Source organism: Rahnella sp. NRRL B-41462, assembly GCF_003263525.1.
GTDB classification, from domain to species: Bacteria; Pseudomonadota; Gammaproteobacteria; order Enterobacterales; family Enterobacteriaceae; genus Rahnella; species Rahnella aceris.
In genome coordinates this window covers 55,075-112,745 of the sequence record NZ_JYDF01000001.1, presented here as the reverse complement: position 1 = coordinate 112,745, position 57,671 = coordinate 55,075, and the positions used below count along the sequence as shown (strand labels likewise).

The 57,671-nt window shown below is 49.7% G+C and carries 58 protein-coding genes, 1 other RNA gene and 1 pseudogene (2 of these 60 only partly in view); 13 read left to right on the top strand and 47 right to left on the bottom strand.

Annotation, left to right across the window (positions count from 1 at the left end; translation table 11 throughout):
• The 6 genes from UC14_RS00640 to purL all read right to left on the bottom strand — a co-directional run.
• On the bottom strand, positions 1-563 hold the 5' portion of the coding sequence (locus UC14_RS00640) for a phosphate/phosphite/phosphonate ABC transporter substrate-binding protein (RefSeq protein WP_112197069.1). 244 nt of this gene lie to the left of the window's left edge; the window shows 563 of its 807 coding nt (coding positions 1-563); the start codon lies at positions 561-563; the stop codon falls past the left edge of the window.
• Positions 564-575: 12 nt separating this feature from the next.
• Complete coding sequence (locus tag UC14_RS00635; RefSeq protein ID WP_112197068.1) at positions 576-1,583, bottom strand: fatty acid desaturase; 1,008 nt, start codon at positions 1,581-1,583, stop codon at positions 576-578.
• A gap of 100 nt (positions 1,584-1,683) precedes the next feature.
• A complete protein-coding gene (gene agp / locus UC14_RS00630) occupies positions 1,684-2,985 on the bottom strand; it encodes a bifunctional glucose-1-phosphatase/inositol phosphatase (protein ID WP_015690317.1) in 1,302 nt (433 codons plus the stop codon).
• A 170-nt stretch (positions 2,986-3,155) separates the two neighbouring features.
• Positions 3,156-3,776: a lipid IV(A) palmitoyltransferase PagP gene (gene pagP, locus UC14_RS00625; RefSeq protein WP_013576705.1), complete on the bottom strand. Its 621-nt coding sequence runs from the start codon at positions 3,774-3,776 to the stop codon at positions 3,156-3,158.
• A 196-nt stretch (positions 3,777-3,972) separates the two neighbouring features.
• Positions 3,973-4,596: a lipid IV(A) palmitoyltransferase PagP gene (pagP, locus tag UC14_RS00620; RefSeq protein ID WP_037036764.1), complete on the bottom strand. Its 624-nt coding sequence runs from the start codon at positions 4,594-4,596 to the stop codon at positions 3,973-3,975.
• A 275-nt stretch (positions 4,597-4,871) separates the two neighbouring features.
• Positions 4,872-8,765, bottom strand: a complete 3,894-nt coding sequence (gene purL / locus UC14_RS00615) for a phosphoribosylformylglycinamidine synthase (RefSeq protein ID WP_183065365.1) — start codon at positions 8,763-8,765, stop codon at positions 4,872-4,874.
• A gap of 275 nt (positions 8,766-9,040) precedes the next feature.
• On the opposite strand from purL, the gene mltF reads away from it, so the two are divergent.
• Entirely contained in the window at positions 9,041-10,501 is a 1,461-nt protein-coding gene (mltF, locus tag UC14_RS00610) for a membrane-bound lytic murein transglycosylase MltF (RefSeq protein ID WP_013576708.1), read from the top strand.
• 18 nt (positions 10,502-10,519) lie between these two features.
• On the opposite strand, the gene tadA is transcribed toward mltF, so the two are convergent.
• The 4 genes from tadA to murQ are packed head-to-tail and all read right to left on the bottom strand — an operon-like array spanning position 10,520 to position 14,069.
• Positions 10,520-11,077 carry a tRNA adenosine(34) deaminase TadA gene (gene tadA, locus UC14_RS00605; protein ID WP_112197066.1) on the bottom strand — a complete coding sequence of 186 codons (558 nt, stop codon included), beginning with the start codon at positions 11,075-11,077 and terminating at the stop codon, positions 10,520-10,522.
• A 41-nt stretch (positions 11,078-11,118) separates the two neighbouring features.
• Positions 11,119-11,757, bottom strand: a complete 639-nt coding sequence (gene yfhb, locus UC14_RS00600) for a phosphatidylglycerophosphatase C (RefSeq protein ID WP_013576710.1) — start codon at positions 11,755-11,757, stop codon at positions 11,119-11,121.
• Between the two features lie 4 nt (positions 11,758-11,761).
• Positions 11,762-13,135, bottom strand: a complete 1,374-nt coding sequence (locus tag UC14_RS00595; protein ID WP_037037465.1) for a PTS transporter subunit EIIC — start codon at positions 13,133-13,135, stop codon at positions 11,762-11,764.
• Between the two features lie 28 nt (positions 13,136-13,163).
• The gene (murQ, locus tag UC14_RS00590) at positions 13,164-14,069 is read right to left on the bottom strand and encodes an N-acetylmuramic acid 6-phosphate etherase (RefSeq protein ID WP_013576712.1); all 906 of its coding nucleotides are present in this window, start codon (positions 14,067-14,069) and stop codon (positions 13,164-13,166) included.
• Positions 14,070-14,212: 143 nt separating this feature from the next.
• Between murQ and UC14_RS00585 the strand changes: the two genes are divergently transcribed.
• Together UC14_RS00585 and UC14_RS00580 are read left to right on the top strand one after the other, a co-directional pair.
• Positions 14,213-15,061 (top strand): MurR/RpiR family transcriptional regulator, encoded by an 849-nt coding sequence (locus UC14_RS00585; RefSeq protein ID WP_037036757.1) that lies wholly within the window; start codon positions 14,213-14,215, stop codon positions 15,059-15,061.
• Between the two features lie 113 nt (positions 15,062-15,174).
• Positions 15,175-15,429 (top strand): YfhL family 4Fe-4S dicluster ferredoxin, encoded by a 255-nt coding sequence (locus tag UC14_RS00580; RefSeq protein ID WP_013576714.1) that lies wholly within the window; start codon positions 15,175-15,177, stop codon positions 15,427-15,429.
• Positions 15,430-15,463: 34 nt separating this feature from the next.
• On the opposite strand, the gene acpS is transcribed toward UC14_RS00580, so the two are convergent.
• The 7 genes and pseudogenes from acpS to lepA form a co-directional block, all read right to left on the bottom strand.
• Positions 15,464-15,844, bottom strand: coding sequence for a holo-ACP synthase (gene acpS, locus UC14_RS00575; RefSeq protein WP_013576715.1), 381 nt, complete (start codon positions 15,842-15,844; stop codon positions 15,464-15,466).
• A complete protein-coding gene (pdxJ, locus tag UC14_RS00570) occupies positions 15,844-16,575 on the bottom strand; it encodes a pyridoxine 5'-phosphate synthase (protein WP_013576716.1) in 732 nt (243 codons plus the stop codon). The genes acpS and pdxJ overlap by 1 nt, the downstream gene beginning before the upstream one ends.
• Before the next feature lie 103 nt (positions 16,576-16,678).
• Positions 16,679-17,416, bottom strand: a complete 738-nt coding sequence (recO, locus tag UC14_RS00565) for a DNA repair protein RecO (protein ID WP_112197065.1) — start codon at positions 17,414-17,416, stop codon at positions 16,679-16,681.
• A gap of 11 nt (positions 17,417-17,427) precedes the next feature.
• Positions 17,428-18,332 (bottom strand): annotated as a pseudogene (gene era / locus UC14_RS00560) (GTPase Era).
• A complete protein-coding gene (rnc, locus tag UC14_RS00555; protein ID WP_013576719.1) occupies positions 18,329-19,009 on the bottom strand; it encodes a ribonuclease III in 681 nt (226 codons plus the stop codon). The pseudogene era and the gene rnc overlap by 4 nt, the downstream one beginning before the upstream one ends.
• A gap of 211 nt (positions 19,010-19,220) precedes the next feature.
• Entirely contained in the window at positions 19,221-20,198 is a 978-nt protein-coding gene (gene lepB, locus UC14_RS00550) for a signal peptidase I (RefSeq protein WP_013576720.1), read from the bottom strand.
• 28 nt (positions 20,199-20,226) lie between these two features.
• Entirely contained in the window at positions 20,227-22,026 is a 1,800-nt protein-coding gene (lepA, locus tag UC14_RS00545) for a translation elongation factor 4 (RefSeq protein WP_037036754.1), read from the bottom strand.
• Between the two features lie 424 nt (positions 22,027-22,450).
• Here lepA and UC14_RS00540 point away from each other — a divergent pair, with 424 nt between their 5' ends.
• Entirely contained in the window at positions 22,451-23,269 is an 819-nt protein-coding gene (locus tag UC14_RS00540) for a hypothetical protein (RefSeq protein ID WP_013576722.1), read from the top strand.
• 60 nt (positions 23,270-23,329) lie between these two features.
• Here the strand turns inward: UC14_RS00540 and rseC are convergent, their stop codons facing one another.
• The 4 genes from rseC to rpoE are packed head-to-tail and all read right to left on the bottom strand — an operon-like array spanning position 23,330 to position 26,058.
• On the bottom strand, positions 23,330-23,806 hold the full coding sequence (gene rseC, locus UC14_RS00535) for a SoxR-reducing system protein RseC (RefSeq protein WP_037036752.1): 477 nt from the start codon (positions 23,804-23,806) through the stop codon (positions 23,330-23,332).
• A gap of 48 nt (positions 23,807-23,854) precedes the next feature.
• The gene (gene rseB / locus UC14_RS00530) at positions 23,855-24,805 is read right to left on the bottom strand and encodes a sigma-E factor regulatory protein RseB (protein WP_112197064.1); all 951 of its coding nucleotides are present in this window, start codon (positions 24,803-24,805) and stop codon (positions 23,855-23,857) included.
• Entirely contained in the window at positions 24,805-25,452 is a 648-nt protein-coding gene (gene rseA / locus UC14_RS00525; protein ID WP_013576725.1) for an anti-sigma-E factor RseA, read from the bottom strand. Before rseA ends, rseB begins: the two co-directional genes overlap by 1 nt.
• A 30-nt stretch (positions 25,453-25,482) precedes the next feature.
• A complete protein-coding gene (gene rpoE, locus UC14_RS00520; RefSeq protein ID WP_013576726.1) occupies positions 25,483-26,058 on the bottom strand; it encodes an RNA polymerase sigma factor RpoE in 576 nt (191 codons plus the stop codon).
• A 214-nt stretch (positions 26,059-26,272) separates the two neighbouring features.
• Here rpoE and nadB point away from each other — a divergent pair, with 214 nt between their 5' ends.
• On the top strand, positions 26,273-27,874 hold the full coding sequence (gene nadB / locus UC14_RS00515) for an L-aspartate oxidase (RefSeq protein ID WP_015690322.1): 1,602 nt from the start codon (positions 26,273-26,275) through the stop codon (positions 27,872-27,874).
• Positions 27,875-27,937: 63 nt separating this feature from the next.
• Here the strand turns inward: nadB and UC14_RS00510 are convergent, their stop codons facing one another.
• Entirely contained in the window at positions 27,938-28,597 is a 660-nt protein-coding gene (locus tag UC14_RS00510) for a tRNA1(Val) (adenine(37)-N6)-methyltransferase (RefSeq protein WP_232829619.1), read from the bottom strand.
• A 243-nt stretch (positions 28,598-28,840) separates the two neighbouring features.
• On the opposite strand from UC14_RS00510, the gene srmB reads away from it, so the two are divergent.
• Positions 28,841-30,169 (top strand): ATP-dependent RNA helicase SrmB, encoded by a 1,329-nt coding sequence (gene srmB, locus UC14_RS00505; protein WP_015698402.1) that lies wholly within the window; start codon positions 28,841-28,843, stop codon positions 30,167-30,169.
• 92 nt (positions 30,170-30,261) lie between these two features.
• Here the strand turns inward: srmB and grcA are convergent, their stop codons facing one another.
• Positions 30,262-30,645, bottom strand: coding sequence for an autonomous glycyl radical cofactor GrcA (gene grcA, locus UC14_RS00500; protein WP_013576730.1), 384 nt, complete (start codon positions 30,643-30,645; stop codon positions 30,262-30,264).
• 340 nt (positions 30,646-30,985) lie between these two features.
• Between grcA and ung the strand changes: the two genes are divergently transcribed.
• Positions 30,986-31,666 (top strand): uracil-DNA glycosylase, encoded by a 681-nt coding sequence (gene ung / locus UC14_RS00495; RefSeq protein ID WP_112197063.1) that lies wholly within the window; start codon positions 30,986-30,988, stop codon positions 31,664-31,666.
• A 60-nt stretch (positions 31,667-31,726) separates the two neighbouring features.
• Here the strand turns inward: ung and grpE are convergent, their stop codons facing one another.
• Positions 31,727-32,314 carry a nucleotide exchange factor GrpE gene (grpE, locus tag UC14_RS00490; protein WP_013576732.1) on the bottom strand — a complete coding sequence of 196 codons (588 nt, stop codon included), beginning with the start codon at positions 32,312-32,314 and terminating at the stop codon, positions 31,727-31,729.
• Between the two features lie 137 nt (positions 32,315-32,451).
• Between grpE and nadK the strand changes: the two genes are divergently transcribed.
• From nadK to bamE, 3 genes are all read left to right on the top strand, one after another.
• Positions 32,452-33,330 carry an NAD(+) kinase gene (gene nadK / locus UC14_RS00485; RefSeq protein WP_013576733.1) on the top strand — a complete coding sequence of 293 codons (879 nt, stop codon included), beginning with the start codon at positions 32,452-32,454 and terminating at the stop codon, positions 33,328-33,330.
• A gap of 96 nt (positions 33,331-33,426) precedes the next feature.
• A complete protein-coding gene (gene recN / locus UC14_RS00480) occupies positions 33,427-35,088 on the top strand; it encodes a DNA repair protein RecN (protein ID WP_013576734.1) in 1,662 nt (553 codons plus the stop codon).
• Positions 35,089-35,200: 112 nt separating this feature from the next.
• A complete protein-coding gene (bamE, locus tag UC14_RS00475; protein WP_015690323.1) occupies positions 35,201-35,545 on the top strand; it encodes an outer membrane protein assembly factor BamE in 345 nt (114 codons plus the stop codon).
• Positions 35,546-35,621: 76 nt separating this feature from the next.
• On the opposite strand, the gene UC14_RS00470 is transcribed toward bamE, so the two are convergent.
• On the bottom strand, positions 35,622-35,906 hold the full coding sequence (locus tag UC14_RS00470) for an RnfH family protein (protein WP_013576737.1): 285 nt from the start codon (positions 35,904-35,906) through the stop codon (positions 35,622-35,624).
• On the bottom strand, positions 35,899-36,333 hold the full coding sequence (locus tag UC14_RS00465; RefSeq protein ID WP_013576738.1) for a type II toxin-antitoxin system RatA family toxin: 435 nt from the start codon (positions 36,331-36,333) through the stop codon (positions 35,899-35,901). Before UC14_RS00465 ends, UC14_RS00470 begins: the two co-directional genes overlap by 8 nt.
• Positions 36,334-36,489: 156 nt before the next feature.
• Here UC14_RS00465 and smpB point away from each other — a divergent pair, with 156 nt between their 5' ends.
• Positions 36,490-36,972, top strand: coding sequence for an SsrA-binding protein SmpB (gene smpB, locus UC14_RS00460; protein WP_013576739.1), 483 nt, complete (start codon positions 36,490-36,492; stop codon positions 36,970-36,972).
• Positions 36,973-37,021: 49 nt separating this feature from the next.
• Positions 37,022-37,385, top strand: a transfer-messenger RNA (tmRNA) gene (gene ssrA, locus UC14_RS00455).
• A gap of 162 nt (positions 37,386-37,547) precedes the next feature.
• Here the strand turns inward: ssrA and UC14_RS00450 are convergent.
• Both UC14_RS00450 and UC14_RS00445 read right to left on the bottom strand, forming a co-directional pair.
• Positions 37,548-37,931: a DNA polymerase V gene (locus UC14_RS00450; RefSeq protein WP_112197062.1), complete on the bottom strand. Its 384-nt coding sequence runs from the start codon at positions 37,929-37,931 to the stop codon at positions 37,548-37,550.
• A 9-nt stretch (positions 37,932-37,940) separates the two neighbouring features.
• A complete protein-coding gene (locus UC14_RS00445) occupies positions 37,941-38,180 on the bottom strand; it encodes a DNA polymerase V (protein WP_112197061.1) in 240 nt (79 codons plus the stop codon).
• 148 nt (positions 38,181-38,328) lie between these two features.
• Between UC14_RS00445 and UC14_RS00440 the strand changes: the two genes are divergently transcribed.
• Positions 38,329-39,399: a glycosyltransferase gene (locus UC14_RS00440; protein ID WP_112197060.1), complete on the top strand. Its 1,071-nt coding sequence runs from the start codon at positions 38,329-38,331 to the stop codon at positions 39,397-39,399.
• A 35-nt stretch (positions 39,400-39,434) separates the two neighbouring features.
• Here UC14_RS00440 and UC14_RS00435 read toward each other — a convergent pair whose 3' ends face one another.
• The 19 genes from UC14_RS00435 to UC14_RS00345 all read right to left on the bottom strand — a co-directional run.
• On the bottom strand, positions 39,435-40,103 hold the full coding sequence (locus UC14_RS00435) for an acyltransferase (protein ID WP_112197059.1): 669 nt from the start codon (positions 40,101-40,103) through the stop codon (positions 39,435-39,437).
• Between the two features lie 84 nt (positions 40,104-40,187).
• The gene (locus UC14_RS00430; RefSeq protein ID WP_157962061.1) at positions 40,188-42,893 is read right to left on the bottom strand and encodes a hypothetical protein; all 2,706 of its coding nucleotides are present in this window, start codon (positions 42,891-42,893) and stop codon (positions 40,188-40,190) included.
• A gap of 50 nt (positions 42,894-42,943) precedes the next feature.
• Positions 42,944-46,021, bottom strand: a complete 3,078-nt coding sequence (locus UC14_RS00425; protein WP_112197057.1) for a host specificity factor TipJ family phage tail protein — start codon at positions 46,019-46,021, stop codon at positions 42,944-42,946.
• On the bottom strand, positions 46,018-46,398 hold the full coding sequence (locus UC14_RS00420; RefSeq protein ID WP_112197056.1) for a nitrite transporter: 381 nt from the start codon (positions 46,396-46,398) through the stop codon (positions 46,018-46,020). Before UC14_RS00420 ends, UC14_RS00425 begins: the two co-directional genes overlap by 4 nt.
• 10 nt (positions 46,399-46,408) lie before the next feature.
• A complete protein-coding gene (locus tag UC14_RS00415) occupies positions 46,409-46,891 on the bottom strand; it encodes a DUF1833 family protein (RefSeq protein WP_112197055.1) in 483 nt (160 codons plus the stop codon).
• Positions 46,888-47,358 (bottom strand): hypothetical protein, encoded by a 471-nt coding sequence (locus UC14_RS00410; protein ID WP_112197054.1) that lies wholly within the window; start codon positions 47,356-47,358, stop codon positions 46,888-46,890. Before UC14_RS00410 ends, UC14_RS00415 begins: the two co-directional genes overlap by 4 nt.
• Positions 47,358-49,892 (bottom strand): phage tail tape measure protein, encoded by a 2,535-nt coding sequence (locus UC14_RS00405; protein ID WP_112197053.1) that lies wholly within the window; start codon positions 49,890-49,892, stop codon positions 47,358-47,360. The genes UC14_RS00410 and UC14_RS00405 overlap by 1 nt, the downstream gene beginning before the upstream one ends.
• A gap of 1 nt (position 49,893) precedes the next feature.
• Positions 49,894-50,049, bottom strand: coding sequence for a hypothetical protein (locus UC14_RS26955; RefSeq protein ID WP_232829618.1), 156 nt, complete (start codon positions 50,047-50,049; stop codon positions 49,894-49,896).
• A gap of 110 nt (positions 50,050-50,159) precedes the next feature.
• Positions 50,160-50,540, bottom strand: coding sequence for a phage tail assembly chaperone family protein, TAC (locus UC14_RS00395; RefSeq protein WP_112197074.1), 381 nt, complete (start codon positions 50,538-50,540; stop codon positions 50,160-50,162).
• A 69-nt stretch (positions 50,541-50,609) separates the two neighbouring features.
• Entirely contained in the window at positions 50,610-51,104 is a 495-nt protein-coding gene (locus tag UC14_RS00390) for a phage tail tube protein (RefSeq protein ID WP_112197051.1), read from the bottom strand.
• Between the two features lie 59 nt (positions 51,105-51,163).
• The gene (locus UC14_RS00385) at positions 51,164-51,529 is read right to left on the bottom strand and encodes a DUF3168 domain-containing protein (protein WP_112197050.1); all 366 of its coding nucleotides are present in this window, start codon (positions 51,527-51,529) and stop codon (positions 51,164-51,166) included.
• The gene (locus tag UC14_RS00380) at positions 51,526-52,011 is read right to left on the bottom strand and encodes an HK97-gp10 family putative phage morphogenesis protein (protein WP_112197049.1); all 486 of its coding nucleotides are present in this window, start codon (positions 52,009-52,011) and stop codon (positions 51,526-51,528) included. Before UC14_RS00380 ends, UC14_RS00385 begins: the two co-directional genes overlap by 4 nt.
• Positions 52,004-52,336 (bottom strand): phage head closure protein, encoded by a 333-nt coding sequence (locus UC14_RS00375; RefSeq protein ID WP_112197048.1) that lies wholly within the window; start codon positions 52,334-52,336, stop codon positions 52,004-52,006. Before UC14_RS00375 ends, UC14_RS00380 begins: the two co-directional genes overlap by 8 nt.
• 2 nt (positions 52,337-52,338) lie before the next feature.
• Complete coding sequence (locus UC14_RS26650) at positions 52,339-52,539, bottom strand: hypothetical protein (RefSeq protein ID WP_157962059.1); 201 nt, start codon at positions 52,537-52,539, stop codon at positions 52,339-52,341.
• 61 nt (positions 52,540-52,600) lie between these two features.
• Positions 52,601-52,945, bottom strand: coding sequence for a head-tail connector protein (locus UC14_RS00365; RefSeq protein ID WP_112197046.1), 345 nt, complete (start codon positions 52,943-52,945; stop codon positions 52,601-52,603).
• A 60-nt stretch (positions 52,946-53,005) separates the two neighbouring features.
• Positions 53,006-54,214: a phage major capsid protein gene (locus UC14_RS00360; protein ID WP_112197045.1), complete on the bottom strand. Its 1,209-nt coding sequence runs from the start codon at positions 54,212-54,214 to the stop codon at positions 53,006-53,008.
• Between the two features lie 9 nt (positions 54,215-54,223).
• Positions 54,224-55,075, bottom strand: coding sequence for a head maturation protease, ClpP-related (locus UC14_RS00355; protein ID WP_112197044.1), 852 nt, complete (start codon positions 55,073-55,075; stop codon positions 54,224-54,226).
• 11 nt (positions 55,076-55,086) lie between these two features.
• The gene (locus tag UC14_RS00350) at positions 55,087-56,391 is read right to left on the bottom strand and encodes a phage portal protein (RefSeq protein ID WP_112197043.1); all 1,305 of its coding nucleotides are present in this window, start codon (positions 56,389-56,391) and stop codon (positions 55,087-55,089) included.
• A protein-coding gene (locus tag UC14_RS00345; protein ID WP_112197042.1) for a terminase large subunit crosses the window boundary here: on the bottom strand, positions 56,391-57,671 show its 3' portion. Its footprint extends 450 nt past the window's final position; the window shows 1,281 of its 1,731 coding nt (coding positions 451-1,731); the start codon falls outside the window, past its right edge — the gene reads right to left on this strand; the stop codon is at positions 56,391-56,393. Before UC14_RS00345 ends, UC14_RS00350 begins: the two co-directional genes overlap by 1 nt.

Sequence of the window (57,671 nt, the reverse complement as noted above, 5' to 3'; positions counted from 1 at the left end):
ATCACCGCCAGCCCGCTGAGGGAGCGGGGTTCGCTACGGCGCAGGAGTTCCAGCGTCACGCAGTCAATTGCCGCGAGGTCGGCGAGATTCTGCTGAACGTAATGAAGCGATTCACGGTGGCTGCCGGTCGCCGTCGCCCGCGAGAAAAATGCTCCGTCTTGGGCCAGCGGCGCGACCAGTGCACGCAGGCTGTTATAACCTGACTGGGAGTCGGTGCTGTTAAACGCCAGCCGCCGGTGACGGAAACCGGCCAGATGCAATCCGGCATCCTCCTCACGCGCCAGCAAAAAACTACGGTAACGGAAACCGTCGCAACCGGGGGCGTGATAACTGAATGTGCCTACCAGCTGAACCTGCGGCAAGCTTTCCATCAGCGGGAAACCGCAGGTCTGGCTGAGCAGTAAATCCGATGCCTGCCAGTGTGAGAATAAATCCTGCGGCCAGTTAAGCCTGTCCGGCGTGGAGGCGAGGCCAAGTTGCCTGAGTTTTTGGCGTAACACTCCGGCGAACGCTTCCACATCAGCGCGAGAAACCGCGTACATCGGCAAAGACATCAGCATCATCTGGCCACTCCGTCAGGGGGTATCCTGCTGATAATCATAGTCGCCTGGCACGGATTGCGCCGGAGATTTCCCGGCGGCAAAAGGATGAGCTTCGACGTCAACGGGTGTCTGCGTGTGGTCACGGAACCACTGGCGATAGCCGTGCACCACAAAACCCCCGCTGCGCTGAATATAGGCTTCGCGGTCAGCGACATAGATCTGGCGCAGCGCATACCATGGCACGCCGGGTAAATCGTGATGCACCAGATGATAATTCAGATTCAGAAACAGTAAACGCCACAAAAAACCGGCTTCATTCAGCGTTGATCTGGCCTGCGGCGCATGCTCTGCGCGATGCTCAAAGAAAGAACGAACTTTGGTCAGACTGAGTGCCGGATAACTTACTGCGAAAATAAAATACAGCGGCGACAGCCCGCGTTGCGCCATCCCGCTGAACACAACCACCAGCAATGCGCCATGTATCAGCCACATCCCCACTGTGCGCCACTCACCGCGCAACACGGCTATCAGCGCGCCGGTCAGCGTACTGACGATATCCAGTAACGGGCCAATGAGCATTCTTCCCGGCAAGGTATTGCGCAGACGGACAACGGCCTTCATGGCGGGCGACAGACTTTCCCAACTGGCGCGGCTGAAATAATAGGCTTCAGGATCATCGCCGGGCAGCGTCAGATGTTCATTGCGGTGATGTTGCAGATGCGTGTCGCGATACAGGCCATAGGGATACCAGACCGCCAGCGGCAGCGTGCCAATCAGCTGATTCAGCCAGGGTTTGCGGGTCGGATGCCCGTGGATGAGTTCATGTTGCAGCGACATATACCAGGTCGTGAACCAGATAAGCACAGGCGTTGCGAGCCATGGCCCGAGATTATTCCAGAAATACACTGCCGCAAACCAGCCGCTGTAAACCGAGACAATCAGTAGCCAGGTGGGGATTTCCCGCCGCCACCAGAAATGGTGCGAACGGAGGGTGATTTTGGCCCGCTGACGGGCGCTGAGGTAAAACGAAGAGGACGCCATAATGTGCCAGAGTCAGGGAACCTGACACATTATCGGGTAACGAATGGATGCCGCTAACTAACTTAAATCACTATCTATTGCCAGCTAGCGGCTAACAGACTCAGCCCTTCATATCTTTTTGCAGTGCCTGAGTAAATTGTTCCATCGGGCAGAAGCCCTGTTTGTCGGCGGTACATCCTTCAATGTGCAGCGTCACACGTTCCGGCGGATTTTTCAGACTCAGCGCCACATTGTTGCGGATCTGACGGGCGGTCGGATAAACGTATTCAATTTTCATCAGATCCTTATCCGCTTTCTTGTCATGCCAGCGCTGGAAGACCACCGTGCCGCTGATAGGCGTCCGCTCGTACTGCCCCGGCAACTGATAATCCTGCGTTTTCAGTGCGGCCAGCAAGGAAGCGATATTCGAATCGTGCCCGACCAGCACCGCCAGTTTTGCCTGTTGCGCGGCTTTCTGATCGGCGGTTGACGCCAGTTTCGGGTCCAGCGCACCGGCAATAAAGGTCAGCAATGGTTTAGCCGCGTTGGCAGCAATCGCCGGCGAGCCGAAAAGTGTTTCGTGATACAGATTTTTGATGGTTTCCAGCTTTGTCCATTGGTCTGGCGTATCAATTTTACCCCAGGCAACATCTTTCATCGGGAAACCTTCGTAGTACTGCAACATGAACGCATCGGTCGCCCCGGTGGCCATACGCAGCGGCCCGGTAATGCCCGGTTCTTTGCCCTGTGTCAGCACCACGTCTGACGGCTGCGAAGCCAGATCGCACTGCTGTTTCTCTTTACAGATTTTACTGTTTTTATAATCGAGGATGCTTTCCAGCAACTGATAGTTCGGCTTGAGACGCTGATTCAATCCCGTCAGACCGCCCTCACCCGCGTGCTGATTAATGGAATTCAGGGCGCTGGTTTTGAAGGTATCGTTCACTTCTGCGGTAATAATCGGGTTAAACACCGGATCCATCTTGCCGATTTCTACGCGGTTAAGCACCGCGACATCGCAGCCGGGAAAAGCGCCGGTGGTGAAGTGTTTCGCGGTATCAATGGTGCGCGGCAAACTGTTGGCGTAGGTAAAGACCTGCGCATTTTCAGGGCACCCGGCGGCAGGCAGCAGTTTGTCTTTCGCCAGCCAGGCACGGAAATAATGCCCCATATGTTCGGAAACCTGACCGCCTTTCGGTGTCAGCAAACCGCCTTCGGTTTTCCATACCGGCCAGGTGTGTGTTGTCGATTCGGCCAGCACATCGCCATAATTGACCAACGGGGCGCGGATACCGTGCCGGCTAAGCACCAGAACCTGTTGCAGTTCTAAATTATCGGACTGGGCGGCCTGAGCGACGGGCAACGTGAGAGGTAAAACGCAGGCAAGTGCAGACAATGCAAAATAACGGGATGCTTTTTTCACGAGTGATCCTCTTGATGAAGTGTTTTGTAGATTCCCTGAAAACAAAAAACACCGCAGAAGCCAACAGATTGATTCCTGCGGTGAATTTTTAGCATAGTGGAATATTCATCAGAAGTGGGGGATCAGGTTCACAACCTGTGGCCGGGCTTTGTACAGTCACAAAAAACGCATCAGAACTGATAACGCAGCCACGCAAAGAACACATTGCCGTTATTGTAGGTTCCCGGAATATACGTCGCCTGGAAGGTCAGTTTGTTATAGCCGACAGAAGCCAGCGGTAAAACAATCGGGATAGGAATATATTCATAATCGTCACGCGCCGTCACCGCCGCGGTATACCCCAGCCCTAAGCGAAAGTTTTTATCTTCTGCTGGCGTCCATATTTTTTCCCAGCCGTAACCGCCGATGGGTTCCCATTTATTGTGGGAATCTTTAAACGCCATAAAATAAATGCCATTCCAGTTACCCTTTTCATCATATCTGGAAATACCATAGCCTCCCCCCCACGGACGTTCGTTGTATTTATCGGTTTTCTCTTTATCGTAGGTCAGACGGTTATGCCAGGTGATTACCGGCAGATACAAATCCTGTGCATCAGAATCATTCCAGGTCGTTGATACTTTATCGGTGAAGTCTGACCACACGTTCGCAGCCAGCGATTTGTACTGAATGGTATCGGGATCGCTGACGGGATTAGTACCACTATTATTAGCTGATGCTGACGCACTCACACTGATGGCGCCAAAAAAAATGATTTCCCTGATAACGTTTCTAATATTAACGATGTGCATTTATTGTTTTAACTCCATGTTGAAGCTCTATCATAACTCCATCATGAATGAAGAATATAAACACGGATAAAACAAAAATACTGTAAATCGTTAATCATCTGAATTTTAAGAAAATGGTTTTCCAATTATCAGATTTTTCCTGAAACCAATACAACATTTCTTACACTCACAAACATTACTTTAAAGACTATTCCTATTAAATTTGCAAACGCAGCCAGCCAAAAAGTACATTCCCCTTAGAATTTGTACCGGGAATATAGGTAGCCTGGAAAGTCAGTCTCGAGTACCCGACAGACACCAGCGGCAGGACTAACGGGAAGGGGACGTAATCATAATTATCCCGCGCCGAAACAGCGGTTATATACCCTGCCCCCAGACGAAATTCTTTATCATCCAGTGGCTGCCATATTTTTTCATAAGCGTAACCGGCCACAGGCTCCCATTTATTAAAGGAGTCTTTAAAGGCCATTGCATAAATCCCGTGCCAGTTTCCTTTTTCATCATAACGTGAAATACCATAACCGCCGCCCCACGGATGTTCATTATACCCATCAATTTGTTTTTGACTGTGTGTATGCCGGTTATGACGCGTTAATACAGGCAGAAAGAGATCCTGCTGCTGAGGTGCCATCCATGTTTCAGCAACATTATTTTTATAGGAATCCCATAAGCCTTTATCATTTTCTTGCGAGGAAACATTCTGCTGCTGAGAATTAATAACATTATCTTGCGCCTTAACATTAATTGAAAGCAATAATGAAAAGGTTAAAAATGCAAAAGCGAATGCTGCGCGATAATTCACGGAATATAAATTTTTCATTGGCGTTAAAGCCCTGTTGAGTTGACCGGGGCAGTATATAACGACAAACACATATAAATAGTTAATCATTAATTAAGCAATGATAAACCACATGAATATAATAAAGTTATTTCATTATAAAACAATGCATTAGAAATTTATGGTCGCGTGTAAACTGAAATTTTCTTTTACACAGAGCCGCTTTGGCTGAAGTTTACTTCTTTGCCGGATACCCGGATACAAAAAATCCGCAGGCTTTCGCACTGCGGATTTTTATTACTGAGGCTTATTAAGCATCAACCAAGCTGTTTACGCGCATTACGGAACATGCGCATCCACGGGCTGTCTTCGCCCCACTCTTCCGGATGCCAGGAGTTGCTGACCGTGCGGAAAACACGCTCCGGGTGCGGCATCATTACAGTGACGCGGCCTGACAGGTTAGTGACCGCGGTGATCCCGTTCGGGGAGCCGTTAGGGTTCGCCGGATAGTTTTCGGTCGCATGACCGTTATTATCCACAAAGCGCAGCGCCACCAGATTGCTGTGCTCGATTTGCGCCAGATGCGCGGCGTCACGGACTTCCACGTGTCCTTCGCCGTGGGAAACCGCGATTGGCATACGTGAACCGGCCATGCCCTGCATAAACATCGACGGGCTGGCCGTCACTTCCACCAGGCTGAAACGCGCTTCGAAGCGGTCAGACAGGTTACGCACGAAGCGTGGCCAATGCTCTGCGCCCGGGATCAGCTCTTTGAGGTTAGACATCATCTGACAACCGTTACACACGCCCAGTGCCAGCGTCTGCGGACGGTGGAAGAATTCTTCAAACTCTTCGCGCACGCGGTCGTTGAACAGGACGGATTTCGCCCAGCCTTCACCCGCACCCAGCACGTCACCGTAAGAGAATCCACCGCACGCTACCAGCGTGTGGAAATCCTGTAAATCACGGCGACCGGCCAGCAGGTCACTCATATGCACGTCAACCGCATCGAAACCGGCACGGTGGAAAGCAGCAGCCATTTCAACGTGTGAGTTCACACCCTGCTCGCGCAGAACGGCGACTTTCGGACGCGCACCTTTGGCGATGTATGGCGCGGCTACGTCTTCATCCGGAGCGAAAGTCAGTTTGACGTTCAGACCCGGATCGAGATCGTTGGTTTTCGCCTGATGTTCCTGATCGGCACATTCAGGGTTATCGCGCAGACGCTGCATCTGCCAGGTGGTTTCTGCCCACCAGGTGCGCAGCGTGGTACGGCTTTCGCTGTACACCGGCTTACTGCCGGAAGTGATGATGAAGCGATCGCCGGTTTCCACGGTACCGAGGTAATGCGTGCAATCCGCCAGACCAAAATCAGCCAGGGTTTTTTCCACCGCTTCACGGTCTGATGCACGAACCTGGATCACGGCGCCCAGTTCTTCGTTGAACAATGCAGCCAGCACATCGTTGCCCAGCGCAGCAATATCTGCAGTCAGGCCGCAATGTCCGGCAAAGGCCATTTCAGCCAGCGTCACCAGCAAACCACCGTCGGAACGGTCATGGTAGGCCAGCAATTTCTGTTCAGATACCAGCGCCTGCATGGCGTTGAAGAAGCCACCCAGTTGCTCTGCGCTGCGAACGTCAGCAGGCGTGTTACCGAGCTGGCGGTAAACCTGTGCCAGCGCTGTCGCGCCCAGTGCGTTATGACCTGCCCCCAGATCCACCAACAGTAATGCGGTGTCACCCTGGTCGGTGCGCAGTTGCGGCGTCACGGTATGGCGGACGTCTTCGACACGGGCAAACGCGGTGATTACCAGCGACAGCGGAGACGTCATTTCGCGTTGTTCGTTACCTTCCTGCCAGCGGGTTTTCATCGACATGGAGTCTTTGCCCACCGGAATAGTAATACCCAGCGCCGGACACAGTTCTTCGCCCACCGCTTTTACAGCCGCGTATAAACCGGCATCTTCGCCCGGGTGACCGGCCGCAGACATCCAGTTAGCAGAAAGCTTAACGCGTTTCAGGCTGCCGATTTCCACCGCAGCAATATTCGTGAGCGCTTCACCAACGGCCATGCGACCAGAGGCAGCGAAGTCCAGCAAGGCAACCGGAGCGCGTTCGCCCAGTGACATCGCTTCGCCGTGGTAGCTGTCGAGGCTGGCGGTGGTGACTGCGCAGTCGGCTACCGGGATCTGCCACGGGCCGACCATCTGGTCGCGCGCGACCATGCCGGTGACGGTGCGGTCGCCGATGGTGATCAGGAAGGTTTTCTCAGCAACGGCTGGCAAATGCAGAACGCGATTTACCGCTTCCGCAATCTGGATGTTTTCCGCATTCAGGTCGTCACCTTTCGCTTTCAATGTGGTGACGTCGCGGGTCATTTTTGGCGTTTTACCCAGCAGGACATCCAGCGGCATATCAATTGGCTGGTTGTCGAAATGGCTGTCTTTCAGAGAAAGATGCATTTCTTCGGTGGCTTCACCGATGACCGCATAAGGGGCACGTTCACGCTGGCAGATTGCATCAAACTGTTCAAGCTGTGCCGGAGACACCGCCAGCACATAACGTTCCTGTGATTCGTTACACCAGACTTCCAGCGGGCTCATGCCCGGTTCGTCGTTCAGGATGTCACGAAGCTGGAAACGACCGCCACGGTTGCCATCGCTGACCAGTTCCGGCATGGCGTTGGATAAACCGCCGGCACCGACATCATGGATAAATAAAATCGGGTTGGCTTCGCCCAGTTGCCAGCAGCGGTCGATCACTTCCTGACAACGGCGTTCCATTTCCGGGTTGTCGCGCTGTACGGAAGCAAAATCCAGATCGGCATCAGACTGGCCGGAAGCCATAGAAGACGCCGCGCCGCCCCCCAGACCGATATTCATCGCCGGGCCGCCAAGTACAATCAGTTTCGCGCCAACCGTGATTTCACCTTTCTGCACGTGATCGGCACGGATGTTGCCGATACCGCCCGCCAGCATGATCGGTTTGTGGTAACCGCGCAGTTCAGGGCCGTTGTGACTATTGACGTTTTCTTCGTAAGTACGGAAGTAGCCCAGCAACGCCGGACGACCGAATTCGTTGTTAAATGCTGCGCCGCCCAGCGGGCCATCGGTCATGATATCCAGCGCGGTAACGATACGATCCGGCTTACCGAAATCTTCTTCCCACGGCTGTTCGAAACCAGGAATACGCAGGTTTGACACGGAGAAACCGACCAGACCGGCTTTCGGTTTCGCGCCGCGACCGGTTGCACCTTCGTCACGGATTTCACCGCCGGAACCTGTGGCCGCACCCGGCCACGGAGAGATCGCCGTCGGGTGGTTATGGGTTTCGACCTTCATCAGGATATGCGCCTGCTCCTGATGGAAATCGTACAGACCGTCTTTCGCATCGGCGTAGAAGCGACCGACCTGCGAACCTTCCATCACGGCGGCGTTATCTTTATACGCGGACAGCACGTGATCGGGAGTGTGTTCGAACGTGTTCTTGATCATCTTAAACAGGGATTTCGGCTGCGTTTCGCCGTCGATAATCCAGTCTGCGTTGAAGATTTTGTGACGGCAGTGTTCTGAGTTTGCCTGTGCGAACATATACAGTTCGATGTCCGTCGGGTTGCGCCCCAACGACGTAAAGGCATCCATCAGATAATCAATTTCGTCCTGAGCCAGTGCCAGACCTAATTTGGTGTTGGCGGCTTCCAGAGCGCCACGGCCAACGCCCAGGATATCCACATGCTGCACCGGAGCCGGCTGATGCTGCGCAAACAGCGCGCTGGCGTCTTCCAGATGACCAAAGACAGTTTCCATCATGCGGTCATGCAGTAATGCGCCCAGTTCATTCCACTGTGGTTCGGTCAGTTGCGGCGCCTGTACATAAAATGCCAGACCGCGTTCCAGACGCACAACCTGCGACAAGCCGCAATTGTGTGCAATATCGGTAGCTTTGGAAGACCACGGAGAAATGGTGCCAGGGCGCGGGGTAACCAGCAGTAAACGACCAGAAGGAGCGTGTTCAGCGAGAGAAGGACCGTATTTCAGGAGGCGTTGTAACTTGGTTTGTTCGTCCGAACTCAGCGGCGCGCTGACATCGGCAAAATGTACATATTCGGCGTAGATATCGCTGACCGGAAGACGGGCTTCCTGACAACGGGACAACAATTTGTTAATGCGAAAAGCCGACAAAGCGGGCGAACCACGCAGTATTTCCATAATCACAGATCTCTCGTCTTCGAAGACACTGACCACAGTGCTTCTTTGGGCGCAACAGGGGGAAAACGCGGGCTATTATAAAGAAAGCTGACGCCCGACGAAACCGTTTGCGCAGGGAAACTTGATATTCATTTATAGCCCCACATATTTTACGGATATCATGAATAAAGTTGCAGACTGCCGTTTTGTTGAGCAAAATGCGTCAGCACTGGGGATATAGCCATACTAACTGCACAGCATAGCGTAAAAAAACAAGAGCGCCGCAGCGAGATAACTATTTGACGCGACTAAAAATTAATTATGTTCTGATGGGGATCGCCGCCCTGTTACTGGCGCTGGCTTTATGGCCGGCAGTCCCGTGGCACAGAGGTGAAGGCGACCAACTGGATCAAATAAAATCCCGTGGAGAATTGCGCGTAAGCACGCTCAATTCTCCACTGACTTTTATGAACTCCCCGGAAGGCAATCTCGGTTTCGATTACGAACTGGCTAAACGCTTTGCAGATTATCTGGGCGTGCAGCTGGTCGTGACACAGCACACCACCATTGAGAGCATGTTCGACGATCTGGATCATGATAATACTGACATGCTGGCTTCCGGTCTGGTGTACAACAATGAGCGGCTGAAAAACTACCGTGCTGGCCCGGAATACTATTCCGTTTCCCAGCAACTGGTTTACCGGCAGGGATCAGTGCGCCCGAAAAGCTTCGCAGACATCAAAGGCTCGCTGGTGGTGTCTGCTGGCAGCGCGCATATCGCCACACTGGAAGCCGCCAGCAAAAAGTATCCCGACCTCGCATGGACCACGACCGATAAGATGTCACCACGCGATCTGTTGCAGCAAGTCGAGAACGGTAAACTTGATTATACGCTGGGCGATTCGGTGACCATCGCCCTGATGCAGCGTGTTTATCCGCGTCTTGCGGTGGCTTTTGATGCGACTGACGACGAACCTGTGACCTGGTACTACCGCAAACAACCTGATGACGATAGCCTTTCTGCCGCCATGCTGGACTTTTTCAGCCAGATTTCAGAAGACGGCACCCTGGAAAAGCTGGAAGAGAAATATCTCGGGCACGTGGGCGATTTTGATTACGTTGATACCCGGACTTTCCTCAATGCCATCGACAGTACGCTGCCGGATTTACAGCCGCTGTTCGAAAAGTATGCCGGGAATATTGACTGGCGTTTACTGGCGGCTATCGCCTATCAGGAGTCCCACTGGGATCCGCAGGCAAAATCCCCGACCGGTGTACGGGGTGTGATGATGCTGACCCGCGCTACCGCTGGCGGATTGAATGTCGACGACCGGACTGATGCCGAACAAAGCATTCGTGGCGGTGCCCAGTATCTGTCGCATCTGATGGATAAAATGCCGGAATCTGTTCCGCAGGATGAACGGATCTGGTTTGCGCTGGCAGCCTATAACATGGGTTACGGCCATATGCTGGATGCCCGCAAACTGACGGCGCAACAGAAAGCCAATCCGGACAGCTGGGCAGATGTGAAACAGCGTCTGCCGATGCTGAATCAGAAACGCTTCTTTAGCCGGACGACTTACGGTTATGCACGCGGTACACAGGCATATAACTATGTGGAGAATATCCGTCGTTATCAGCTGAGTCTGGTGGGATATCTGATGGAAAAGGAAAAACAGCAGGCACAGAAAGCGGCCTTGCAGGCTCAGTTAGGTCAGGGATATCCGGTGGTGAATGCGCAGGAAGCGCTGGCACCGTAAGACTGGCAGGCCTGTTTCTCAGGCCTGATCATCTGCCGCATCACCGGCCTGCGCGGCACGCTCTGCCAGTCGCAGCGCTTTTTTCTGGCTGCGGCGAAAACGAAAAAATGCACTCAGTTGTTCCGAACACGCTTCTGCCAGCACACCCGCCGTAATCTCCACCTGATGATTCATGCCCGGATGGCGCAATACATCGAGCAAAGAGCCCGCTGCGCCGGTTTTGGCATCAGCGGCACCATACACCACGCGACGGATCCGGCTGTGGATCATCGCCCCCGCGCACATAACACAAGGTTCCAGCGTAACGTACAATGTGGCATTGAGCAGACGATAATTTTGCACGGCGTTGCCGCCCTGACGTAATGCCATGATTTCGGCATGCGCTGTCGGATCATGATGGCCGATAGACCGGTTCCAGCCTTCACCAATCACCTGATTGTCTAAAACCAGTACCGCCCCCACAGGCACTTCACCCTCATCCTGCGCTTTCAGCGCCAGATTCATAGCATGTCGCATCCAGTGTTCATCATCATTTATTACTGCCAACTCTGCGTCTGCCACTTCAACCTCAATCATTTTTTACCGGCAGACATTTTATCTGAATTTTGCGCTGGCGGTTATTCCAGTTGCTGTAACTCGCCCTGTTTACTGACGCGAAAACGATGCTCACAAAAGAACAACAACGGATTGTCCTGTTTGCTGTCGCTGTATCCGCTGTAAAGTTTAAGCGGTGAGCCAATGCGGCTTTCGAGTTGCACGACTTTCTCTTCACCCAGACAACGCAAGGGCAGCACCCATCCGCCTTTGCCACGGGCGATCCGGCTGCCGACCAGACGAACCTGCGGCAAAAACAGGGACGTATTATAGACCTGCTGCACCAGATTTTCCGGCGACCCGGTGATCAGCCAGACTTCGGTATCCTCGCTGTCGAGATATTCACGCAGCCTGCGCTGCACCACCGGAAACTCCACCACTTTCTCGCGAAACGCAGCGACAAATTGCAGCTCCAGTGCTTTCAGACGCGCTTCACCGTGGCCGAAGGTAATCGACCACAGCAACAGGCTCATGGGCCAGCGCGCGGCGCGCCCGTGAATAAACAGTCCGATTCCCACCAGCGGCAGAACCGGCACGACTAAAATCAGATTCTGCGGCATCCGCCTGAGCAAAAACCGCAGAAAGCTACCGAACATATCCTGCTGGTGCAGGGTGCCATCAAGATCAAAAAAGACCACCCGCCGATCAGGCTTCGTACTCAATCCGCTACTCCTCGGGATCGTTGAACCCCATCAACCAGGTAAAAATAAAACCAGCCAATACCGTAATGACTAAACCCGTCAGATACAACATCACTTTGCCGGAAATAATGGTCAGCGCCAGCGGCAGCCCGGAAATACCAAACGTGATAACTGTCGCGACTTTCCAGTAACAGATTAGCGCACCACCGACGGCTCCGCCCAGACACGCGCCAATAAAAGGGCGGCCGAGCGGCAGCGTAACACCGAATATCAGCGGTTCACCGATGCCGAGAATGCCCACCGGTAGCGCCCCTTTAATCACTTTTTTCAGCCGCGGGTTTCGGGTTTTAATATAAACTGCGATTGCCGCTCCCACCTGCCCCACACCGGCCATGGCTAAAATCGGCAGCAGCGGATTAGAACCATGTGCCTGGATCAGCTCAACGTGGATCGGCACCAGCCCCTGATGCAGACCGGATAACACCAGCGGCAGAAATGTCCCTGCCAGCACCGCGCCCACCAGTAATCCGCCTTTATCAATAGCGATATTAACGCCATGTGCGATGCCGTCAGAGATATAGCCACCGATCGGCTGAAGGATGACAATCGCCAGTGTCGCAGTAATAAGTGTAGTAATCAGTGGATTGAGGATCAGTTCGACCGACTCCGGCAGCCACTGACGCAACCTTTTCTCCAGCCAGCACATCAGCGCAACGACCAGCAATACTGCGATCACACCGCCGCGACCGGGCTGTAAAGCTTCACCAAACAGGGTAATTTGCGCCAGTGCAGGGCTGGAGAGAATCCCCGCCATTACGCCGCCCATGGCCTGAGAACCGCCGAAAACGCGCGCCGCATTCACGCCAACTAAAATATTCATGATGGCAAACACAGCGCCACCAAAAATCGCCAGCAAGCCAAGCACATTAGGATAATCAAGGGCAATGGAACCGGCGATATCCGGCCGCTTGAGCAGATTGATAATGCCCATAATCAACCCCGAGGCGATAAATGCCGGGATCAGCGGGATAAATACATCAGCCAGTTTGCGCAGCGCCCCACTCATCGGCGCAGAGTATTTTGTTTTGGCGCTGGCTTTATTGCGGGCAATCTCGCTTTCATCACCTGGCGAACTCACCGTCCCGGCAGGATTAAGCAACAGACGCATCGCATCCACCACTTTTGCCGCCGCGCCAGGGCCGACAATGAACTGATGCTGGTCACCCTGCTTCAGGTAACCTTTGATACCTTCAAGCGTTTTCAGGCTGGTCAGATCCAGCCGATTATCGTCGTGCACTTCCACACGCACGCGGGTCATGCAGTTTTCCAGTTTGCTGATATTCCGTTCGCCGCCGACACCCTGCAGAATCTGGGAAGCCAGCCGCTGCGTTTTATCCATTGCCATCGCCATGCTCAACTCCTTGAGGTTAATCAGCCAGTGCGGCGCGCAGGAATCCGTTATGTTGCACCAGTCGTGCTTTCGCCTGTGATGCATCAATACCAGCCAGTAGCATGAGAATAGCCGGTTTAACGTCAAAATCAGTCTGAGACAGCGCCAGCTCAGCATCATGGCGTGCCGCGCCCGTGGCCTCGACAACGATCCGGCAGGCACGATCGACCAGTTTGACGTTGGTCGCTTTCACGTCGACCATCAGGTTCTGATAAACCTTGCCACTTTTGACCATCGCCCCGGTTGAAATCATATTCAGCACCAGCTTCTGCGCCGTGCCGGATTTCAAGCGCGTTGAACCGGTCAGCGCTTCCGGCCCTACAACCGGAGAAATCGCGATGCTGGCTTCGCGCGCAATCGGAGAATCAGGGTTACAGGAAATCGCTACTGTGGCGCAGCCCATTTCTGTGGCATAGCGCAAAGCGCCAATGACATAAGGCGTACGTCCGCTCGCAGCTAATCCGACAACGGTGTCCTGAGCCTTCAGATTCAGATTCTTTAAATCTTCAACACCCAGCGCTTCGCTGTCTTCTGCCCCTTCCACCGCTTTAAGCAGCGCGCCCGGCCCACCGGCAATTAACCCGACAACCATGCCGTGCGGAACGCCAAACGTCGGCGGGCATTCAGACGCATCAAGAACGCCGAGGCGGCCACTGGTACCGGCACCGAGATAAATCAGACGCCCGCCAGCCTGAAATGACGCAGCGGCTTTATCGATAGCCAAGGCAATCTGCGGCAGAACCTTGTTGATGGCTTCCGGCACTTTGCGGTCTTCCTGATTAAAACAGGCCACCAGTTCCAGCGTAGACATCTCATCTAAATTCATCGTATCCGGATTTCGGCTTTCTGAAACCAGTGCCCCTAAATTAAGATCTGTGTTCATGCTTCTCTCCTGAATTTTTAATTCAAATTTATTACTCAATATTTGAATATATTATTCATCAATGCGAGGAATATTTGCTATTTTAGATAACATAATCCGTAAAATGTGATGCAAGTATTCAGACACACCGGGATAAATCCTCCATGAGTTGTATGATCCGTATCCGCCAGCTTTATCCGACGCTGGCGCAAAATGACCGAAAACTGGCTGATTTTCTACTGGCTCAGCCGGAGAAAGCGCGTCATATGAGTTCGCAGAAACTGGCTGAAATAGCGGGTGTCAGCCAGTCTGGCGTGGTGAAATTTGCCCAAAAACTTGGCTATAAAGGCTTCCCCGCGCTGAAACTCGCAATGAGTGAATCCCTGGCATCACCGGAAAACAGTGAGCCGGTGACGGTGCATAATCAGATTTTAAGCACCGACAGCCTGCATGTTGTGGGGGAGAAATTACTGGCAGAGAAACAGTCGGCGCTTCGCGCAACACTGGATATTAACAGCGAACCGCGTCTGCAAATTGCGTTGTCGATGCTCACCGGTGCCCGAAAAATTGTGCTGAGCGGTATTGGCGCATCCGGATTAGTGGCGAAGGATCTGGCGTATAAGTTGCTGAAAATCGGGGTCACGGCCATTGCCGAATCCGATACTCATGTCCTGGTTGCTACCGTGCAGGCGCTGTCGAAAGAAGATTTATTGCTGGCGATTTCCTTCAGCGGTGAACGGAACGAAATCAATCTCGCGGCAAAAGTCGCCCGCGAGAGTGGTGCAAAGGTCCTGGCCATTACCGGTTTTTCACCCAATACCCTGCAACAACAGGCAGACCATTGTTTGTATACAGTGGCAGAATTACCTGCGACCCGCGGCGCGGCGCTCTCGGCCACCACGGCGCAATATTCCCTGACTGATTTGCTGTTTGTCGCGCTGGTTCAACAGGATACAGCGCACGCGCCGGAGCGGATCCGCCACAGCGAAGAACTGGTGAAAAAGCTGATTTGATCAGGATCATTGGGGGCGTGGAAAGGCATGAATGCAGAACCTACACCAGCGCAATTCTGCTATACTGCGCGCCCTGATTATTGACCTGTTTATTAAACATAAGAGAAAACGTCATGGCCCTGCTGATCACACACAAATGCATTAATTGCGATATGTGCGAACCGGAGTGCCCGAATCAGGCGATCTCGATGGGCAATGAGATTTACGAAATTGACAGCGATCGGTGTACGGAATGCGTCGGACATTATGATAAACCAACCTGTCAGAGCGTCTGCCCGATCGACAATACCATCATCATCAATCCGCAACACACCGAAACCAACGAACAGCTTTGGGATAAATTTGTGGCATTGCATCACACGCTGTAATCACGCCGTGATGCAATGCCAAAAATAAGTAGTATTAGTTTTCTATGATTACAGTGGCACAGGCATAACGCCTTTCATCCGCCAGGGTAACATGAACCGATTTCACACCCATCTCGGCCGCCATTTCCGCCGCGCGGGCATGGAAAACCAGACCTGGTTTCCCCAGCACATCATTGACGACTTCAAATTGCTCAAACGCCAGACCGTTGCGGATTCCGGTTCCCAGCGCTTTAGCCGCGGCTTCCTTGACAGCAAACCGCTTCGCCAGAAATCGGACCGGTTGCTGATGTTGCTCATAAACCGCCCATTCATTCGCGCACAAAATACGCTTCGCCAGACGGTCGCCACTGCGTTCAATCACCGCTTCGATACGGGAAATTTCAACGATATCCGTACCTAAACCTAAAATACTCATTACCGGCGCGCTTCCCGCATCAGGTTTTTCATTTCACGTACTGCACAAGATAATCCGTCGATAACAGCCTGACCGATAATCGCATGGCCGATATTCAGCTCATGCATTTCAGGCAATGCGGCGATCGGCTGCACGTTGTGGTATGTCAGACCGTGGCCGGCATTCACTTTCAGACCTTTACCGGCTGCATATGCCGCGCCCTGTTTAATGCGCTCCAGCTCGGCCTGACGTTCAAGGTCAGTTTTCGCTTCAGCATAAGCACCGGTATGGATTTCGATATAAGGCGCCCCCACAGCAACAGCAGCATCAATCTGGCGCATATCCGGGTCGATAAACAGGGAAACCAGTATGCCCGCTTCGCTGAGACGGCTGACTGCAACGGTCATTTTATCCAACTGACCAGCCACATCCAGCCCCCCTTCGGTCGTCACTTCTTCGCGTTTTTCGGGCACCAGACAGCAGAAATGCGGTAAAACTTCACAGGCAATACCGACCATTTCATCGGTGACAGCCATTTCGAGGTTCATGCGGGTTTGGATAGTCTGACGCAGGAGGCGTACGTCGCGGTCGGTGATATGACGGCGATCTTCACGCAGGTGGACGGTGATCCCATCAGCACCAGCCTGCTCAGCGATAAATGCCGCCTGAACCGGATCAGGGTAAGCCGTACCGCGTGCATTACGCAGTGTCGCAATGTGATCAATATTAACGCCCAACAGCAACTCAGCCATAACAGCTCCAGATTTAAGAATGAATTGATTTATGAATGGAACAAAAAGCTAATTTCTGCAGTTTACACCCTTGAGAGTGGCGGCGTGTAGCCCGGAGTCCGAATTAGCTGGAAGAATTGTCAGAAGGTGAGACAGGTTTTTTGACCTGAAACTGGCGGAAGAGCTCGCGGCTTTTCAGGGGTTTGCCGCCAAGATAAGGTTTCAGCGCCATACGGGTAAAACGCTTGGCAGCCCGCAGCGTTGAGACATCCGGGAATTCACGGCTGGCCAGTGCTTTCAAATCTCTGCCGGTGAAACTGGAATTATCAATCACCAGACTGGCGATAAAACCTTTTTCTTCACGGTAACGGTACGTCATGGTGTCACTGACTTCTTCACCGCTGCCTGCGCAATGCAGGAAATCCACGCCGTAACCCAGATGATGTAAAAGAGAGAGTTCGAACTGACGCAACGCATACTCAGGAGAACCGCTGGCACTGGCGAGATTTTGCAGACAATTGAGATAATCGAAGAACAACGAAGAGTAATTAGCTTCCTGCTCAAGCACCCGAGAAACGAGTTCATTGACGTACAGACCGCTGTAAAGCATCAGACCAGAAAGGGGAAGTGCCAGGGAGACCGGTTCAGCATTACGCAAGGTTTTCACTTCGCCCCGCCCGCTCCAGCGAACCAGTAAAGGCGTAAAAGGCTGCAGGCAGCCTTTTAAATTGGACCGGCGACCACGCACACCTTTAGCCAGTATGCGAACCCGCCCTTGTCCCTCAGTGAACAGATCCAGCATTAAGCTGGTTTCACTGTAAGGTCGCCCATGCAAAACAAATGCGCGTTGCCAGCCTTCCATAGGCGCGGACCTTATAAGTCGTCTACATAACCCAGACTGCGCAACGCACGTTCGTCGTCTGCCCAGCCGGATTTGACCTTAACCCACAACTCAAGATGGACTTTCGCTTCAAACATGTTTTCCATGTCATGGCGGGCTTCAATGCCAATCGTCTTGATTTTAGAGCCTTTATTGCCGATAACCATTTTCTTCTGGCCTTCACGTTCTACCAGAATCAGGCCATTGATGTCGTACCCACCCCGTTCATTGCTGACAAAGCGTTCGATTTCAACGGTCACAGAATACGGCAGCTCTTCGCCCAGGAAACGCATCAGTTTTTCACGGATGATTTCAGAAGCCATAAAGCGCTGTGAACGGTCAGTAATGTAATCTTCCGGGAAGTGATGAACCGCTTCCGGCAGACGTTTACGCACCAGAGCCGCGATAGTATCAACATTCGTTCCTTTCTCTGCAGAGATAGGCACGATATCGACGAAGTTCATCTGCTCACTAAGGAATTGCAAATGTGGCAACAACTTAGATTTGTCGGTGACGTTATCAATCTTGTTGATCGCCAGCAGAACCGGTGATTTCAAATCACGCAGTTTGTTAACCACCATTTCGTCATCCGGAGTCCAGTGAGTGCCTTCAACAACGAAGATCACCAGTTCAACATCACCGATTGAGCTGCTTGCAGCACGGTTCATCAGACGGTTGATGGCCCGTTTTTCTTCAATATGCAGCCCGGGGTATCCACGTAAATGGCCTGATAGGGTCCTTCGGTATGGATACCCATGATACGGTGACGCGTGGTTTGCGGTTTGCGGGAAGTAATGGAGATTTTTTGCCCCAATAATTCATTCAGCAAGGTAGATTTGCCGACGTTAGGACGGCCTACGATTGCAACAAAACCACAGTAATTCTTTTCTTCGCTCATTCAAGCTCCAGCTGTATCAGCGCTTGTTCCGCTGCCGCCTGCTCGGCTTTACGGCGACTTGAACCGGTTCCTACAACCGGCTGGTTCAAGCCACTGACCTGGCAGTGGATGGTAAACTCCTGATCGTGCGCTTCACCGCGAACCTGCACAACCAGATAAGAAGGCAACGGCAGATGGCGACCTTGCAAAAACTCCTGTAAACGGGTTTTTGGGTCTTTCTGCTTATCACCGGGACTGATTTCGTCTAAACGACTACGGTACCAATCGAGAATCAGCTTTTCGACGGTCTGGATATCACTGTCCAGAAACACGCCGCCAATGAGTGCCTCCACCGTATCCGCAAGAATCGACTCGCGGCGGAAACCACCACTTTTCAATTCGCCCGGCCCTAAGCGTAAGCATTCGCCGAGATCGAATTCACGCGCCATTTCCGCCAGCGTATTTCCACGTACTAACGTGGCACGCATGCGACTCATATCGCCCTCGTCTACGCGAGGAAAACGATGATACAGCGCGTTAGCAATGACATAACTAAGAATTGAGTCACCCAGGAACTCTAAACGCTCATTGTGTTTACTGCTTGCGCTGCGGTGAGTCAGTGCCTGCAATAAAAGCTCCTGCTGTTGAAAAGTGTAGCCCAGCTTCCGCTGAAGCCTGTTTATTACGATGGGATTCATGAGTTACCAATAGACTAAGAATGCGTCAAAAACTTCAGCATACGGAACAGGCCTGCTTCGCCCTAAGCCAATCCAAAGCTGTTTCGTTTGCAGTGGCTCCCTCTGTTCGTCTTAAATTAAAATTTAAAATCAGGGGAGCCAACTTTTATCGCCCGAAAGGATATTCTACAACGAGTGGAAATATAATGCTGCGCTAATAGGCATCATTAAATTAATGAATTCCACCAATACGGCTTAAACGAACACCGGTAGGCCATTCGCCTTCCTGTTTTTTAAAGCTCATCCAAATTGCAGAAGCTCTACCCACTAAATTCTGTTCCGGCACAAAACCCCAATAACGGCTGTCAGCGCTATTATCACGGTTATCACCCATCATGAAATAATGGCCAGCCGGCACCACCCATGTCCCCAGTGGCTGACCCGGTTGCTGATAATAAGCCCCCAGTTGGTCACGTGCACCTGGCACGGTCAGAATACGATGCGTCACATTGCCCAGCGTTTCATTGCGCTGTACAAGACGAATACCGTCTTGCGGCACGTTAGCGGACGGCGGCGTTTCAAAGAAACCACTACTCGCTTCGCCGCCCGAAGACTGACCAAAAGTCTGCACGAAATCACTGGCAACACCGGAATCATATGTCACAGCCAGCGCGGTGCTGCAATTTTTGCCCGTTTCGCAAGCAGGCTGAACGGTCACCTGCTTGCTGAACGGATCGTAAGTCACCCGGTCACCGGGCAAGCCTACCAGGCGTTTAATATAGTCCACGCTCGGGTTTTGCGGATATTTAAATACCACCACATCACCACGTTTCGGTTCACCGGTTGAGATCAGCTTGGTTTGAGTAATGGGATCTTTCAGGCCGTAGGCATATTTCTCAACCACGATGAAATCACCAATAAGCAGCGTCGGCATCATCGAGCCAGACGGGATCTGGAAAGGTTCATAAATAAATGAACGCACCACAAACACAACTAACAAGACAGGGAATACCGAAGCACAGGTTTCCACCCAGCCCGGTTGCTTCGCCACTTTGTTCAGCGTTGAATCGTCAACAGCACCACCCGTTTCAGCCTTAATTTTAGCAACTTTAGCCCGGCGTGCGGGTGCCAGCTTGAAACGATCAAGGCACCAGATAATCCCTGACACCAGCGTTGCAACCGCCAGAATCAGGGCAAACATGTTAGCCATGCATACTCCCTACGACTCAATAAAGGATTTACTTGCTGTCTTTGCCCACGTGAAGAATGGCCAGGAACGCTTCTTGTGGTAACTCAACATTACCCACTTGTTTCATGCGTTTCTTACCATCTTTCTGTTTCTGCAAGAGTTTCTTCTTACGGCTGACGTCGCCGCCATAACATTTGGCGAGAACGTTTTTACGTAATTGCTTCACGGTTGAACGGGCAATGATGTGAGCACCAATCGCCGCCTGGATAGCAATATCGAACTGCTGACGCGGGATCAGTTCCTGCATCTTCTCAACCAGCTGGCGTCCACGGAACTGGGAATTGCCACGGTGAGTGATCAGCGCCAGTGCATCCACACGGTCGCCGTTGATTAGAACATCAACACGTACCATGTCAGAAGTCTGAAAACGTTTGAAATTGTAATCAAGCGACGCATAACCACGTGACGTTGACTTCAGACGGTCGAAGAAATCGAGTACCACTTCCGCCATCGGGATTTCATAAGTCAGTGCGACCTGATTACCGTGGTAAACCATGTTGGTCTGGACACCACGTTTCTCAATACACAAAGTAATCACGCTACCCAGATATTCCTGTGGCATCAGCATGTGACACTCAGCGATAGGCTCACGCAGTTCCAGAATGTTATTCAGTGCAGGCAGTTTAGACGGACTGTCTACATAGACAGTTTCATTGCCAGTTGTCAGAACTTCATAAACTACTGTCGGTGCTGTGGTGATCAGATCCAGATCGTATTCACGTTCCAGACGTTCCTGAATGATTTCCATGTGCAGCAGCCCCAGGAAGCCACAACGGAAACCGAAGCCCAGCGCGGTAGAACTTTCTGGTTCGTAGAACAGGGATGCATCGTTAAGGCTAAGCTTGCCTAACGCATCACGGAAGTTTTCATAATCATCGGAGCTGACCGGGAACAGGCCGGCGTAAACCTGAGGTTTCACTTTCTTGAAACCCGGCAGCGCTTTGTCAGCAGGCTGACGAGCCAGAGTCAGGGTGTCCCCCACTGGTGCGCCGAGGATATCTTTAATCGCGCATACCAGCCAGCCGACCTCACCGCAGTTCAGAATGTCTTTATCGACACGCTTAGGCGTGAAAATACCCAGGCGATCGGCGTTATAAACCTGCCCGGTACTCATCACTTTAATTTTGTCGCCCTTTCTCATGGTGCCATTTTTGATACGCACCAGAGAAACAACGCCGAGATAGTTATCGAACCATGAATCGATGATCAACGCCTGAAGTGGCGCCTCAGGATCACCTTCCGGCGGTGGTACATCACGCACCAGACGCTCCAGCACTTCTGGCACACCGACACCGGTTTTCGCTGAACAACGAACAGCATCCGTGGCATCGATACCCACGATGTCTTCGATTTCCTGTGCTGCACGATCGGGATCGGCGGCCGGTAAGTCGATTTTGTTCAGCACCGGCACGACCTCCAGATCCATTTCCATCGCGGTATAGCAGTTTGCCAGCGTCTGGGCTTCAACACCCTGACCAGCATCCACCACTAATAATGCGCCTTCGCAGGCAGCGAGAGAGCGGGATACTTCATAGGAAAAGTCAACGTGCCCCGGCGTGTCGATAAAGTTCAGGTGATAAACCTGACCATCTTTTGCTTTGTAGTCGAGCGTCACGCTTTGCGCTTTGATGGTGATGCCGCGTTCACGCTCAAGATCCATTGAGTCGAGGACCTGCGCTTCCATTTCACGGTCGGCTAAGCCACCGCAAATTTGAATAATACGGTCTGACAGCGTCGACTTACCGTGGTCAATGTGGGCAATAATGGAGAAATTTCGTATATGCTTCATTATAAAAGTTTTTCTACCTTGGTATTTCTGAATCATTCGCCATGAACATACAGCGACGGTTTGTAGGTTGGCTGTCTTTCGCCTAAGTCGCAGCATTCTACATGCCAGCACCATGAAAACCTAGTCTCCGCACACCCTAACTCCAGATTATGCGAGCTTTCTCAGGATGAAATCCCCACATTTTCATTTGTTTTCATTACCGGAGCGTCTGTGTGCTTCCTAGGTTTGTCTCAGTCCGGTATTCCATGTATGGGCTTCCTGCCTTTTGGTTTTAGGAAAATCCCCATATACAGAAACGCGTATTGAAACTTAATATATTGTTATAAAAGAAATTACATAATTTCTAACTCATAAAGTTCTCATTCAACTTCTTCCACAAATATCTTTTTTATTTTTAATTCAATCCGGTCACAAGGTTATCAATATGATCAATGAAGGGCGGCTGCTCAGTCAGCATGGCTTTGCCAAAGCCAACTCTTGGATCACTCTGGTCCTGTCTGTGTTGTTGTTGATCGGCGGCGCAGTGCAAATTGCATTTTTGCTGGCCTTTGGCCACACCGCAGAGGGGCTGCATACCGTAATTTTGTCCGCGCTGCTCAGTATTGCCCTGGGGGTGGTGCTCATCCTGCTGCGACGTCTGATACGACCCAATCAATTCTATCAGCTTCATGAAAATGGAATTTTAGTTATAAGCCAAACGGATAAAAAAAATCGTTTTATTCCTTTTGACCGCATCATGGATATATATCGATTCAGAACCGGAAAATACACCCGTCGTATTTTAAATACGATGATCTTCCGTGAGGGAAATAGCAAAACCTGGCATCGTATTACGCCAAACATTGCCAATTCTGAAAGATTAATTGAAGTCATTAAAAACGAACACCTGATGTATCGCGGCCCATGGGCCCTAAACAGGCTGGCTCAGGGGGGAGATATTCTTTTTACATATCTGGTGAATCCACATTGCGGGTGGAAAAGATTTATCGGCGCTAACCTTCTGGCGCTGAACGAAAAAAAGATACATCTGAGCGCGTTGGTGTTAACCACCGACGAAGGGAAAATAGTGCCTGTTGAGGATATTCAGTTTATCAGTGGCGGCAGCAACAGCCCGTTAATACGTCTGCTCGATAAACACGGCCGCATCCTTTTCTCTGTAGAGTATACATCGCTTTCTAGCGCAGATCTTTTCATCGCATTGATCGAGCATATGATCCAAAACCGTATACCGGTCAGAAACTAAAAAAATGCCACAGGGTTAGCGAACACTGTGGCATTTTTAAGCACTGTAGAATGCAGAAAGTTAAGAAGGGAGTTTGCTTTCAACCGAATAACGGAAAGCATCAGGAGGCAAACCCACCTGCAAGATGACTGGCTGGTAACCTGCTTTTCCATCGACTTTCGCAGCCAGTGCTTTAGCAATCAGGAAACCTAATCCACCACCCAACACCGCACCAATAACCGCGTATACATCTGCTTTCAGCAAGGCCTGCAACGCACCACCACCCGCAATCACACCAAAGAGCGGCGTCATATAAACCAGCAACGCCGAGCGCAACAGGCTTCCTTCCGGTATCCCCAGTTCAACTTTCTGACCAGGTGCAAGAGGCTCGTTAACGCTGACCTGAAGATTATGTTCAGTCTGCGGCCCTAACTCATTCAATACGCGAGCGCCACACCCTGAACGTGAATGGCAACTACTGCAACCCGCCTGTGTTTCACAACGCAACGTCGCAATACCGTCTTTCCACGACACCACCGTGGCCCATTCTTTCATCATGTAATCACCCTGTATTTCTATTGCGAAGGCAGTTTTTCTGATTAAAAGCTACTTTTCTGAGAAAACGATGCTATCGGCAACACGTTTGGCAGTCGAAGGAGGAAGCTCACCGACGACCGTAATTTCATTGCCATTGCGTATTTCAGTCTGCACAGTTCTGCGCCCTTGCCTGATCAACTGCTCAGAAGGGCCATTAGTTGTTGCACTGACATTGACAGAGAAACTGAACAATCCGTCAGTGTACAGCCGCGATTCTATCGATACGGGCATATTGGGCAAGTTTCGGCGGCTACTTGCCACCTCTGTCACGCCAGCCGGCAGCCATTTTATTTGCCAGTCAAACTTCACCTGCTCAGACGCAGGTAAAGACAGCACAGGCGGTAAACTGGCTTTTTCGAGATCAGAAAGCGTTCCAACAACTTGTTCTCCCTCATCAAAACTGATCACACGGAACTGCTCAAGCGTTTCACCGTCACGATCCAGTAAATCGACACGCATCGGCAATTTCGTCTGCTCATCGATCCATATGACATAACTGAATCGGGTACCATCGCGGGATACAACTCTGATCACCTGACTCAGGCGATCCGCTGTGCGTGCGCGGCCTACGGCGATAAAATCGTAGTATTTGGTCAGAAGAGAAAAATCGCTGAACACGATGGAAGGCAGGGAATCAACGATATGATCGCCATCCAACGTAAAGGGCTGTAAACCGGTCTCAAAGTAGCTGACGTCTTTTCCACGCTGGACAATTTCACGGCGCGGGCCATCCATCAAAACCAGTTGAGCGAGGTAAGTTTGATGAGAGACAGCATGACGATAGCGAAAGGAATCAATCCCTTGCTTCGTAATGTTGATAAAACCCATTTCATAATTCAGCGTCTGGGAAGCTTTGCCCATCTCTTGCAGTAACGCCTCGGAAGAAGAATCTGCCGAGGCGATACTTGGAGTAAGCAGGCTGCCCGCAGCTAAACAAACGGCAAACCAAATTTGCTTCATTACTGCGTTTGCGTTCCTAAAGACTGAGTTCCTGGGACCTGAACAGCGGCTTGCTGAGGAGTAACTGGTTCGAGTTGAAGCTGCTCTGAATGCAAGCGACGCTGCAATTCGTAATCCTGCAACATCGCATTAATGCGCTTACGTTGCTCCTGAACATTCTGTTGCCCGCTGGTGGTATTGCCTTCATTTGGCACGCCGAAGCTCACCGGGGAGGCTTTACCCATCATAGGCAACGTATTGAACGCTGGGGTTTCCGGAGAAGCACCCGATGCGTCAGGCTGGTTATAATGCTGAACGCCAACAATCACAGCAAGTGATACACAAGCAGCCACGCCGACCTGAGTCAACTGACTCGCCCAAGGGCGCACCTTTTGCCAGAATGGCATTTTTTGCCAGGTATGAGGCTGAGGTTGTGATTCGGTTGCTGAACCCGGCACCAGTTTTACCGGCTCATTAGCCAGCGCTGCGGCCACACGGTCTGCGATATCCAGATGCACAACGTTCCCAATATCACCACGTAAGGTATCGCGGATCAAATGATAACTCTGCCAGTCTTGCTGAAGCCTGGTATCTGTTGATAACGAACTTAACAGTTCGGTATCAATGGCTTCACCATCCATCAGAGCGGAAAGCTTTTCTTTCTGCATGCCTAAGTATCCTTCCTGTGTCCGTCATCTCTAACGCTGGATGAGCGGTTGAACTTTGTTATCAATTGCTTCCCGGGCACGGAATATACGGGATCTCACCGTACCCACCGGACAATCCATGATGGCGGCTATTTCTTCGTAGCTCAATCCATCCAACTCCCTCAAGGTAATCGCCATACGAAGATCTTCAGGAAGTGCTTCAATAGTACGGAAAACAATCTTCCGTAACTCTTCAGACAACATCAAGTTCTCAGGGTTCGAAATTTCTTTCAGTGCACCGCCACTTTCGAAATTTTCGGCTTCATTCGCGTCGACATCACTGGATGGCGGGCGTCGCCCCTGAGCAACTAAATAGTTTTTCGCTGTGTTGACTGCAATACGATACAGCCAGGTATAAAAAGCACTGTCGCCGCGGAAAGATTCCAGCGCACGATATGCTTTGATAAAAGATTCCTGAACCACATCAGGCACATCACCTTGTGGCACATAGCGGGATACAAGGCTCGCTACCTTATGCTGGTAACGAATAACCAGTAAATTGAACGATTTTTGATCACCCTTCTGGACCCGCTCAACCAGAACCTGATCGGCTAACTGCTCGCTCATCCGAGGTAAAATCTCCCCAAAATCTTCTCCGCGCTTAAAGTCGTACTGCCAGCTTTCATCATTATATTCCTGAGCAAGTACTGCTTGGAGTTCACATGAAACATTAAGTTCCACATCGCCGTTGTTTTTTCTATTGAAGTCTCAAGCCCGTGGCTTTTGCACGGGAGTTTAGGCTAACATGAATTTCCCTCTTCTTCTGCAAACATCATACGTTATGCAACCTTCATCTGAATTTGTTAGCGATGTATTGATAATCGGAAGTGGCGCTGCAGGCCTTTCTTTGGCTTTGCGACTTGCAGACCACTGTCATGTCACTGTTCTCAGTAAAGGCCCGCTCAACGAAGGCTCAACATTTTACGCCCAGGGCGGGATTGCCGCCGTTTTCGACGAAGCAGACAGCATTGCCTCACATGTTGATGACACATTAATTGCCGGTGCGGGCTTATGCGATAAAGAAGCTGTTGAATTTATCGCGAGCAACGCACGTCATTGTGTCCAGTGGTTGATCGACCAGGGCGTACTGTTTGATACCGAAACCAACACAAGCTCAGAAGAACGTTATCATCTGACACGTGAAGGCGGCCACAGCCACCGTAGGATCCTGCATGCTGCTGATGCTACAGGTAAAGAAGTAGAGACTACGCTGGTTGGGAAAGCAAGGGCACACGCCAATATTTGCGTGAAAGAACGCTATAATGCCGTTGATTTAATTACCTCAAGCAAGCTTGGATTGCCGGGGACACAACGCGTCGTTGGCGCGTATGTCTGGAACCGCGATAAAGAGCACGTTGAAACGCTCCGTGCCAAGGCCGTTGTACTGGCTACGGGGGGCGCAGCCAAGGTCTATCAGTACACGACCAATCCAGATATCTCTTCCGGCGATGGCGTCGCCATGGCGTGGCGTGCAGGCTGCCGTGTTGCCAATCTTGAATTCAACCAGTTTCACCCGACGTGCCTCTATCACCCTCAGGCACGTAACTTTCTGCTGACGGAAGCACTGCGCGGCGAAGGTGCCCTGCTCAAACGCCCGGATGGCACCCGTTTTATGCCGGATTTCGATGAACGAGGAGAACTGGCACCGCGCGATGTGGTGGCACGGGCCATCGACCATGAAATGAAGCGTCTTGGCGCCGACTGCATGTATCTCGATATCAGCCATCGCCCGCCGGAATTCATTAAGCATCATTTCCCGATGATTGATGAAAAGCTGCAATCACTGGGTATTGATCTGACCAAAGAGGCGATCCCGATTGTTCCGGCTGCGCATTACACCTGCGGTGGCGTAATGGTTGATCAGCACGGGCGCACCGATCTCGATGGTTTGTATGCGATTGGCGAAGTCAGTTATACCGGCCTGCATGGCGCTAACCGTCTGGCCTCTAACTCACTGCTGGAATGCGTGGTTTATGGCTGGTCGGCAGCAGAAGATATAATTAAACGTCTGCCGCATGCCAAACTGGCGACAAATATTCCGCAATGGGATGAAAGCCGGGTGGATAATTCCGATGAGCAGGTGGTCATTCAGCATAACTGGCATGAATTGCGGCTGTTTATGTGGGATTACGTAGGGATTGTACGCACGACAAAACGTCTTGAGCGTGCGTTGCGCCGCATCATGACGCTGCAACAGGAAATTGACGAGTATTATGCCAACTTCCGTATTTCCAATAATTTGCTGGAATTGAGAAATCTGGTGCTGGTTGCCGAGTTGATCGTCCGCAGTGCCCTGGAACGCAAAGAGAGTCGAGGACTGCATTTCACGCTGGACTATCCTGATCTACAGGAAAATCCGCAGCCGACCATTTTGCAGCCGTAATATTTGCAGCAATGGTATCGGGAAAGTGCGAAGGAACGCACTTTTTGAAAGCCCAGCCATCCACTAATAATTCAGATAAAAATCAGTAATCAGCGCACAGAATGCTTCACTGTAAACGCCTTCCGATTTCCGCAGTGCCAGTTCCTCGTCAACCCTTTCAGCTGATTGCCTTGATAAGGTCAGCACTAGCCGGTTAAGCGGTTTTCCCGGTCGGTCGCGTACGGCCATCCGTCGTGCGCTGAACCAGCCTTTTCGGTGAGCCAGAGTTTCAAACGCCAGCCCGATGTCGTACGGCAAAACAACACTAAACAATCCCTCTGGCGTAAGCAGCTTATTTGCGCATTCAAGCAATGCATCGTGCGTCAGAGTTTCGGTGTAACGGGCGGCATTTCGGGCTTCATCACGACAGGCAACAGCCGATTCAAAGTAAGGCGGATTACTCACAATCAGATCGTATTCAGCCTGATGTTCGCCGGCATAAGCATTAATGTCCTGCGCATACACCGCCAGCCTTTGCGCCCAAACTGAGTTGAGGAAATTCTCCTCAGCCTGCGCCGCTGCGGAAGGTTCCAGTTCGACGGCATCAATAACAGTTTGAGCATTACTGCGTTGCGCCAGCATCATGGCAATCAGGCCGCTGCCGCAGCCAATATCAAGAACACGTCGTGCATGGCTAACCGGCGCCGTGGCACCGAGCAGGACACCATCGGTACCGACTTTCATCGCGCATCGGTCATGTGCAACGAAAAACTGCTTAAAGGTAAATCCATTACGCCGTAAAGGGTTTGCGGAACTGACTACTTTTGTCACTAATTTCACCGTAATTACGCCAGCCAACAGGCCTGTAAACGAAAACTGTCGTAGCATAGGGCAAAGAGAAGCAGAGTAAAAGCCACGCAAACCGCTTAAATAGGTGAAGATCGCGTCTAACACGTCTATAATCGGCGCCCCAAGTAGAGGTAGACCATGACTGTAACCACTTTTTCCGAACTCGAACTCGATGAACGCCTGATTGAAGCCCTTGGCGACAAAGGCTATAGCCGTCCTACTGTCATTCAGGCAGAGGCCATTCCGCCAGCAATGGACGGACGCGATGTGTTGGGTTCGGCTCCTACCGGCACCGGCAAAACAGCGGCATTCCTGCTGCCTGCATTGCAGCATTTGCTGGATTTCCCGCGTAAGAAATCTGGTCCGCCACGAATTCTGATCCTCACGCCAACCCGTGAACTTGCTATGCAGGTTGCTGAGCAGGCGCGTGAGTTAGCCAAACATACCGAACTGGATATCGCCACCATCACCGGCGGTGTGGCTTATATGAACCACGCCGAAGTGTTCAGCGAAAACCAGGACATCGTTGTTGCGACCACCGGTCGTTTGCTGCAATACATTAAAGAAGAAAACTTTGACTGCCGCGCAATCGAAACGCTGATCCTCGACGAAGCCGACCGCATGCTGGACATGGGTTTTGCTCAGGACATCGAAACGATTTCCGCCGAAGCACGCTGGCGCAAACAGACGTTGCTGTTCTCCGCAACGCTGGAAGGGGAAGCCATCCGTGAATTCGCAGAACGCATCCTGACTGAGCCGGTGGAAATCGAAGCTGACCCGTCACGCCGCGAACGCAAAAAAATCCTGCAATGGTATTATCGTGCCGACGATCTGGCGCATAAAACCCGGATGCTCATCCATTTGCTGAAACAGGAAGATGTCACTAAATCCGTGATCTTTGTGCGTAAACGCGAGCGTGTGCATGAGCTGGTTGCGTGGTTGCGCGAAGCAGGGATTAACTCCTGTTATCTTGAAGGCGAAATGGTGCAGGTGAAACGTACCGAAGCCGTCAAACGTATGGTTGAAGACCGCGTTAACGTCCTCGTTGCGACCGACATTGCTGCCCGTGGCCTGGATATCAACGACATCAGCCATGTCTTCAACTTTGACCTGCCGCTGACCGCTGATATCTATCTGCACCGTATCGGCCGTACCGGTCGTGCTGGTCGTAAAGGGACCGCGATTTCTTTCGTGGAAGCGCATGACCATCTGCTGCTCGGCAAGATCGGCCGTTACCTTAACGAGCCGTTGAAAGCACGCGTACTGGACGAGTTCCGTCCAAAAACGAAAGCACCGAGCGAGAAAGTCACCGGTAAGCCGTCGAAGAAAGTGCTGGCGAAACGCAAAGAGAAGCAGAAAGCGGATCAGGAAAAATCGAAGGTGAAAGTTAAAGTTCGCCATCGTGACAGCAAAAACGTCGGCAAACGCCGTGTTAAACCTGACGCTGTAAAAGACGCTGCTAAATAAACATCAGCCTGATTTGGTGCAAAGAAAAACCGCCCTGAAGGCGGTTTTTTTATATCCATGAAACTGCTGGAATCTTAAAAGCTCGGAAGCGATTACAGACTTTCGGTGAAAGTACGGGTAATCACGTCACGCTGCTGCTCAGCAGTCAGTGAGTTAAAGCGCACCGCATAACCAGACACACGAATGGTCAGCTGCGGGTATTTTTCAGGATGCTTAACCGCATCTTCCAGAGTTTCACGGCGCAATACGTTAACGTTCAGGTGCTGACCCCCTTCCACACGTACAGTCGGTTGAATTTCCATTGGTACTTCACGGTATTCAAACTGGCCAAGCTCGCTGACAGCAACGATCTGGTCTTCCGCAAAACCCGCTTTTGCACATACGCAGCGCGCTTCCGCTTTTTCATCATCCAGCAGCCAGAAAGAGTTTTTCAGCGCTTCGTTGTTGCTTTTAGTAATTTGGATCCCGGTGATCATATGTTGCCTCCATTGTTGGCTACGATACTGTTAATTGATTGGTGTAAGGTTTGAACGACAACCTGTTTTCCTGTTGTCAGATATAACAGCAGAACACCCCGCATTCTTTGATAAATATCAATCTTTTCCTTGTGGGTATTTCTTACCCTCAGCATATTTATGTTTTATATCAATTTTTCCAAGGCACTGGATTAAATTATTTTTGTAAATTATCAACAAATTTTTGCATAGAACGTTAAGTCGCAGATAAACATCAGCAAAAGCGCGTGCGGGTTTAACTCATCGGAATGAGCAGGTAAGCTACTGCCAGTTTAAAATTATCATCAAAAGGAGAGCGTCAATGTCCACCACTCTCACCTGGCATGACGTCATTGGTCAGGAAAAAGAACAACCTTACTTCGTTGATACGCTGAAGTTTGTCGCGGCTGAACGCGCTGCGGGCAAAACGATTTATCCGCCGCAACAGGATGTGTTTAATGCATTCCGCTCTACCGAACTGGCAGACGTCAAAGTCGTGATTTTGGGGCAGGACCCTTATCATGGTCCCAATCAGGCTCATGGTTTATCGTTCTCTGTTCGCCCGGGCATTCCGGCACCACCTTCATTAGTGAATATGTATAAAGAGCTGGCCACCGATATTCCAGGCTTCGAACGACCCACTCACGGCTATTTGCAGAGCTGGGCAGATCAGGGCGTCCTGTTGCTCAATACCGTGCTGACTGTCGAAGGTGGTCAGGCGCATTCACATGCCAAACTGGGCTGGGAAACGTTCACTGATAAGGTCATCGCAGCGTTGAATGAAAATCGTGATGGGATCGTCTTTTTACTCTGGGGTTCCCATGCGCAGAAAAAAGGCAATATTATCGATCGCAATCGTCATCATGTATTGAAAGCACCGCACCCTTCTCCGCTTTCTGCCCACCGGGGTTTCCTGGGGTGTAAGCACTTCTCGCAGGCGAATGCCTTACTGGTGCAGCAAGGTCTGGCACCAATTGACTGGGTGCCCAGATTGCCGGAATAACAAAAAAAGAGGCACCCGCAAAGGTGCCTCTTCCATTATGTCAGTCTGCTTAAAACAGAATCAGGCTTTGGCTTTAGAAACCGCAACCATTGCCGGGCGCAAAAGACGGCCGTTCAGCGTATAACCCTTCTGCATCACCATCATTACGTGATTAGGTTCCAGCTCGTCGGATTCCATCATAGTCATCGCCTGGTGCAGTTCAGGGTTGAATGGCACGTGGATATCAGCCACCACTTCCATACCGAACTTGCGAACAGCATCCAGCAGGGATTTCAGGGTCAGCTCGACGCCTTCAATCAGACCCGCCAGTTCTGAATTCGATTTATCAGCCAGATCCAGCGCACGTTCCAGATTATCGATTACCGGCAACAATTCGCCAGAGAATTTCTCCAGAGCGAATTTATGCGCTTTCTCGATATCCTGCTCGGTACGACGGCGGATATTTTCCACTTCCGCTTTCGCACGCAGCAAGCTGTCACGCTCACGCTGCTGGAGTTCTTTCAGTTGCGCTTCCAGTTCAGCAATACGTTCATCGCGCGGGTCAACGACATCTGCCGCCTGAGTTTCCGCTTCCGTATGCAGCTCTTGTTCCTGATTCAGTTCTTCAGAGACTTGCTCGTCAGGTGTCTTATGTTCTTTACTACTCATGAATCTCTCCGCGTTTTAGCATTAATCTTGCTAGTTGGCTTATTATGGGGATCAAAACCGGGGTTTCAAGGTTTGGTTTTTAATGAAACCGGTCATAATGCAGGAGTCATCACACCCTGCTGAGGATAACCACAGCGATGAATAAAAAATTTGAGTGCATTGGGATTGTCGGACACCCTCGCCATCCTTCCGCACTTGCCACCCATGAAATGCTTTACCACTGGTTAATCTCAAAAGGTTATCAGGTGATCGTCGAACGTCAGGTGGCACAAGATTTAGCCCTGGAAGGCGCACAAACGGGCAGTCTGGCTGAGATCGGCAAGCTGGCGGATTTAGCCGTGGTCGTCGGCGGTGACGGCAATATGCTGGGTGCGGCGCGCGTTCTGGCCCGCTATGACATAAAAGTCATCGGCATCAACCGGGGTAATCTTGGCTTTCTTACCGATCTGGATCCGGATAACGCTTTGCAGCAACTCGATGACGTTCTGCAGGGTGAATACATCAGCGAGCAACGCTTCCTGCTGGAAGCCATGGTGCGCTGCAAGGACCAGCAATGTCGCGTCAGTACCGCCATCAATGAAGTCGTCCTTCATCCGGGAAAAGTCGCGCACATGATTGAATTTGAAGTCTATATTGATGACAAATTCGCTTTTTCCCAGCGCTCCGATGGTCTGATTATCTCGACACCAACCGGTTCTACCGCATATTCACTCTCAGGCGGCGGTCCGATCCTGACGCCGACGTTAGAAGCTATCGCACTGGTGCCGATGTTCCCACATACCCTTTCGGCGCGCCCGCTGGTTATCAACAGCAGCAGCACGATTTGTCTGCGGTTTTCGCATATGAGCAATGACCTTGAAATCAGCTGCGACAGCCAGATCGCCCTGCCGATTCAGCCGGGTGAAGAAGTGGTTATCCGTCGCAGTGAGTTTCATCTGAATCTGATCCATCCGAAAGACTACAGTTATTTCAATACATTAAGCACAAAACTGGGATGGTCAAAAAAACTCTTCTGATCTGATAAAAATAATTCGCCAGCCCCTTTACTGTATATAAAACCAGTTTATACTGTATGTAATTACAGGTCTGTTGTTATGTACAGGAAGGTGATCATGCTGGCGCAATTAACTATCAGTAACTTTGCCATTGTCCGTGAATTAGAAATCGATTTTCATGCAGGTATGACGGCCATCACCGGTGAAACCGGTGCCGGTAAGTCCATCGCGATTGATGCGCTTGGGCTTTGTCTGGGCAATCGTGCCGATGGCAGCATGGTGCGTCTCGGTGCCAGCCGTGCAGATATCTGCGCGCGATTCACCTTAGCGGATACCCCTTCGGCGAAACACTGGCTGGCTGAAAATCAGCTTGATGAAGGGCTGGATTGCCTGTTGCGCCGGACGATCAGCAACGATGGCCGTTCGCGTGGCTTTATAAACGGCACGCCCGTTCCCCTGTCACAGCTCCGTGAACTGGGCCAGCATTTGATCCAAATTCACGGACAACACGCCCATCAGCTTCTGCTCAAACCTGAGCATCAGAAAGCTTTACTCGATGCTTATTCGGATCAGCCCTTGCTGCTGTCTGAAATGCGCAAAGCTTACCAAAACTGGCATCAGAGCTGCCGCCAGCTGGCACAATATCAACAGCAGATGAGTGAGCGAGAATCACGCCGCCAGTTGTTACAATACCAGTTGAAAGAGCTGAATGAATTTGCTCCTCAGGCAGGTGAGTACGAGCAAATTGATGAAGAATACAAACGTCTGGCTAACAGCGGGCAACTGCTTTCACTGAGCCAAAATGCGCTCTATTTGCTGGCTGATGGTGAAGAACAGAATATTGTCAGTCTGCTTTATAGCGCCCGCAATCAGCTAACTGAACTCGCAGAACTCGACAGCAAAATGAATGATCTTATCGTCATGCTTGATGACGCGTCCATTCAGGTCAGCGAGGCCAGCGATGAATTACGCCATTACAGCGAACGCCTGGACATGGATCCAAACCGTCTGTTCGAGCTGGAGCAGCGTTTGTCGCGCCAGATGAATCTGGCCCGTAAACATCATGTCAGCGCTGAAGATCTTCCTGAACTGCATCGTCAGTTGCTTGAGGAACAGCAGGAACTGGATGATCAGGAAACCAATCAGGCAGAGCTGAGTGAAGCAGTGCAACGCCATTACCAACAAGCCGTCGCGGTTGCTGAACAACTGCACGAAAAACGTCAGTATTTTGCTGATGAGCTAACGCATCTGATCACCCAAAGTATGCAGGCACTTTCCATGCCACACGGTAAATTTAAAATTCAGGTTCAGTTCGAACCAGAACATTTAAATATGGAAGGCGCAGACCGTCTCGAATTCCAGGTCACAACCAACCCGGGGCAGCCGCTTCAGGCTCTCGCAAAAGTAGCTTCCGGTGGCGAATTGTCGCGTATTGCGCTGGCTATCCAGGTTATCACGGCACAGAAAATGGAAACTCCGGCGCTGATCTTTGATGAAGTGGATGTCGGTATCAGTGGCCCGACGGCTGCGATCGTTGGCCGCTTGTTGCGTCAGTTAGGCGAATCAACGCAAGTTATGTGCGTCACTCATTTACCTCAGGTTGCAGGTTGTGGTCATCAGCATTATTTTGTCAGCAAAGAAACTGATGGTGAAGTGACTGAAACCCAAATGAATCGCCTTGATAAAAAGGCGCGTTTGCAGGAACTGGCACGTCTGCTGGGCGGAAGTGAAGTGACCCGAAACACGCTGGCCAACGCAAAAGAGTTACTCGCAGCGTAAAAAGCTCAACTTTTTTACAGTTCAGCGGTCATACAGGTGCCCCGCAAAGGTTTCAAACTGATGAAAGGTCTATTATCATCGGCATCTTATGCCCTAAAGGAATGTAATGACTATGCGCTGTAAAACGCTAACTGCCGCCGCTGTAGCTCTTGTAATGCTTACTGCGGGCTGTTCCACTCTGGAAAAGGTGGTTTATCGGCCTGACATCAATCAGGGGAACTACTTGTCTCCTGCTGATGTTCAAAAAATTCATACCGGTATGACTAAACAACAAGTTGCTTATGTTCTCGGCACGCCGATGCTACACGACCCGTTTGGCAGTAATGTTTGGTATTACGTGTTCCGTCAGGAACCAGGCCATGAAGGTATCACTCAGCAGACTTTAACGCTGACCTTCAACGAGTCTGATACGCTGACCAACATCGACAACAAACCTAAGTTGAGCGATCAAAAGTAAATCGCCCGGTGTGATGGTCTCTGGTTACCGCCAAAAATCATCTTTCAGGGTAAAAAAATAAGGCGCCTGAGGCGCCTTATTTTTTAGAACGTTCGGCGCGTATACGCCGTAACTCTTTCGGATCTGCAATCAGGGGCCGGTAGATTTCAATGCGATCACCGTCGCTGACCACGTCGGCAAGCTTCACCGGCCGGCTATAGATACCTAATTTATTCTGTTTTAAATCGATATCCTGACGCAACTCAAGTAAACCGGAAGCCTTCACTGCCTGTTCGACACTGCTCCCCTCCGCCAGTTTTACCGTTCGCAGATACTGACGTTCCGGCAACGCGTAGACCACTTCAACGCGGATCTCAGACACTGTAGACCTCTTTCGCGCGTAGAGTGAATGCCTGAACCATGCTGCCAGCCAGTTCTTTGAAGATTTTACCGAATGCTAATTCAATCAATTTATTTGTAAATTCAAAATCAAGACTGAGCTGAACTTTACAGGCATCCGGGCTAAGTTCGATGAAATCCCATCCTCCGGTCAGCTTACGGAACGGACCATCCACCAGTTGCATATCAATGCGTTTGTTGCTGATTAACGTATTTTTGGTGGTAAAAGTTTTACTGATGCCCGCTTTGGAAACATCAACCGCTGCGGTCATCGACGTATCGCTGTTTTCCAGGATACGGCTGCCGGTACAACCAGGCAGAAATTGCGGGTAGGCGTCGACATCATTCACTAAGGTGTACATCTGCTCCACGCTGAACGGCACAAGCGCAGAACGACTTATCTGTGGCATATCATTTTCCAGGTGTCATAAAACGTACAGATAATACCATTTATCCGCGCGGTAATAAAAACAACGAAGCACAGGCTGCCACAAACAGGAAAAACTCCCGACTCTCACTGCGTGGGGATTTCAATCGGCATCGCTTACAGTATAATAAGTATCACTATGACAAAGAAAAAAGCACATAAACCCGGTTCCGCGACTATCGCGATGAACAAACGCGCTCGCCATGAATATATCATCGAAGATGAATTTGAGGCGGGGCTTGCTTTGCAGGGATGGGAAGTCAAATCGATGCGCGCTGGTAAAGCAAACATCACTGACAGCTACGTCACATTCCGCGACGGTGAAGCCTTTTTGTTTGGCGCAACCATTCAACCTCTTAACGTGGCGTCCACTCATATTGTGTGTGACCCGACCCGTACAAGAAAATTACTGCTCAACAAGCGTGAGTTAGAAACGCTGTTCGGTAAAGTCAGTCGCGATGGTTACACCGTCGTCGCGCTTTCCATGTACTGGAAAAATGCCTGGTCGAAAGTGAAGATCGGTCTGGCTAAAGGTAAGAAAGAGCACGACAAGCGCGATGACATTAAAGATCGTGAATGGAAAGTAGACAAGGCACGTATCATGAAGCACGCAAATCGCTAAGCCTCTGGCGTAGCTTGGTGTTTTGCTGGTATACTACGAAATAGTACTTGGGGCTGATTCTGGATTCGACAGGATTTGCGAAGCCCAAGGAGCATGCCGAGGGGCGGTTGGCCTCGTAAAAAGCCGCAAAAAAATAGTCGCAAACGACGAAAACTACGCCCTAGCAGCTTAATACCCTGCTTAGAGCCCTCTCTCCCTAGCCTCCGCTCTTAGGACGGGGATCAAGAGAGGTCAAACCCAAAAGAGATCGCGTGGACACCTTGCCTGGGGTGAAAGCGTTAAACCCAATCAGGATAGTTTGTTAGTGGCGTGTCCATCCGCAGCTAACCGGCGAATGTAAAGATTGGACTAAGCATGTAGTGCCGACGGTGTAGTAATTCTGGACGGGGGTTCAAATCCCCCCAGCTCCACCAATTTAGATAGGACAGTGGCAGGACAAGCTCATAAAAACCAGTAACTTATGAGCGGAGTTAAGACCCAGCGCTGACACCATCTAGACAGAAAAGGATACGTAAAAGATACGCGGCTCCTTCTGTTAAGAGAACCTCTGCCACCAGCAGAGGTTTTTTTTCGTCTTAAATGCACGGCGTATCGTCGAACACATCATTCCTAGCATCGTAAATGATATGCGTCACAACCCCCTCGATCACCAGCTCGTCATCTGTGAATGCTTCGCCGAACTCAATGAAGACGTTCTTGTCGGCCAAAGACTCCAGCCCGCGGCGTAGGATTGTCACCAGCCTCCACACATCCATTTCTCCGTTGATTTGCGCCAGCAGCAGATTACCGTCGACCGGTTTGATTGCCGGGTCTATCAGCAGCATCGTGCCGGAGTTGATGTGCTTCCCGTGGTACCGCTCGGCGATGTACAGGCGAGATGCCGGGCCGGTGCAGTTACAGACTTTGTTCAGGTCGATACGCGATTCAACGTAATCGCCTGCAGGTGATGGAAATCCCATAGTCCCTCCTTACATTACGTAGCCCATGTTTTTCAAAAAATAGCGCCTACTCTCGCCCTCTTGATCCGAGTAGTCCCGGAAGAATCCCTGATAGTGCGTTATCCATTCATTGGCTTCACGCAATGACCAGAAGTGGTTTACCTTCGCCAACTCGGCAACGAATCGCTCTGTTGTGACAATCTGTCCTTTCTTGGGATCCTGCGTGACGCTTCGAATAAACGCGCCTTTGATATCGGAATATTTGGGCATAAACACCTCACAAAACACTGTACATAAACACAGTATATCCTTGTGAATCACTCTCTGAAAAGTACTTACCAAAGCAAATTTCTAAACCTATGATTGTTAAGGTGTCAATATTTTAAATTATTTTTTATTCATGCTTAGACAGGTTTGAATGAGCCAATATAACTATGCGGGATTAGTAAAGCTTGCCCTGCATCAGATATTTGTTACAATATTTACACTTATAAAAAAAGGTTTTTGTATGAAAAATATAGCTTTGTTTATAGCTGGTGATGAAAACATATACTTTCCAGCGCTTGTTACAATAGAGAGTATAAAGAAAAACAACCCAAATGTTTTCGATTTTTTTATTTGCTTTGATGCAGATAAATTGAGTGCTTACATGACTAAGACTCTCAAAAAGCATAATATAAATTTTATCGACTCAAAGTCACTATCCAATTATGGAATTAAAGAGCAGTTTCAACAGATGAAAGAAAACATCTGGCCTGTTGAGGTGTTCTATAACTATGCATTGCCACTTTACTTAAGGGACAAAGGATATAAGTACTCTTGCAAATCTGATTATGATGTTCTTTGTATAAACAAATATGAAATCGATGATATCTTACCAAAAGAGTCAGCCATTTCTGGTTGGTCAGGTATAGTAAATCTTGAAAGTCAGGGTGTGCCAAATGTTATTATTAAAAAACTAATAGATAATAGCACTATTAGAAACAAACACCTTGATTATATGAACGTTGGTTTTTTATTGTTCAATAATGAAATTTACTCCAAACTCAATTTATTAGAGAAATATAAGTCATTTTATAATTTTCTTTTTGAAAATTGCCCAGATGCGAAACTTCTTGAGCAGATTGCTTTCTGTCTGCTTTTATCAAGTCTCAATGGATCTTTTATAAAGTTGACTGAGGATTACAACCACAGGGTTCTTTCTACTAGAGATACAGACGAAAGCCTAAACTTTGACACTAAAAACATTCACTATATTACAAGATGCAAACCTTGGAACCCTCTTAAGACTGGAAATATAAAGTGGTTTGCATCTAATGGCGGTGGGTGTATTTTTGCATATAGAAACATATGGCTAGAATTTGCAGAGAATATTGAAGGCTTCGAGAAATTTTGCTCAGAAAGAAAGCTTTCATCATTGCAATTAATCGGATTGCAAATGACAACAACAAAAATACTTGAATCAAAGATAAAAGAATTAAGGAAATAAAATAAAAGCCACGGCATTGTCTCCGTGGCTTTTAGTTATTTAGTTAAATTCCAGTAGTTACTCTTTTTTATAGAGCTTGAATCTTTCTTAATAAAAGGTTTTGACAATGTTAGGTGTGGCCTTTCCCAGGCAACATCTTTTTTTGTCACCTTTGCAGGAACTCCAACTATTATACAATTATTAGGAAATACATCTTTGGTAATACTGCCTAGCCCAACAATGCTTCCATCACCAATTATAGTTCCACCTAAAATAGTTGCCTTTGCTGAAATCCATACATGATTACCGATTTTTATACTTGATGGGTTATTAATTCTCAATCCTGTTTTAACATCGAAAATAGGATGCCCATCATCAGATCTTATCTCATTCCCTGTTGCAAACATGCAATCATCTCCAATTTCCACGCTTGAACCTTCAGCGGTAGAAATATAGCACTTTGCTGTACATGTAACACCATCATTTATTTTGACATTACAACCATTTCCAATTCTAATGAAGCCAATGAAACTATTCCTTCCTATAATGCAAATGCCATCATCACAATCAAAGTGGATAGAGGTAGTAGATATTTTTGCTTCTGGATGAACAATAAGAGTATTATTACTACCTCTAAAAATCACCTCAACCTTTGGATCAGGGTTTTTCCCGCAATCAATCTTATTACCTCTTCCATCCTGAAAGTTGATTAATGTATATTTCACGACAAATCACCTATTTTAGCTTAAAGCATATCATTATATAGAACTGCTTAAGCTAAACAAGATCTATCTCAAATGAAAACTGATTTAGAGTAACTTAGTTCCTATGCAAGAAAGCAAGAACATTAATAATTCTTGTACTTTAAACCCATATATATCTCCTGCAATCTTTGTCTGCACCCTAACTTCAGTATCAGGGATTTTTTTTCCATCAGAATCATATTCAAAAGAAATTTCAAATTCATCATCCCACTTATCATATGTTATGAATGAATAATTAAATGGAATTAAACCATTTTTTTCCATAATATCGATTACAGTTTGAACAGTTGTCCCTGAGTGCTCTCTGTCTCCACGATCAGATAACCAAGTCCAAAACCCTATTTTTTTAATGATATCCAACCCTGCGCTTATCTCATTTTGACTTAACGCTCTTACTTCTGATTTAAATCGTGCGTCTGAAACGGTTTGTGGTGAATTTACAAAATACCCGTTCAACCAAGCTGACGATGAATTTCCCAAATTACAATCACCATTCTTAACTGGTGCCATATATTTTGGAATTAAATTGCTCGGATCATAAGATGTTACGTGAATTGGCTCGTATGAATTAGTAGCCTCGTTGTATGCCGATACGCTGAATCCCCCCAACTGAGAAGGCGTCATGCGGAAGGCAACACTCCCTTTACCAAGTGAACTGGAAGGACTAACGAACTGCCTATCGAAAAGTAGCCCTGGGGCTGGCTGTGATCCATCAGCAGCTGTTTCAGAACGTATTCGCATGCCACCTATAATGGATGAAATAGCTGGTGAGTTAACCTTTACATCGCCTGTCATTTCTGGGTGAGCGGATAAAGTTCTTCCGATAGCCAAACGCTGCATGCCAACAGGTACATTGATGTCAGAGATAGTTGCATTAGCTGCACTCATAATGCCTATTTTCGTACGGCCGTCAGTTGAAATAGAGCCAATCTTAATACCGTCAACCTCAATAAGTGAGCCACCTGTCGTTAAATCTACATCACGAATTACTCGGTCTGCCCATCCAATATTATCGATATCAATATTCTTAATGCGGAAATTACTGCTAGCGGTATTGGTAATTCGAAACCAGGCGCGCCCAGTTCCAAATGCAGTTCCTAAGTTACCGTTTGGAACTCCCTCTACTCGCACGCCATCAATGATAATATTGTTACCTATCATATTAATAACTGCGCATGGTGATCTCGATGATTCGCCATTAGGACCACGCATGTTGATTCGGAAATTTTCAACCCTCACATTAGAACCTGATTGTATGTCAAAGGCGCGGGATGGAAACTCAGTGTTAGTTGTATCTACAGAAGGGTAATTGAGGGAACAATTAATTATTGCATAATTACTTCCTCGGAAATTTTCTGAACCTAATGGATGTTCATTATCGGCCACTCCAAGAATTGCAACTCCCGCTACTGTTCCAAATGAATCACAGTTAATAAATCTTATATTGTACGGGATAGGGTTATCTGGATGGTTTGCCGTCGCAAAACCTTTAGTAATAGTATTATTTCCGTATGTGCGACTATTAATTACTGTAATATTATATGACCCATCATCAATTTCAACACCATTCTGAGTTATTGTGTGGGTGCGCATTGACTTTCCATAATCCGTAATTACTTGAGTGCAATTATCAATCACACCTCCTGAAGCTCCGTGCGTTGTTATTCCGTCATCATAACAGTAATCTATAATAAAGGAGTTGCGTACGGCAAAATTTGTTGTCATTCCCTGAGTAATTCCGGCATGACCTACACCTACGTAATTATCTTTCCAACAGGCTATGTCTAAACAATGCTGCGGTCCTTCTTGGAATACCATAGAGTCAATATCTAATCCATCAAGCGCACCGGTTCTAAGGCATCTCCCCCACTCTACATCTGGATTTGATTTGACACGACTATAACCATTAGCCTTGATGCGAAAGTTTGAAAGCTGAATATTCTTATCATAGGTCAGTACAGCACTACCCCAACCTACGTTTTGCATTACATCTTTAACACCATCCATTGTTGGGTCGGCTACAATACATGATTTCCACATATTTGAACCGAAAATGCGGACGCCGCTCGGAATATATAAGGTATCGGATATTCTGAAGAATTTGTCCGGAATAAAAAAATTACTTGCTCCTGAGTTAAGAGCTTTCTGTATTCCTACAGTACAGTCGGTTCCTGTAGTTCCAAATTCATTAGAGTCGCCAACTACCCCATCAAAATCAGTAATTGATATCCATTCAGCGTTAACATCATGCTGCGTTCTGATTGCCGCTCCAGTAAAAGATTTTTTGACGGCTATCAAGGCGTCACCCAGGCCATCACCAGATGATGCTAGATTTTGTCGTAATGCTGCATCCCCTACACTGACAAAATGGGTAGAGTCCACAACCCATGATGATGAATCATTACCCGTTGTTGTATATGGAATGTTTGTTGCTGCAGTGATTTTCCATAGCTCACCGTTATATCTAATTAATTGATTATATTCATCGATTGTTAGAGGGCCGTTTACATAGTCGCCAATTACTTGGTATCCTGAATTCTGAATAAAAATGTTAAATCTCTGCTCTTGGCTATGAAGTTGTGAAGAAAACTCCTGCTCCATTCCCCAATAACTGCGACGATTTCTTCCCAATCGGTCTCGCCAAATAGCCTGAGTAATGCTGTTTAAAGCGTAATCTAGGTTTTGCGCGTTATCATACAAATCTTTTGCGGCAGAAGACCCCAGCGGGTTGCCAGTGTTATACGTCGTCATTATTGGCCTCATAAAGAAAAACCCGCCGAAGCGGGTTATTGGGAGCTGATTTATGAAACGTCGCCGGGATAAATGGCGTCGTCATATTGGTATTTCTTCGGGGTATAGATCGTCGCGCTAACCTGACATGTTCCATCAGAGCTTGGGGCGATTTCATTGAGCAACGCGTCATATCCGACACGGGATGAAGAACAAAATATTAATCGCGGTGGCTCAATATAAGGGTCATTCATATCCCAGTCTTCGGGGTGAAGTCCCGTACTATAAGGCACAGTCAAGGTGTAATCGTCAACGCGCGTTGGAATGAGTAACGCCGATGCGCTGCCATCTTGATGACGGATAAGTACGCGGGGATTAGCGAAGGTCCAGTCCGGTGGCTCGCTCAAAGTCAAGCTTATGGTTTCATCACTATGCTTCATGCCGATTATTAAGCAGCTCAGTGTCTGATTACCTGGTAGGTCGTCTGTAAAAATGATGCGGTCCATAAACTCGTAACACAAAGCATCGAGTTCAGTTGACGTTGAGTGATTTAGCCTTTGGTGCTTGTAGCCCATTAGTCGTCGCATCCCAATGCGGTATGCCCTATCCTGTTCGAGAACTCCATCCAGCGTATAACTTTCAACTTTTGAGGGTGTCGGATTATCCGCAGTCCTGCACTGAACTGTTTCTTCTGCCCACGAAGTGCCGTTGATGTAAGTCACATCGACACCGTCGTAATCATCTTGCGATGCCGCCTTGAAAGCCGTCTGCAACTCCTCAGTGGTTTCCTGAGGACTGATGATGCCGGTCCACTCTTTAATTCCCTCCCTTCCTGCAGAGGCTAGGCCGTCAGACAGAAGAAAATACCCCATTCCTGCATTGGTGATCTTATTCAAAATATCTAATGCTGAGGTGCTATCCTCGCTCGCTGAAAAATCAAATGTCTCTCCACGGGGAGTCCAATAGTTGCTTTCAAGATCATTGATGGTCTGAACATCTGCCCTCATTCCCAGGCTGTTTAGCACATGTTTCAACGCGCCACTGATCGTCCTTTTTTCTGAGTCTTCATAGAGCCTCGTAGCAATCAGGTTCACCCGGCGGTCCGATTGCGAAGCAAGGCGATTTCCTGTTCTAATTGTCAAAGCCATGGTTGTAACGTTGGCATATTGGGTAGCCGTTTTGGAAAGTCTTGAACGCAGCGCCTGCCAGTAGAGACTATTTACCGTCTTCGAGCCGCCGATCTTGGTGGTTCTTCTGACTCTAATTTCGTATTGTGCTGCCGCTAAACCGCTTATCCTTTTCGTATACCCATGTCCGTTAGCCGTCTTCCCCTTGAAATCATAGGTCACCTGAGTCCACGCCCCGCCGGCCACAGCATTGCGATACTGCACAAGCACGCGGACAGTATGTGATTGCGAGTCCCCATTATTTTTGTACTGAATGTGGCCATTCGGAAAGATGAAATTATTCTCAATAATCGTAGTAGTTTCACCAGCCGGACACGCAAGAAATGGGCCTAACCAATTTTCGGCTGCGTCTTCCCCGAAAACAGATGAGTCAAGGATCGTTCTGTTGCTGAATCCGGCCCATGCTGGGTCAACTACCGTGGTAGCTCCGTCAGCTGCAAATATTAGGCGGTCAACGGTGATAGTCGTGTCGTCAATGGCGTTTATAACAAAGTCACCATTCCCGTACATCAATGAAAGGCGCTCTGTTCCTACGGGTATTCCACTGAAAGGGCTGCCGGATGCGGAGGTATAGGCCAGAGTCACATGAGCTGGGACACCTGCGGCGCCACCACTGGAAGCTGTGCCAGGCATATTCACCGGCGCACTGCCGAACACTGCAACGGGAAGGGTTGAATTAGAAATTGTACCACCCGTGTATGGGCTGGAAATTTCCTGGATTGAAACACGACCAGAGCTATCTAGGGCCTCAAGTCCAGACCCCGTTAGACTGTCGCTGATCGCATTAACCAGTCCGCTCATGTTGATGTAATTCGTTACCAAATTGACGACGTAGGTCACGCCCTGCCAAATGATATTGAATGCGTAACTGCTGGTTGTGAAATCGTAAGTTGCAGGGGCTGCGCTGGCGGTAATGCTTGCCGCACTTCCACCAACACCTGGTATTGGCTCAACCTCTTCGATGTAAGAGGCAATAAACAGGTCGTAGCTGACATCATTGTATGAGAGCGTAACTGGATCACCAACGGTCGGGCCCAACTCGGAGAAGTCTCCATAAATCACGCTGTAGTCGCCTGACTTGCTGATCACATAACTGTCAGGGGCAATAACAGTAATTACTGTTCCGACTGCCCAAGAACTCGGGACACTTAGGTCGTCAGAATCATCTTCACCATTCTCGTTGCTTACACCGATCAGCGTTATCGTGTTCCCGTTAAAAAGCACAGCATCGGAGTTTACATAAATACTACCGGGTGCCGTGGAGTTCGTATCCAGTCCACTGCCACTCGAGGTGCCGCCAACTTCTGTCGATAACCACCAGTTCTGAGATCGTGAATCACCAGCAACCGAGGAGCCCGGACCATAAATTGAATAACTGGCATCAGCACCAAAACTCGCAACTGGTGTTGACCCGATCCGAATGCTTGAGGGATGTATGGCAAAGTTTCCGACGCCAATGCAGAGCATCATTTCCGTTCGATATATTTCCGGATTATCAGCATCGAACCGCGAAATAGGCTGAACAACATAATCTGGATAAACACGATAACGTCCAAAAATCTCCCTAATGGGGTCGCCCAAATTAATCATGTTTGCTTTTGCTGGTGACAGGTCTAACTGATCCCCAGTCGCGCCGGAAGCACTGCCTGGCTTATCAATATTATTCATCATGTAAATGGAATAAGCCGCTGATGCTACGGCTATAACAACTGAAGCAATGATCAAACCTGTGGCGTAAGGAACCGGATAAATACGCACGTCAGTGTCAGAAGATAGATGGCATAGTGACCATTCTGATGCCGGAATAGACCTGCCATTTATTTCAACGGCGATCGGATGAGTCATATCTTTCTGGTAATTTTTAACATTCTCACTGAGCCATTGATGCAATGACAAAGGCTTGTGTTCATGCGTTTCCAGTGGGTCACCTGGCAACCTTGAAGGAAAAATTCTGATAGTCATTGCCAGAACTCCACTTTCACAAAACGGCGTCGAAAACGTGCCAGCGGTAAAAACGTGACGTTTGTCTGTGGGTTGCATTCTGCAACATGAAGTTGGCCGTTCAGGCTAACCACAATGCCAACGTGTGTCACCGTGCTTCCTGAATAACACGCCACGCCCGCCCCCTCGCAGGGATCGCAGCGACGCAGGCTTTGCATCAGGGTTCGCGCGGCATTATCAAGGCCACCATCATCTTTTGTGACGCCAGAGAATTCTGGCCACTCAGCTAATCCGAGGTCACGGCGAATTTCGTTCACAATGCCAAAGCAGTCAATTTTTGGAAATGAACGCCCGCCCTTCAGCCAGGTAACTGAACGGTATTTGTCGGTATCCAACATTGTTTTTTCCTTACGATATATAACGCAATCCGGGGAAGTTAGGCAGGGTGTAACGGTAACGCGGCCACGCAGTATCAAGCACATTCATATAGCCTGCGGTGATCTGCACCTCTGTCGCAGTCCAGTAGCCGGATTTCACTGCAAGAACATATGGATTAGACGTTGGTGCAGAAAGGTCTGTTGAAATGTAGCAACGATAAGTTAGATAGCTATCACTCAAATCATCGAGGGCAGCGCGGATTGCTGTTGAAACAATCCCGTCAACGTTGCCAATAGCGAATTTTAAATCCTGCGTTCCGTCAGCATTCCTGGCTGGTAAGGCGATATCTATGCCGCACGCAATAAATGTTACGACCCTGCCATCCTCAAGGGTGGCGGTGATATCCTCCCACCCTTTAGTGAGCCAATAAACGTCAGACCCCACTGTGATCTGCAGTGTCTCAATTATCACCTCAGAACCGCCAGAGGCATAGAGCCGGTCAAGTACAGTCATGCTTCTGGCCACTCCCGGTTAAGAGCAAGATCAATGATGTTGCTGTTTATGATGTAGTCTGGAAATTCCCCCCAACCGGGCGGAAGAATCGGGCGTTCCCAAAGTTCGAGCGTTGCAGAGAACTCCCAGTATTTCCCGCCCGTGAGGATCGGACCTTCATAAATATCAATGAAACGACAAACATAACTCTCCACACCCAAGGGCGTTCTGAGTTTCATATTGAACCAGGCTGATCCGTCTGAGATTGAGTCACGAAACCAAGCCTCAAAAAGCTGAGCTTCTGATTCGAGGAATAGCCACGTGACGGGCGCTTGCGTTGGTGTTGAGGTATAAAGTCGACGCTGACGAGCGCGTCCAGATGTAAGCTGCGTGCGCAAAATTGGGCTGATCGGTTTTAACGCATATCCGTCCTGAAGTGGCATCGGCAAATAGTCATCTGGATAATTAATATTGCTACTGATACCCATTAACTCGCTCTCCGTTTTGTTTGCCAGCCTGCGCCTAACCCTTTACTGACGCGGCCGGTGCCTGCGGCTATGTCTGCCGTAACCATATCGTATCCCTGCTTCGCACCGCGCTTAACCGCCTGCTCAACCATGGCAATCGTTTTGGCATCAGGATCTCCATTCACTGTCAACTCAAACGAAGGGTTGTAGGCGTTACCACCTGCCGTTTGACGGCCAACTCTTTCAAGAGTTTGATCAAGCTTTGCAGATGTTGAAGCTGTCGTGACGCGCTCCCCTTTCTGGAGCAACCATGTGCCGGTTTCCGGAACAGCATCAATACCATCGTGAGCCATGCCTGATAGTGCCGATGCAGATACTCCGGCCACCAAGCTTTGAGAATAAACACCGGCGGCGGCTGACGCGGCGGGAGCCAGCCCTGGCCCGGCGATAGGGATAGCCGCGGTTGAAGCATATGCCGCCAACTGCGCCTGAAAAGCTGTAGCTTGGGCATTCGCGATCATAGCTTGGATGGCGGAAGCCTGAGTGGCCTTCCCAACTGCCAATTGAACGGCCTGATAAACCAGCCACTGAGCCGCCATATCGGTGAGTGCTTTAATCACTGACTGTCCAAAACTGACAGCCATATTAGATAACGCATCTCCGACTGACTCTGTACTGGTGATAATGTCGTAAAGACCATCAGAAAGTGAGCTCGTCGTGCTTCCCAGCAGGGAGGAGACATTATCAGCAGCGATCTGACTGTAGTTTGTTGCTTCGTCTGCAAAGTTTTGCCAGGCGTCACTGATACCGGCCACCCAATCACCGCGTAGCGCATCCAGATCTTCATAATGCTTTTCTTGAAGTTCCAGCCTATCCTGCAGTGCGCTTTCCAGAGCGGATGTTTCCTGATCATAAAGGTCTTTGGAAATATCACCGCCCTGATACTGCTTCTGCAGGTCAGCCTGCTTTTCGAGAAAGTCCCGCTGAAGGCTCAAAAGCTCTTTCAGCCGGTCGCGCTCCTTTTCCCCCATACCAGCGCCCTGAATGTCGATATCATTGGCGGCTTTGGCATTACGGTTTTCGGCTGTGAGTCCGGCGGCAAAGGCGGCTGCCTTGGCGTTTTCCTCATTTGCTTTTTTAAGCTTTCCAAGTTGGTCCACTTCTGCGGCCAGGCTCTCAAGTCGTTTTTGCTGTTCCGCATTAATGCCGACCAGTTTTCCGCTGGCGAGATCAAACTGAAGTTTTTGGGCTTCCGTTACTTCCACTGTTTTTTTACCAGTAGTATCGATCAGGGCGATCTGACGGAGGTAGCTCAATTCTGTGGACTTGAAGGCGCTTTCCAGTTTTTTTGCGCCAGCATCCGGCGTAGCCTTGCCGTTTGTGCCACCTTTTGGAAGTACAAACTGAGAACTGATTGGGGCAACTACTGCAGTGTTGGTTGGCAGTGCCGCGCCCGCCTTTCTGATTGAATCTAACCTTTTGGTGAGCTCAGATATCTCTTTATCGATATCCGCTGATTCCGGCATTGTCCCAATAGTTCGTTCGACGATCGTCTCGATACTGTCAGATGTTTTGCGCGCTTCCTGCAGCCACTTCAAGCGGTTCTGAATAACGGACTCATTTTGAGAGTTACCGATATCTTTACTGCCTTTGAAGTTGTCGATCAGGTCACCGGCCGAGGCGGCCACTTTTGCCAGACCGCTCGCCAGTTCAACTACACCACTTACCAGAGATGTCAGGCCCTGTAGAATTTTGGGGTCAGTCAGGACATCCTGCAGTTTCCCAAATGATTCTTGAAGGCCAGAGATATCGACCTTAGCAAGCCCTCCAGCTATCTCCAGCTTCAGGCCTCTGACCTGGTCTTCCATATCTTCAAATACGTCATTCACTTTTACCAGATCGTCAATCGATGCCTGGTCGGGCGCGATGCCGTAATCCTTTGCCTGCTGGATGAATTCTTTCAGTTTTTCATTGTTGTTATCAAACAATGGAAGGAGTTTTGAGAGGTCATTACCCAGGCTTTCAAGGATCGTAATCTTTCCGGCATTGGTACCAATTTTCCCAACCGCCTCACCGATCGCCAGCAGCTGTTGATCTGGTGATGCTTTGGCAAGTTTTTCCGCTGAGAGTCCGAGAGCATCCAGCGCATCAACAGCGTCACCTGACTTGTTGATTATTGCGTCGCCGATTTTGTCGCTGATATCTTTGAAAATATCATTCATATTCTCGCCAGCGAGACCGGCGTTCTCAGCGGCATACTGCCAGGCCAACAACTCCTGAGTGGAAATCTTTAAAGCTTTAGCAACCCGGTCGACTTCAGTGACCTGTTCTGCGGTTGTTTTTAGAAATGAGATACCGGCGGCGCCGATGGCCAATGCCGCGCTGGCTGCAATCGTCCCAAGTGCTGCTACGGCGACCCCGGCAGCTTTGACTGATGCCTCAACCTTTTTACGCCACTCTTCAGAAGCACGTTCTGCATCATTAAGCCCGCCAACGAACCCGCCGACTTTTGCGATCAGGTCTATCGTTAGCGTGCCGAGGGATTTACTTGCCATTTTAGCTCCAGTTTTTCATTGCATCATCCAGGCTGACCGGCGCCTCGTTGATGTGGGGCGCAAAGTCTGTGACGGAAAACGCCGGGCTGTCTTTCTTGCGATTGATGTTCGCCAGCGTGCTGGCCACCAGAGCTGCGGCCCACTCAGTCCGCATCATCGGGTTGAGGTTCCCGAACTTATTCCGGTACTTCACCCAGACCTGAAACTCATTGAGGCTCAGCCTTTCCTGTGCCTCGGCAATGGTGCAACCACCGATCCCATTAATGACTAATTCGCACCAGAGCTCGTTTTCGGCGCTGAGCTCGTCGTCTTTCCCAGGTTGTTCACCTCTGAGATGGCAACCAGAAGCGCAATAGTCAGAGCCCCGTCCAGCGGGCCGCGCTCGGGATCCGCCTCACCGGTAATATCTGCAGGTGTGAATACGGGCTTGCCATCTTCATCGCAGATCGAGGCTGCAATGCGACCCGCCACCCCCTCCTGTTTCCCGACCGAAGCAAGAAGGTCAGACGTTGCGGTGTAATATCCCAGCGGGCGGACGTATACGGTCGCAGTCAGTTCTTGCTCGCCCTGCTTCCAGGTGATTTCCTTCTCGATTGGGCGGCCGGTAAACGCGCCAGCTCCTTTTAAAGACTCAAGGGTCAATTTCATGTTCTGCATCTCAGCATTGAGTAAAGAAATGAGCGGCGGCAGCCTGCCGCGCGCCGCGGTATTTTTGGCTTATGAACCAGAAACCTTCGGTACCCAGACTGACGCGCCTGAGCGCTGGATCGTGGCCGAGGTGGTTACAACGGTGTTAGCCTGAAAATCGAATGGGAAATCGGCAACATACCCCTGAAAAACAAACCAGGTACGGTCTTCTGGAAGAAGGAAACCGTCTACTGCATCAGGATCTGAAGGCGTTGCCACGGTTGGAAGATAGGTGCCATCTGACCAGCCAACCGCGAAAGTGAGGTCAGTCTGATCGTCAGATTCGGACAGGTTATGCAGCATCAAGTGGCTGGTGTTTGCCGGATCTGCATTGAGCGTCACCGTCGCCTGAGCCGGAGTACGCAAACCTTTTTTATAGGTTCGGGTATTACGCTCACTCAAGCAGGTGTCTTCAATTTGATCCGCCGGGTTGCCGCCGGGCGTAAACGCAGTAATACATTCAACTTCGCTTACGACACCGTTGGCGAGTACAAAAAACTGTGTACCTTGTGTCACTACAGACATGGGCTTTCTCCGGGCATAAAAAAACCGGCATAAGCCGGCGGGTTATAGATTCGGTGTTTTTAAGGTTTGACTATCCAGTCCACATCGAACGAGTAGCGATAGCTCTTTGTCTCTGGGTCACGGCCCTGAGATCCCCACCGGGTAATGTATGCATGCGTCTGGATAGCATTGCGCAGCGCCAGCGCAACAGCAGCTGCTTCGCTGGCCGTGTTTCCGTAAATATCCACCTGCAACTTGTATTCATCAAAATCGGGAACAGTATCCAGATACATCGGCGGTGAACCATCGATGTTCTGCCAGACAACGTAAGGATAAACAACGCTGTCATCATGCTCCCCGAATGGATAAAGCCTGACGGGTGATGTCCCGATCAGCGCTGTCACTGCGGCGTTGGCCGCGCACACCGGAAATATTGGGGCTATCACGATTGGCCACCTCCGCGCATTGCGCGTGCAATAGCGCGGTCTAAAGCCACCTCATATTCCCGAGCAAAAGTATTAATGACTTCAGCCACGTTATTTTCAACCGCCGGACGCAGGATCGGCTGGGCACGCATATTCTCCGTACCGAACTCAAGTAAGCGCCAGTGTGGCGTCGGAGCATTTTTTGCTTTATCTGGGTGGTCTTTGAGTTTTGCGCCATGAAGAACGCCAATGCGAAATGCAAGATCTCCGGTCCGCTTAAATACGCGGCCGTTCCACCGCACAGCGATGTTGTCCGCAATGTTTCGCCCAGTTGCAATGTCATCGACTCGACGGGCGTTGATCTTTGCCTTTTCAGCAATAATGTTTGCCGCTTTACGGAGAGCAAATCGCCCGCCCTTCTTTTTCATATCACTGCCGACGGCTTCAATCTTTGCCAAAAGAGAATCAATGCCTACGAGCGTGAAGTCGACACCATCAGCCATCATTGACCCCTTGTGAGCATGGAAGAGTGATATATTCCAGCCCACTAATGGGATCTGGAAGAATACCTTCGATATTAAAAATTTTACCGCGAAATATGATGCGGCATTTCGCGGAAATATCAGTTCGGTATCTAATTGTGATGCGCGCCGTTACTTCCGATTGACCGGCCTGCGCAGCAATAAATTCACGTGCGGATAGGAAATAAACCTCTGCCCATACAGACGTTGTATCCTGCCAAGATGGCGTAACTGCACCTGTCGCTGGATCCTGAATATTGACCGGCGTTTGAATCATCACCCGGTGGCGCAATTTTCCGGCTTGCATGATCACCCCCGAGGTTTACCGCTGAGATAAGTAAATGTTTCACTGCTTAGGTTAGTTATTTCGAGACCATCACTTTCATCGCTGATTATTTTCACCAGCAGATCGCACAGGGACTGATTCGTCTCCGCCTGCCGGTTTATCGCTGAGGTCAGCGCGCGCAGTTCTTGAATCAGCTGCTGGTGGTTTCCCTGTTGCTCGTTCATATGCAATTTTCACCCACTTTTTGAGCCATGCCTTCCGGCGTTCACAACCAGCACAGGCCATTTAAACTCCGTAAATTCGATAGGGTTGAAGAAGTGACTCCACCGCAAAAGGAAGTGTCACAACCGACTGCCCAGCTACCACTGACTCCCTGTTTGCATACCAATTACCAATCAGCAAAAGCATTGCTGCTCGGATATCGTCATCAAGCAACAGTCGGTTTTCGTCTGTGTCGAAGCCCGGATCCGTTTTCAGTAAATAGAGCGTTCGGCGCGTCCACGTTTCAACATACCGCTTCGCCGACCCGGTATAAATTTGGAATAGCGAATCATCGAGGGTGAAATCAGGTTCGACACGGCAATGATTTTTAACGACATCGAGATCAAGTACTACGTCGGGATCGGCCATCTTTCGCCCAACCTTCTATAAATGGAAAAGCGGCCCGAAGGCCGCTGTCAGGGAATAAAATCAGCTACCAGAACCGACAAGATCACCGTAAACGAAGGCTTCCGGGCGATACACAGCGAGAGCCGCACGTTCTTCACAACGAATAGAAATCATGTTCTTTTCGAAGTCATCGGCATTCTCAGTTGAGATAACCACATTGGCATCTTCACGGTCGAATAACTGCGCGCCGGCATTAAAGGCACCAGTCAGGAACTTACCGATAAACTGCGCAGCTTCGGTAGCAACTACCGGAAGGGCCCACAGGGTAGGTGTGGTGAGCTGAGCCGGGTTAGCCAGGATATAACGCCCTAACTCATCTTTAGTCAGTTCGATCTTCGCCCAGTCAATAAAGTGCAGCACATGACCAGATGCAGGGAAACGAGCCAATTGAGCCTGTAGCATCGCCAGACGCAGACGGTCGATACCATTTTCTTTTTCCACCGCGAACGCCGGATTGAATGCGGTAGCCTGTGGGATGATGCCGTGAATGTGCACACCAGTACCGTCACCAAACAGAATTTCCTGCTCTTCTGCGTATTTAAGGCCGTAGCGCATCTCCGCATCAATAGTTGACTGAAGTTGAGCGAAGTCATCAAGAATCTGTTTGGATGCTTTGAACATATGCGCGATCGTGCGAACAGGCGTAGTTTCTTCGCTGAACTCAATGTTGCTGTAAGGCTTGGTTGTATTTTCCGCGACGACAGAAGCGTTGTTTGTGAAGCCCGTCTGTTTCACATAGTAGATCGTGTTGGACTGGGTGCGACCAGGCGAAATCAGATCACGAATGAACAGTCGCTGCTTAGGTGTTGTGTCGATCCCAGGCAAGCGCTGTGGTGCAATGATATCGCCCGGCAAGTCGACGGTGGTAAGAGCGGCATGAACAGGAACTGCAATGCGTTTATTACCTTCAATGCTTGAACGGATTTCTTTCATCATTTCAGCAGAGATGACCTGTTGGCCAACTGATTGGATGATGTTTTTTGCGGAACTCAACGGCATTTCTGCAACATGCTGTTCCAGTTCGCCGAGAGAAGCTTTCAGGGTGTTATGTGCCTGGCTAAGCGCATTAAACTCGGTGGCAATTTTGTCCACAGATTCCTTAGTTTCTGCGGAAAGCTTTCCGGATGCCTGAGCTTCACTGATCGCCTTTTCAGCTTTTTTGCTGAAATCACCGGAGACTTCATCGAGCTTTGCAGATACTTTTTTCAATAACTCATTTACATCAGACATAATTTTTCCTTATTTGCCGAACGCGTCCAGCGCGTTTTCAAGCGTTTGAATGGTTTCTTGATTAATTTCTTTGGTAGCGCTCGGCTTACCTTCTTCAGTAGCAGTAGCGCCAGGCTTACTCCCACTTAAAGCTTTGAGATGCTTTCTACGTTCAGATCGGGGCATTCCCCCTTTCGCAAGAAAAGCATCAATCTTTCGGAGTGCAGCCGCGGGACTTTCGTCGTCACTTGCGATTTCATCAGCGGATAAAAGAGAATCAGCCATGCCCTTATCGATAGCGTCGCTGCCGCCTATAAACGACTCGTTATCCATTAGCTGCTGAACAACACCCACATCGAGCCCGGAGCGCGCGGCGTAGATATCTGCCATCGCTTTATCGAATGGCTCCAGATAATCCGCGTATTCTCTAAAATCATTTTTATTCCCAGCGGCGATAAACCATGCGTTATGGATCATTAGGAAAGCACCACGGCCAATTTGAATTTCATCTCCAGCCATAGCGATAACTGACGCCGCAGAAGCGGCAAGACCGAGGATCTTGATCGTCACATTTCCTTCGTATTCACGCAGCAGGTTGTAAATCGCTAGCCCTTCGAACATGTCTCCGCCGGGGGAATTAATATTGACCGTCACATCAGAACCGCCCATAGAGCGAAGTGCGCCAGCAATACGGTTGGCGCTAACACCATCCCCCCAATAATCCTCACCAATCACATCGAAAATTGAGATTGTGTTATCACCAGACTGGGCCGCTGCTTTAATACTTCCATCCCATCGCTCCAATGCAGCCGAGGGAAGTTCACGTTTTTCGCGCGCAAAAGGCCGCCCCTCCGGCGCTGCCGGAAGACGTTTAATGGTCATCAGATTGTCTCCTAAGCCGCTTGTTTTAGCGGTGACTGTTCCGGTGGAATATCCGGGAAGAGGAAGGCGTGAAGCTTGGTAATATTACTTGCAACAGCTGCTGCGTTATTTTCACGAAGCTGATCCAGCGGTGTTAGGTTAAGTTGAACTGTGTAGATTTCACCGCCCTCAATAGGTGGCAAGTTCTCAAGTCGACGCACGTCGTTTCGGGACATCCAGCCATTTTGAAGTGCTGTTGTGTAATAGGCCGAGCGTCCGACAGTGTCAGCACGAAGCAGCCCTTCAACCGAGAATTCGGCGTAAATATCATCAGATCCGTCAAGCAAACAGCGTGCTATTTCTTGTTCGATATTTACCAACATTGGTCGAAGTGTATTAGTCAGGAAAAGTAAATTCATTCCTTCGACACTTGAAGCCCAGCTACTTTGTTTATCGACATGTCCAACCATAAATGGAGGCACTCGAAACCAACGACAGATCTCTTCAATACTAAATGCTCTGGATTCAAGCATCTGCGCCGCTTCTGGGTTAATTGTCACCCCTTGGTACTTCATCCCTCCTTCAAGAACCATGATTTTCCCGGCGTTTTTAGAGCTGGTGAAATTTGTCATATACGAACGAAGTCGCTCACGCTGTTCATCATTCAGCGCCTGTTCGGCTGTAAGAAACCCTGAGCTTTGCAAACCATTTTCGAAAATTTTTGCAGCAGATTCTTCAACCGACATTGCAGCGCCAATCACATCACGCCCGGTCATCATCGGCATCATTCCGCAGACACCATCCAGGCCGAAACCACGAATGTGCATCATGTTTTTTACAGGAATTTCCCGCTGACTACTGGTATCGGTATAGGTGTATTGAAGGCTGCCATTTTCCAACCGTTTCACCACCATGTTTTGTGGCAAGAGAGGTATCAGCGAAACAAGTCTATTACCAATCATCTTTTTTTCTACGAATGCATTGCCACGCAGACAAAGAGATGCAACCACCGAAAGCATAAAACGTGAAGGGGTCATTTCCTGATTTGGCCGACGGCAAAGTAATTGGTAAACAGGATGATCCTGCGCCAGTTTACGAGAGCCATCGGGCTGCCTTACATAAATTTTGACAGGCAGTGTTGATACTGATTCGCTAAGTAGTCTCGTGCATGCCCAGACCGCTGATAAACGAATGGCCTTCTCTGCAGAGACGGTTTTCCCACTACTGCTTTTCCCCCACCATTCCTCCCAAAAAGTGCCGGTAGTCAGGCTGATGGGGACACCCAGCCAGTTTAGAAGCGCGCTTTTCACTCGCCCCGGCTGTTTATTTTTTTTCATCAGAAACCTACCATTATCGGGTTATCAAAGAATCCAGTCAGATCTGGTTTATCATCGCCACCGTTGACCAGTAACCGGCTTTTGGCCGTAAACAGCGCCACCGGCCCATCGATTTTATTTTCCGGCGTTGATTTATTCGGGAATACGTTGTCGTTTTTGTCAGGCTTTACGGTGACGTTTGACATCATCCACGTCATTACCGGGTTGCCGTCGTGGTGGATCTTGCTGCCGTAGACGTCGGCCTGAACTGACTTCATGGATTCAGACAGGTTTTTTACCGTCTGGGCAACTTCGACCAGCGGTAATCCTTCTTCGGCCAGCGCCAGGCTAAACTGGGTTGCGCTCCACGGGTCGAAGGCTATTTCTTTCAGGCTTTCACCTTTCACCCAGGCTTCTACCTCGGCTTTGATATAGCCGTGATCGATAACGTCACCATCGGTTAAGTCCAGATATCCGGCATCCGCCCATTTCCTGTAAAGCTCAGAAATATGCTTCGGCGCGGTTTGCAGTCGCCCTTCGGGTAGCCAGAATTTCGACTTGGTGTGGGTGTGACCATTAGGTGCGAGCCACGTTTTAACCGCGGCGCAGATGTCTATCTTGTTGGCTAAGTCGATGCCAACCCAAAGCGGCCAGTTAACCAGTTCTTCATCCGGGGCAATGTCGCCGCACTTATCCCAGCGGTCCATGTCCATCCATGCGCTTTCCGCCGTCACCCAGATATTGAGGTGCTTGGTGAAAAAGTTCGGACGCGCCGCGATCTGTTCTTTCGCTTTTTTCGCCAGACGGCGCATGTCGTCCCAGCGCTTACAAATCCCCAGCCCCGGATTAGCCTTCGGCCAGTTCTTTTCATCGAACGGGTCGTCATCTTCATCCAGCGTATAAATGACAGCAAAATATGTGTCGTCATCGACCACGCCGCGCAGCACTTTTATGGCGTAGTCCCGCTGTTCAAAACAAATACCTTCTTTGTTTGAACCTGCTGTTGTGATGGCAAAAAGCAATGACTGCAGGCGGGCACCGGTGGCCGTTTCCAGCACGTCCCAAACATCACGGGTGCGATGAGCATGGAGCTCATCGACGATCCCGCAGTGGATATTCAGACCGTCGAGGTTATTCGCATCGCTGGAAAGTGGCTCAAACTTAGAGGCCGTTCTTTCCTGATGAATATTCAGCTTCACATGACCGAACAGCCGACCGAGAGATCGAGGGGCTTTCTTGATCATGTTCTTTGCATCATCAAAAACGATGCGGGCCTGGTCGCGAGTGGTTGCCGCCGAATA

What these genes read in the sequence shown, in the direction of transcription:
- UC14_RS00635 (WP_112197068.1), bottom strand. Translation starts at nt 1,583, where the DNA reads ATGGCGTCCTCTTCGTTTTACCTCAGCGCCCGTCAGCGGGCCAAAATC.
- pagP (WP_013576705.1), bottom strand. Translation starts at nt 3,776, where the DNA reads ATGCACATCGTTAATATTAGAAACGTTATCAGGGAAATCATTTTTTTT.
- pagP (WP_037036764.1), bottom strand. Translation starts at nt 4,596, where the DNA reads ATGAAAAATTTATATTCCGTGAATTATCGCGCAGCATTCGCTTTTGCA.
- tadA (WP_112197066.1), bottom strand. Translation starts at nt 11,077, where the DNA reads ATGATTGAGGTTGAAGTGGCAGACGCAGAGTTGGCAGTAATAAATGAT.
- UC14_RS00595 (WP_037037465.1), bottom strand. Translation starts at nt 13,135, where the DNA reads ATGGATAAAACGCAGCGGCTGGCTTCCCAGATTCTGCAGGGTGTCGGC.
- murQ (WP_013576712.1), bottom strand. Translation starts at nt 14,069, where the DNA reads ATGAACACAGATCTTAATTTAGGGGCACTGGTTTCAGAAAGCCGAAAT.
- UC14_RS00585 (WP_037036757.1), top strand. Translation starts at nt 14,213, where the DNA reads ATGAGTTGTATGATCCGTATCCGCCAGCTTTATCCGACGCTGGCGCAA.
- UC14_RS00580 (WP_013576714.1), top strand. Translation starts at nt 15,175, where the DNA reads ATGGCCCTGCTGATCACACACAAATGCATTAATTGCGATATGTGCGAA.
- acpS (WP_013576715.1), bottom strand. Translation starts at nt 15,844, where the DNA reads ATGAGTATTTTAGGTTTAGGTACGGATATCGTTGAAATTTCCCGTATC.
- pdxJ (WP_013576716.1), bottom strand. Translation starts at nt 16,575, where the DNA reads ATGGCTGAGTTGCTGTTGGGCGTTAATATTGATCACATTGCGACACTG.
- recO (WP_112197065.1), bottom strand. Translation starts at nt 17,416, where the DNA reads ATGGAAGGCTGGCAACGCGCATTTGTTTTGCATGGGCGACCTTACAGT.
- rnc (WP_013576719.1), bottom strand. Translation starts at nt 19,009, where the DNA reads ATGAATCCCATCGTAATAAACAGGCTTCAGCGGAAGCTGGGCTACACT.
- lepB (WP_013576720.1), bottom strand. Translation starts at nt 20,198, where the DNA reads ATGGCTAACATGTTTGCCCTGATTCTGGCGGTTGCAACGCTGGTGTCA.
- lepA (WP_037036754.1), bottom strand. Translation starts at nt 22,026, where the DNA reads ATGAAGCATATACGAAATTTCTCCATTATTGCCCACATTGACCACGGT.
- UC14_RS00540 (WP_013576722.1), top strand. Translation starts at nt 22,451, where the DNA reads ATGATCAATGAAGGGCGGCTGCTCAGTCAGCATGGCTTTGCCAAAGCC.
- rseC (WP_037036752.1), bottom strand. Translation starts at nt 23,806, where the DNA reads ATGATGAAAGAATGGGCCACGGTGGTGTCGTGGAAAGACGGTATTGCG.
- rseB (WP_112197064.1), bottom strand. Translation starts at nt 24,805, where the DNA reads ATGAAGCAAATTTGGTTTGCCGTTTGTTTAGCTGCGGGCAGCCTGCTT.
- rseA (WP_013576725.1), bottom strand. Translation starts at nt 25,452, where the DNA reads ATGCAGAAAGAAAAGCTTTCCGCTCTGATGGATGGTGAAGCCATTGAT.
- rpoE (WP_013576726.1), bottom strand. Translation starts at nt 26,058, where the DNA reads ATGAGCGAGCAGTTAGCCGATCAGGTTCTGGTTGAGCGGGTCCAGAAG.
- nadB (WP_015690322.1), top strand. Translation starts at nt 26,273, where the DNA reads ATGCAACCTTCATCTGAATTTGTTAGCGATGTATTGATAATCGGAAGT.
- UC14_RS00510 (WP_232829619.1), bottom strand. Translation starts at nt 28,597, where the DNA reads ATGAAAGTCGGTACCGATGGTGTCCTGCTCGGTGCCACGGCGCCGGTT.
- srmB (WP_015698402.1), top strand. Translation starts at nt 28,841, where the DNA reads ATGACTGTAACCACTTTTTCCGAACTCGAACTCGATGAACGCCTGATT.
- grcA (WP_013576730.1), bottom strand. Translation starts at nt 30,645, where the DNA reads ATGATCACCGGGATCCAAATTACTAAAAGCAACAACGAAGCGCTGAAA.
- ung (WP_112197063.1), top strand. Translation starts at nt 30,986, where the DNA reads ATGTCCACCACTCTCACCTGGCATGACGTCATTGGTCAGGAAAAAGAA.
- grpE (WP_013576732.1), bottom strand. Translation starts at nt 32,314, where the DNA reads ATGAGTAGTAAAGAACATAAGACACCTGACGAGCAAGTCTCTGAAGAA.
- nadK (WP_013576733.1), top strand. Translation starts at nt 32,452, where the DNA reads ATGAATAAAAAATTTGAGTGCATTGGGATTGTCGGACACCCTCGCCAT.
- recN (WP_013576734.1), top strand. Translation starts at nt 33,427, where the DNA reads ATGCTGGCGCAATTAACTATCAGTAACTTTGCCATTGTCCGTGAATTA.
- bamE (WP_015690323.1), top strand. Translation starts at nt 35,201, where the DNA reads ATGCGCTGTAAAACGCTAACTGCCGCCGCTGTAGCTCTTGTAATGCTT.
- UC14_RS00465 (WP_013576738.1), bottom strand. Translation starts at nt 36,333, where the DNA reads ATGCCACAGATAAGTCGTTCTGCGCTTGTGCCGTTCAGCGTGGAGCAG.
- smpB (WP_013576739.1), top strand. Translation starts at nt 36,490, where the DNA reads ATGACAAAGAAAAAAGCACATAAACCCGGTTCCGCGACTATCGCGATG.
- UC14_RS00450 (WP_112197062.1), bottom strand. Translation starts at nt 37,931, where the DNA reads ATGGGATTTCCATCACCTGCAGGCGATTACGTTGAATCGCGTATCGAC.
- UC14_RS00445 (WP_112197061.1), bottom strand. Translation starts at nt 38,180, where the DNA reads ATGCCCAAATATTCCGATATCAAAGGCGCGTTTATTCGAAGCGTCACG.
- UC14_RS00440 (WP_112197060.1), top strand. Translation starts at nt 38,329, where the DNA reads ATGAGCCAATATAACTATGCGGGATTAGTAAAGCTTGCCCTGCATCAG.
- UC14_RS00430 (WP_157962061.1), bottom strand. Translation starts at nt 42,893, where the DNA reads ATGACGACGTATAACACTGGCAACCCGCTGGGGTCTTCTGCCGCAAAA.
- UC14_RS00425 (WP_112197057.1), bottom strand. Translation starts at nt 46,021, where the DNA reads ATGACTATCAGAATTTTTCCTTCAAGGTTGCCAGGTGACCCACTGGAA.
- UC14_RS00420 (WP_112197056.1), bottom strand. Translation starts at nt 46,398, where the DNA reads ATGTTGGATACCGACAAATACCGTTCAGTTACCTGGCTGAAGGGCGGG.
- UC14_RS00415 (WP_112197055.1), bottom strand. Translation starts at nt 46,891, where the DNA reads ATGACTGTACTTGACCGGCTCTATGCCTCTGGCGGTTCTGAGGTGATA.
- UC14_RS00410 (WP_112197054.1), bottom strand. Translation starts at nt 47,358, where the DNA reads ATGGGTATCAGTAGCAATATTAATTATCCAGATGACTATTTGCCGATG.
- UC14_RS00405 (WP_112197053.1), bottom strand. Translation starts at nt 49,892, where the DNA reads ATGGCAAGTAAATCCCTCGGCACGCTAACGATAGACCTGATCGCAAAA.
- UC14_RS26955 (WP_232829618.1), bottom strand. Translation starts at nt 50,049, where the DNA reads ATGATGCGGACTGAGTGGGCCGCAGCTCTGGTGGCCAGCACGCTGGCG.
- UC14_RS00395 (WP_112197074.1), bottom strand. Translation starts at nt 50,540, where the DNA reads ATGAAATTGACCCTTGAGTCTTTAAAAGGAGCTGGCGCGTTTACCGGC.
- UC14_RS00390 (WP_112197051.1), bottom strand. Translation starts at nt 51,104, where the DNA reads ATGTCTGTAGTGACACAAGGTACACAGTTTTTTGTACTCGCCAACGGT.
- UC14_RS00380 (WP_112197049.1), bottom strand. Translation starts at nt 52,011, where the DNA reads ATGGCTGATGGTGTCGACTTCACGCTCGTAGGCATTGATTCTCTTTTG.
- UC14_RS00375 (WP_112197048.1), bottom strand. Translation starts at nt 52,336, where the DNA reads ATGCAAGCCGGAAAATTGCGCCACCGGGTGATGATTCAAACGCCGGTC.
- UC14_RS26650 (WP_157962059.1), bottom strand. Translation starts at nt 52,539, where the DNA reads ATGAACGAGCAACAGGGAAACCACCAGCAGCTGATTCAAGAACTGCGC.
- UC14_RS00365 (WP_112197046.1), bottom strand. Translation starts at nt 52,945, where the DNA reads ATGGCCGATCCCGACGTAGTACTTGATCTCGATGTCGTTAAAAATCAT.
- UC14_RS00360 (WP_112197045.1), bottom strand. Translation starts at nt 54,214, where the DNA reads ATGTCTGATGTAAATGAGTTATTGAAAAAAGTATCTGCAAAGCTCGAT.
- UC14_RS00355 (WP_112197044.1), bottom strand. Translation starts at nt 55,075, where the DNA reads ATGACCATTAAACGTCTTCCGGCAGCGCCGGAGGGGCGGCCTTTTGCG.
- UC14_RS00350 (WP_112197043.1), bottom strand. Translation starts at nt 56,391, where the DNA reads ATGAAAAAAAATAAACAGCCGGGGCGAGTGAAAAGCGCGCTTCTAAAC.